Source organism: Embleya sp. NPDC059237 (assembly GCF_042754105.1).
In the GTDB taxonomy this organism is placed as follows: domain Bacteria; phylum Actinomycetota; class Actinomycetes; order Streptomycetales; family Streptomycetaceae; genus Embleya.
In genome coordinates, this window is the sequence record NZ_JBHZAE010000016.1 from 165,127 (window position 1) to 222,797 (window position 57,671).

General features: G+C 72.0%; 43 protein-coding genes and 2 pseudogenes (1 of these 45 running past the window's edge). 23 read left to right on the forward strand and 22 right to left on the reverse strand.

The features are described 5' to 3' along the window. Nucleotides 1-232: 232 nt before the first annotated feature. Together ACFXKZ_RS38315 and ACFXKZ_RS38320 are read left to right on the forward strand one after the other, a co-directional pair. Nucleotides 233-802, forward strand: a pseudogene (locus tag ACFXKZ_RS38315) (class I SAM-dependent methyltransferase); the annotation flags it as partial. A 566-nt stretch (nucleotides 803-1,368) separates the two neighbouring features. After that, nucleotides 1,369-1,701 (forward strand): Lsr2 family protein, encoded by a 333-nt coding sequence (locus ACFXKZ_RS38320; protein ID WP_380007840.1) that lies wholly within the window; start codon nucleotides 1,369-1,371, stop codon nucleotides 1,699-1,701. 502 nt (nucleotides 1,702-2,203) lie between these two features. On the opposite strand, the gene ACFXKZ_RS38325 is transcribed toward ACFXKZ_RS38320, so the two are convergent. Then, on the reverse strand, nucleotides 2,204-3,733 hold the full coding sequence (locus ACFXKZ_RS38325) for an FAD-binding oxidoreductase (RefSeq protein ID WP_380007843.1): 1,530 nt from the start codon (nucleotides 3,731-3,733) through the stop codon (nucleotides 2,204-2,206). A 137-nt stretch (nucleotides 3,734-3,870) separates the two neighbouring features. After that, entirely contained in the window at nucleotides 3,871-4,401 is a 531-nt protein-coding gene (locus tag ACFXKZ_RS38330) for a hypothetical protein (protein WP_380007846.1), read from the reverse strand. 399 nt (nucleotides 4,402-4,800) lie between these two features. On the opposite strand from ACFXKZ_RS38330, the gene ACFXKZ_RS38335 reads away from it, so the two are divergent. The 3 genes from ACFXKZ_RS38335 (at nucleotide 4,801) to ACFXKZ_RS38345 (ending at nucleotide 11,881) form a co-directional block, all read left to right on the forward strand. Then, nucleotides 4,801-5,382: a sigma-70 family RNA polymerase sigma factor gene (locus tag ACFXKZ_RS38335; protein WP_380007849.1), complete on the forward strand. Its 582-nt coding sequence runs from the start codon at nucleotides 4,801-4,803 to the stop codon at nucleotides 5,380-5,382. Nucleotides 5,383-5,473: 91 nt separating this feature from the next. Next, a complete protein-coding gene (locus ACFXKZ_RS38340; protein ID WP_380007852.1) occupies nucleotides 5,474-7,027 on the forward strand; it encodes a hypothetical protein in 1,554 nt (517 codons plus the stop codon). A 171-nt stretch (nucleotides 7,028-7,198) separates the two neighbouring features. After that, a complete protein-coding gene (locus ACFXKZ_RS38345; RefSeq protein WP_380007856.1) occupies nucleotides 7,199-11,881 on the forward strand; it encodes an FtsK/SpoIIIE domain-containing protein in 4,683 nt (1,560 codons plus the stop codon). A 105-nt stretch (nucleotides 11,882-11,986) separates the two neighbouring features. Here the strand turns inward: ACFXKZ_RS38345 and ACFXKZ_RS38350 are convergent, their stop codons facing one another. The 3 genes from ACFXKZ_RS38350 to ACFXKZ_RS38360 are packed head-to-tail and all read right to left on the reverse strand — an operon-like array spanning nucleotide 11,987 to nucleotide 13,763. Continuing rightward, entirely contained in the window at nucleotides 11,987-12,322 is a 336-nt protein-coding gene (locus tag ACFXKZ_RS38350) for a WXG100 family type VII secretion target (RefSeq protein WP_380007859.1), read from the reverse strand. Between the two features lie 50 nt (nucleotides 12,323-12,372). Beyond that, nucleotides 12,373-12,681, reverse strand: a complete 309-nt coding sequence (locus ACFXKZ_RS38355) for a hypothetical protein (RefSeq protein ID WP_078982172.1) — start codon at nucleotides 12,679-12,681, stop codon at nucleotides 12,373-12,375. Between the two features lie 59 nt (nucleotides 12,682-12,740). Next, nucleotides 12,741-13,763, reverse strand: coding sequence for a serine/arginine repetitive matrix protein 2 (locus tag ACFXKZ_RS38360; RefSeq protein ID WP_380007862.1), 1,023 nt, complete (start codon nucleotides 13,761-13,763; stop codon nucleotides 12,741-12,743). 188 nt (nucleotides 13,764-13,951) lie between these two features. On the opposite strand from ACFXKZ_RS38360, the gene ACFXKZ_RS38365 reads away from it, so the two are divergent. The 4 genes from ACFXKZ_RS38365 (at nucleotide 13,952) to ACFXKZ_RS38380 (ending at nucleotide 26,513) form a co-directional block, all read left to right on the forward strand. Further along, complete coding sequence (locus ACFXKZ_RS38365; protein WP_380007865.1) at nucleotides 13,952-22,249, forward strand: hypothetical protein; 8,298 nt, start codon at nucleotides 13,952-13,954, stop codon at nucleotides 22,247-22,249. After that, nucleotides 22,246-24,876 (forward strand): right-handed parallel beta-helix repeat-containing protein, encoded by a 2,631-nt coding sequence (locus ACFXKZ_RS38370; RefSeq protein ID WP_380007868.1) that lies wholly within the window; start codon nucleotides 22,246-22,248, stop codon nucleotides 24,874-24,876. The genes ACFXKZ_RS38365 and ACFXKZ_RS38370 overlap by 4 nt, the downstream gene beginning before the upstream one ends. A 75-nt stretch (nucleotides 24,877-24,951) precedes the next feature. Further along, on the forward strand, nucleotides 24,952-25,941 hold the full coding sequence (locus tag ACFXKZ_RS38375) for a ricin-type beta-trefoil lectin domain protein (RefSeq protein ID WP_380007870.1): 990 nt from the start codon (nucleotides 24,952-24,954) through the stop codon (nucleotides 25,939-25,941). 236 nt (nucleotides 25,942-26,177) lie between these two features. Continuing rightward, complete coding sequence (locus ACFXKZ_RS38380) at nucleotides 26,178-26,513, forward strand: alpha/beta-hydrolase N-terminal domain-containing protein (protein WP_380007873.1); 336 nt, start codon at nucleotides 26,178-26,180, stop codon at nucleotides 26,511-26,513. 76 nt (nucleotides 26,514-26,589) lie between these two features. Here the strand turns inward: ACFXKZ_RS38380 and ACFXKZ_RS38385 are convergent, their stop codons facing one another. From ACFXKZ_RS38385 to ACFXKZ_RS38405, 5 genes are all read right to left on the reverse strand, one after another. Continuing rightward, nucleotides 26,590-27,093, reverse strand: coding sequence for a nucleoside deaminase (locus tag ACFXKZ_RS38385; RefSeq protein WP_380007876.1), 504 nt, complete (start codon nucleotides 27,091-27,093; stop codon nucleotides 26,590-26,592). 82 nt (nucleotides 27,094-27,175) lie between these two features. After that, nucleotides 27,176-29,500: a xanthine dehydrogenase subunit D gene (gene pucD, locus ACFXKZ_RS38390; RefSeq protein WP_380007879.1), complete on the reverse strand. Its 2,325-nt coding sequence runs from the start codon at nucleotides 29,498-29,500 to the stop codon at nucleotides 27,176-27,178. 150 nt (nucleotides 29,501-29,650) lie between these two features. Continuing rightward, complete coding sequence (locus tag ACFXKZ_RS38395; protein ID WP_380007882.1) at nucleotides 29,651-30,511, reverse strand: DUF1206 domain-containing protein; 861 nt, start codon at nucleotides 30,509-30,511, stop codon at nucleotides 29,651-29,653. A gap of 107 nt (nucleotides 30,512-30,618) precedes the next feature. Then, the gene (locus ACFXKZ_RS38400; RefSeq protein ID WP_380008069.1) at nucleotides 30,619-31,563 is read right to left on the reverse strand and encodes an endonuclease/exonuclease/phosphatase family protein; all 945 of its coding nucleotides are present in this window, start codon (nucleotides 31,561-31,563) and stop codon (nucleotides 30,619-30,621) included. 181 nt (nucleotides 31,564-31,744) lie between these two features. Further along, nucleotides 31,745-32,746 (reverse strand): helix-turn-helix transcriptional regulator, encoded by a 1,002-nt coding sequence (locus tag ACFXKZ_RS38405; RefSeq protein ID WP_380007885.1) that lies wholly within the window; start codon nucleotides 32,744-32,746, stop codon nucleotides 31,745-31,747. Nucleotides 32,747-32,858: 112 nt separating this feature from the next. Here ACFXKZ_RS38405 and ACFXKZ_RS38410 point away from each other — a divergent pair, with 112 nt between their 5' ends. Both ACFXKZ_RS38410 and ACFXKZ_RS38415 read left to right on the forward strand, forming a co-directional pair. Beyond that, entirely contained in the window at nucleotides 32,859-33,257 is a 399-nt protein-coding gene (locus tag ACFXKZ_RS38410) for a VOC family protein (RefSeq protein ID WP_380007888.1), read from the forward strand. Nucleotides 33,258-33,362: 105 nt separating this feature from the next. Next, on the forward strand, nucleotides 33,363-34,445 hold the full coding sequence (locus ACFXKZ_RS38415; RefSeq protein WP_380007891.1) for a MerR family transcriptional regulator: 1,083 nt from the start codon (nucleotides 33,363-33,365) through the stop codon (nucleotides 34,443-34,445). Between the two features lie 28 nt (nucleotides 34,446-34,473). Here the strand turns inward: ACFXKZ_RS38415 and ACFXKZ_RS38420 are convergent, their stop codons facing one another. Next, nucleotides 34,474-34,890: a nuclear transport factor 2 family protein gene (locus tag ACFXKZ_RS38420; RefSeq protein WP_380007895.1), complete on the reverse strand. Its 417-nt coding sequence runs from the start codon at nucleotides 34,888-34,890 to the stop codon at nucleotides 34,474-34,476. A 285-nt stretch (nucleotides 34,891-35,175) separates the two neighbouring features. On the opposite strand from ACFXKZ_RS38420, the gene ACFXKZ_RS38425 reads away from it, so the two are divergent. Then, the gene (locus ACFXKZ_RS38425) at nucleotides 35,176-36,339 is read left to right on the forward strand and encodes a cytochrome P450 (protein ID WP_380007898.1); all 1,164 of its coding nucleotides are present in this window, start codon (nucleotides 35,176-35,178) and stop codon (nucleotides 36,337-36,339) included. Between the two features lie 219 nt (nucleotides 36,340-36,558). On the opposite strand, the gene ACFXKZ_RS38430 is transcribed toward ACFXKZ_RS38425, so the two are convergent. Next, nucleotides 36,559-37,299 carry an SDR family NAD(P)-dependent oxidoreductase gene (locus tag ACFXKZ_RS38430; protein WP_380007901.1) on the reverse strand — a complete coding sequence of 247 codons (741 nt, stop codon included), beginning with the start codon at nucleotides 37,297-37,299 and terminating at the stop codon, nucleotides 36,559-36,561. A gap of 100 nt (nucleotides 37,300-37,399) precedes the next feature. Between ACFXKZ_RS38430 and ACFXKZ_RS38435 the strand changes: the two genes are divergently transcribed. Next, entirely contained in the window at nucleotides 37,400-37,819 is a 420-nt protein-coding gene (locus ACFXKZ_RS38435; protein WP_380007903.1) for a MerR family transcriptional regulator, read from the forward strand. Nucleotides 37,820-37,839: 20 nt separating this feature from the next. On the opposite strand, the gene ACFXKZ_RS38440 is transcribed toward ACFXKZ_RS38435, so the two are convergent. Continuing rightward, nucleotides 37,840-38,661 carry an alpha/beta fold hydrolase gene (locus ACFXKZ_RS38440; protein ID WP_380007906.1) on the reverse strand — a complete coding sequence of 274 codons (822 nt, stop codon included), beginning with the start codon at nucleotides 38,659-38,661 and terminating at the stop codon, nucleotides 37,840-37,842. A gap of 246 nt (nucleotides 38,662-38,907) precedes the next feature. Between ACFXKZ_RS38440 and ACFXKZ_RS38445 the strand changes: the two genes are divergently transcribed. Continuing rightward, the gene (locus tag ACFXKZ_RS38445) at nucleotides 38,908-39,459 is read left to right on the forward strand and encodes a GNAT family N-acetyltransferase (RefSeq protein WP_380007909.1); all 552 of its coding nucleotides are present in this window, start codon (nucleotides 38,908-38,910) and stop codon (nucleotides 39,457-39,459) included. A 29-nt stretch (nucleotides 39,460-39,488) separates the two neighbouring features. Here the strand turns inward: ACFXKZ_RS38445 and ACFXKZ_RS38450 are convergent, their stop codons facing one another. Beyond that, entirely contained in the window at nucleotides 39,489-40,283 is a 795-nt protein-coding gene (locus ACFXKZ_RS38450; protein ID WP_380008072.1) for an oxidoreductase, read from the reverse strand. Between the two features lie 261 nt (nucleotides 40,284-40,544). On the opposite strand from ACFXKZ_RS38450, the gene ACFXKZ_RS38455 reads away from it, so the two are divergent. Continuing rightward, nucleotides 40,545-42,137 carry an amidase family protein gene (locus ACFXKZ_RS38455; RefSeq protein WP_380007912.1) on the forward strand — a complete coding sequence of 531 codons (1,593 nt, stop codon included), beginning with the start codon at nucleotides 40,545-40,547 and terminating at the stop codon, nucleotides 42,135-42,137. A gap of 306 nt (nucleotides 42,138-42,443) precedes the next feature. Continuing rightward, nucleotides 42,444-43,625, forward strand: a complete 1,182-nt coding sequence (locus ACFXKZ_RS38460; RefSeq protein ID WP_380007915.1) for a cytochrome P450 — start codon at nucleotides 42,444-42,446, stop codon at nucleotides 43,623-43,625. An 85-nt stretch (nucleotides 43,626-43,710) separates the two neighbouring features. On the opposite strand, the gene ACFXKZ_RS38465 is transcribed toward ACFXKZ_RS38460, so the two are convergent. Then, nucleotides 43,711-45,411: a DUF885 domain-containing protein gene (locus ACFXKZ_RS38465; RefSeq protein WP_380007918.1), complete on the reverse strand. Its 1,701-nt coding sequence runs from the start codon at nucleotides 45,409-45,411 to the stop codon at nucleotides 43,711-43,713. A gap of 94 nt (nucleotides 45,412-45,505) precedes the next feature. On the opposite strand from ACFXKZ_RS38465, the pseudogene ACFXKZ_RS38470 reads away from it, so the two are divergent. After that, nucleotides 45,506-46,069, forward strand: a pseudogene (locus ACFXKZ_RS38470) (Uma2 family endonuclease); the annotation flags it as partial. Nucleotides 46,070-46,484: 415 nt separating this feature from the next. Here ACFXKZ_RS38470 and ACFXKZ_RS38475 read toward each other — a convergent pair. Beyond that, entirely contained in the window at nucleotides 46,485-48,050 is a 1,566-nt protein-coding gene (locus ACFXKZ_RS38475) for an ABC transporter substrate-binding protein (protein WP_380007921.1), read from the reverse strand. Nucleotides 48,051-48,457: 407 nt separating this feature from the next. Between ACFXKZ_RS38475 and ACFXKZ_RS38480 the strand changes: the two genes are divergently transcribed. Then, the gene (locus ACFXKZ_RS38480; protein ID WP_380007924.1) at nucleotides 48,458-49,030 is read left to right on the forward strand and encodes a TetR/AcrR family transcriptional regulator; all 573 of its coding nucleotides are present in this window, start codon (nucleotides 48,458-48,460) and stop codon (nucleotides 49,028-49,030) included. Nucleotides 49,031-49,074: 44 nt separating this feature from the next. Further along, nucleotides 49,075-50,259 (forward strand): GDSL-type esterase/lipase family protein, encoded by a 1,185-nt coding sequence (locus ACFXKZ_RS38485; protein ID WP_380007927.1) that lies wholly within the window; start codon nucleotides 49,075-49,077, stop codon nucleotides 50,257-50,259. Nucleotides 50,260-50,270: 11 nt separating this feature from the next. Here the strand turns inward: ACFXKZ_RS38485 and ACFXKZ_RS38490 are convergent, their stop codons facing one another. Together ACFXKZ_RS38490 and ACFXKZ_RS38495 are read right to left on the reverse strand one after the other, a co-directional pair. Further along, entirely contained in the window at nucleotides 50,271-50,918 is a 648-nt protein-coding gene (locus ACFXKZ_RS38490; protein WP_380007929.1) for a TetR/AcrR family transcriptional regulator, read from the reverse strand. A 137-nt stretch (nucleotides 50,919-51,055) separates the two neighbouring features. Beyond that, a complete protein-coding gene (locus ACFXKZ_RS38495; RefSeq protein WP_380007932.1) occupies nucleotides 51,056-52,393 on the reverse strand; it encodes an aspartate aminotransferase family protein in 1,338 nt (445 codons plus the stop codon). A 175-nt stretch (nucleotides 52,394-52,568) separates the two neighbouring features. Between ACFXKZ_RS38495 and ACFXKZ_RS38500 the strand changes: the two genes are divergently transcribed. Together ACFXKZ_RS38500 and ACFXKZ_RS38505 are read left to right on the forward strand one after the other, a co-directional pair. Next, on the forward strand, nucleotides 52,569-53,024 hold the full coding sequence (locus tag ACFXKZ_RS38500; protein ID WP_380007935.1) for a MarR family winged helix-turn-helix transcriptional regulator: 456 nt from the start codon (nucleotides 52,569-52,571) through the stop codon (nucleotides 53,022-53,024). Nucleotides 53,025-53,088: 64 nt separating this feature from the next. Then, entirely contained in the window at nucleotides 53,089-53,646 is a 558-nt protein-coding gene (locus ACFXKZ_RS38505) for a permease-like cell division protein FtsX (RefSeq protein ID WP_380007938.1), read from the forward strand. Here the strand turns inward: ACFXKZ_RS38505 and ACFXKZ_RS38510 are convergent. Both ACFXKZ_RS38510 and ACFXKZ_RS38515 read right to left on the reverse strand, forming a co-directional pair. Next, on the reverse strand, nucleotides 53,616-53,912 hold the full coding sequence (locus tag ACFXKZ_RS38510) for a type II toxin-antitoxin system PemK/MazF family toxin (protein WP_380007942.1): 297 nt from the start codon (nucleotides 53,910-53,912) through the stop codon (nucleotides 53,616-53,618). The genes ACFXKZ_RS38505 and ACFXKZ_RS38510 overlap by 31 nt on opposite strands. Continuing rightward, a complete protein-coding gene (locus tag ACFXKZ_RS38515) occupies nucleotides 53,909-54,100 on the reverse strand; it encodes a toxin-antitoxin system HicB family antitoxin (RefSeq protein ID WP_380007945.1) in 192 nt (63 codons plus the stop codon). Before ACFXKZ_RS38515 ends, ACFXKZ_RS38510 begins: the two co-directional genes overlap by 4 nt. 202 nt (nucleotides 54,101-54,302) lie before the next feature. Between ACFXKZ_RS38515 and ACFXKZ_RS38520 the strand changes: the two genes are divergently transcribed. After that, the gene (locus tag ACFXKZ_RS38520; RefSeq protein ID WP_380007948.1) at nucleotides 54,303-54,776 is read left to right on the forward strand and encodes an SRPBCC family protein; all 474 of its coding nucleotides are present in this window, start codon (nucleotides 54,303-54,305) and stop codon (nucleotides 54,774-54,776) included. Nucleotides 54,777-54,851: 75 nt separating this feature from the next. Here the strand turns inward: ACFXKZ_RS38520 and ACFXKZ_RS38525 are convergent, their stop codons facing one another. Together ACFXKZ_RS38525 and ACFXKZ_RS38530 are read right to left on the reverse strand one after the other, a co-directional pair. Beyond that, a complete protein-coding gene (locus ACFXKZ_RS38525) occupies nucleotides 54,852-55,259 on the reverse strand; it encodes a hypothetical protein (RefSeq protein ID WP_380007951.1) in 408 nt (135 codons plus the stop codon). Between the two features lie 563 nt (nucleotides 55,260-55,822). Beyond that, entirely contained in the window at nucleotides 55,823-56,794 is a 972-nt protein-coding gene (locus ACFXKZ_RS38530) for a universal stress protein (RefSeq protein WP_380007953.1), read from the reverse strand. A 310-nt stretch (nucleotides 56,795-57,104) separates the two neighbouring features. Between ACFXKZ_RS38530 and ACFXKZ_RS38535 the strand changes: the two genes are divergently transcribed. Continuing rightward, on the forward strand, nucleotides 57,105-57,671 hold the 5' end (the start) of the coding sequence (locus ACFXKZ_RS38535) for a phosphoribosyltransferase family protein (RefSeq protein WP_380007956.1). 753 nt of this gene lie beyond the right edge of the window; 567 of the gene's 1,320 nt are visible here — the first part of the coding sequence; it begins with the start codon at nucleotides 57,105-57,107; the stop codon falls past the right edge of the window.

Genomic DNA, 57,671 nt, shown 5'->3' on the forward strand with positions numbered 1-57,671 from the left:
ATTTCACCGCCCCCCCCCCGGCCCCCCCACACCCCCCCGGGGGGGGGGCCCCCGCGCTCTTTTTACACCCCCGGCCCGCCCCCCCCCGGGGGGGGGGGGGGGGGGGGCCCAACGCCCCCCCCCCCCCGCCACCCGCTTGGTGCCTTGCGCGTAGGGCAACCCATCTCGGCATCACCTTGCGCATCCGGCAACCCATCGGGTCGGCGGCGCGCGATCCGCCTAGCGTGACGGCATGACCCACCCCGCACATCACGGCGCGCACATCACCCACAAGCACGAACACGCCGAGGCCGACCTCACGGAAACCCTGGACCTGGACGCGGAAGTCCTCGCCGAGCACATCGACGCCGTGACCGCGTCGCTGCCCCCGGGGACCGACCCCCGCCACATCGTGGACCTGGGCTGCGGAACCGGCGCCGGTACGCTCGCCCTGCTCCGGCGCTTCCCGAACTCCCGGGTGGCGGCCGTCGACTCCGCCCCCGCCCACCTGGATCGCCTGCGGGACAGGGCGGTCGCCGACGGCTTGGACGAGCGTCTGCGCATCGTGCGGGCCGACCTCGACACCCCGACCCTGCCCGACCTCGGCCGCCCGGAGCTGGTCTGGGCGTCCGCCTCGATGCACCACATGAGCGACCCGGACCGAACGCTGCGCCAAGTCCGCGAACTGCTGTCCCCGGGCGGCCTGTTCGTCATGATCGAACTGACCGCCTTCCCCCGCTTCCTCCCCCCTGCGGCCCCGGCGGACAGCCCCGGCCTCGAAGATCGCTGCCACGCCGCGATCGACGGGCAACACGCGGCGATGGCCTCCCACCGGGATGCGGACTGGGCCGGCAAACTCACCGCGGCCGGCTTCGCCATCGAATCCGAACGCACCCGAACGTTGCACGTCCCCGCCTCGCGGAACCCGGCGGTGTCCCGCTACGCCCACACCACGTTCACCGGCCTCCGCACCAGGATCGGCGGACTCCTGACCCCCGAGGACCGCACCGCCCTGGACCGCCTCCTCGACCCCGAGTCCCCGCAAAGCCTCGTCAACCGCGAGGACCTGGCGCTGCGAACCCGACGCACCACCTGGACCACCCGCGCCGGCTGACCCCGCGCCGGCGACCCCGATCCCTCGCCACCTCCGGAGCAATGGCAAAACTACCGACACCGGGACTTCGTCCCGACGACAATAGCGACGCGTGGAAATGCGACGCTTCTCTTCGATGCGCGATCGGGATAAAGATCGGATCGTATCCAAAGCCGTTTTTGCCGCCCGACAATTCCGAAGCGGACCGAATCACCTGATCTCCCGACTGCCGGGTAGGCGACGTGGACCCCCTTTCCGTTACGATCAGCCCGCTCCCAGGAAGGGGATTCTCACCAATGGCTCAGCGCGTAGTCACGCTCTACACGGATGACATCACCGGCAACGAGGGTGAAGACATCGCAACGCACACCTTCGGCTTGGACGGCGTCACCTACGAGATCGACCTCGGCCAGGACACCTACCAGCAACTGCTGGACGCCCTCGGCCCGTACTTCCACGCCGGCCGCAAGACCGGCACGTCGCGCCGCACCGCCGTCAAGGCCCACAAGACCGGCGACGGCCCGGACCCGGTGAAGGTCAGGGAGTGGGCCAAGGCCCAGGGCATCGAAATCAACGCCCGCGGCCGGGTACCGGGTGACATCGTGGCGAAGTACCAGGCGGCTCACTGACCCGAACGCGGGCACTGAGGCGCAGGGCAAGCCCGGTGCGGAGGCGCGCGGAGGCGCCGCGAAGCGTCCCGAGCCTCCGCACCTCGTCGGCCTCCGTCTCCGGGCGATCCGCGAGGGCGAGCGCCGCGGCATAGGGCCGTTCGCCCTCGTCGAGCCTCGCCGCCACGGCATCGAGCACGGCCCGAAGCACGACGCGATCCGCGCCGGGGTGCTCCGCCAACAGGCGTAGGAGCATGTTGTCGTTCCAGACGCCGTCACGGGCCGTGCTCAGTTGGCGCAGAACGGCGGACGGGGTGTGGGGGTTGGCGGCCAAAGCGTGCCACACGAAGGGGTAAGGGCGCCGCGCGAGGCGATGCAGGGCGGAACCGTCCTTCTCCGTACGGGCCGCTTCCGGGTAGTCGGCAGGCGTGGGCACGCGGATGGCCTCCCGAAATCGCCGAAGTCGCCATCCTGACACCGGATCCCGAGCCGCACCACCGAATACCGCGACGGTCGGCGAGGGTCAGGCGTTGGTGACGGATCGGGGGAAGGTGAAGACGCCTGTGGGGTCGTAGTGGTGGGCCACCGACTTCAGGCGTTGGAGGTTGCCGGCGTAGTAGGCGGTGCCCCAGTCGGGGAGGGTCGCGTCGATGTAGTTGACGTAGGCGCCCGTCGCGCCGAGTGCGGCCAGGCCGTCGCGGACCGCGTCGACCGCCTCGGTGGCCGCCGCCTGGCCGGCCGGCGTGGTGTTCGCGTAGATCTGGGCGGTGGCCAGGGCCTCGCGGTGCGGAAAGGCGGTCGCGTCGGGGGCGAGTTCGGCGACGGCGCCGCCCATCGAGTCCAGGAGCAGGTCCAGCCCGACGCGGCCGGCCATCAGGCCCACCACCGCTTGGCCGTCCAGCGCGGCGGTCAGTACGCGGGAGACGGCGACGAAGGCCTCGCGGGTCAGTCGTCCACCCTCGAACGTCGGGTGGCACTGGGCGATGGTGTCGGTCGAACAACCGGCCATGTACTTCATTGCGTCCAGGTAGTTCTTCGCCTGCACGCTGCGAGTGCCGGGCTGCGTTCCGACCGCGGCGATCAGCGTGTCCAGGAGCGGGTTCAGCGCGTCGGGCGTGCCGACGTAGCAGCCACCCACCCGACACGTCGGCGGTGTGCCGCCGGAGATCACGCAGTTCGACCACAGCTCCGGTCGCGCGTCCGCGATCCACCCCTGCCAGGCCCCGACCACCGAGGGCGTCGCGCCGGCCGGGAAACGCAGCGAGAACACGGTGAGCGGGGGCGCCGGCTCCGTACGGAACGTGAACCGCGTGACCACGCCGAAGTTGCCGCCGCCCCCACCCCGCAGCGCCCAGTACAGATCCGGCTCGGCGCACTCGGACACGGTGAGCACGCGCGAGTCGGCGGTGACCACCTCGGCCGCGACCAGCCGGTCGCAGGTGAGCCCGTACTTGCGGGTCAGCACCCCGATCCCACCGCCCAGGGTCAGCCCGCCGATCCCCACCGTCGGACACGAGCCGCCCGGCAGCAGTCGGCCCGCCTGCGCCAGTCCGGCATAGACCTCGATCAGCCGGGCGCCCGCGCCGACGTCCACCGTGCCGTCGTCGTGCACCTCGATTCGCGCCATCGGCCGCAGGTCCATCACCAGCCCGTCGTCGGGCACGCTGTACCCGAGGTAGCTGTGCCCCCCGCTGCGCGCGGCGATCGGCACGCCGTGGCCTCGGGCCGCGTCCAGGCAGCTCTGTACATCCGTCGCCGACGTGCAGCGGGCCACCGCCGCCGGCAACTGCCCGTCGTAGAGCTCGTTGAAGCCGAGCCGGGCCACGTCGTATCCCTGGTCCGCGGGCAGCAGCAACCGACCGTCAAGCCGCGCCTTCAACGCCGACCAGTCCGGCGGCCCGGCCGTCGGCACCCGCGTCCCGGCGTGCATCCGCGCCCGGGGCGCGGGGCGGCTCACGGCGCCCCGCACCGACCCGTCGGCCGTCGACCCCGTGAGCAACAACGCACCGCCGGCCCCCAAAGCGGTCAGGAACCCTCGTCGATCGATCGTCATATACCCACATCTCCCGGCGACCCGTGCGCACCGCGTGCCGGCGACGCATACTCTGAGTTATCGCAAGCTTTACCCACGAATCGGTCGAAGGCACGCCGGGCTGCGCCCATCGGCCGATACGACGGGTTCCACCCGGCTCAGTCCACCCCGCCGATCACGGCCCTGCCCTCGGCCGCGGCGGCGGCGAAGAACGGACCCAGGTCCTCCAGTTCGTGTTCCTCGCGCTCCTCGTCCCAGCGGGCCGCCCCGCCGTCGCGGGCCCAGCCTTCGGCGACCAGGCCCTCGGCCACCCGACGGACCTCGTCCGGGGCGAGGACGAAGGCGGGTCCGTAGCAGAACTCGTACTCCTCGACCTCGTCGCACTCGTGCCCGGTCGTCCTGGCCAACCAGGGAAAGGCCGTCTCCCAGTCGGCCGTGCCCTGCTCGGCCTGCGCCCGGCTCTCCGCGACCGCGGCCAACAGGCGGTAGTCGAACCTGTAGGAGTCCGCGCGCGGACGAAACTCGCCCGGGAGCACCGCCGCTTGCTCCGCATCGGGTCGGTCGCACGGGTCGATTCGTTCGGGTTCGTCGGCCGGGTCGAAGAAGAGCGTCTCGATCAGTTCGGGCCGCTCCGGTATCGCCGCCGGCACCGACGGTTCGACCTTCGCGAGCATCAACCACATGGACATGGGCTCTCGGCTTCCTATCCTCGTGCGCGGTCGGCCCGACGGCCGTCCGGTCCACGCGGGGAAGGTATCGGCGGCCACGGACACGTCACCCCTCCGCCCGGGTTTTTCGGATCGAGGGGATGCAACCCGCGAACGGCGGAGCGCGTGTGCGGAGGGAAACCTCGGTTCGGAGGTGTGGATGAACGCCGTTGTGTCGCGGTCGCCGGAGAGAGGGAGGGTTCCGGATGGCAGGACCCGAGATCGACGCTCGCCAACGGCCCTGCCCGGGGCCGTACTTGGATTTTCGGCGGCGGCCTGCGAATCCTCAAATTCAGCGCAGATCCAACAACCTTGTAACACGCCGTGGTTAGTGTTCGCGGTTCGAGCCGACACACATCCGGGAAGCGAGGGTCCGGGCCCGTGACGTCTTTTTGTACCCGAGGCCGTGACACCGGCGGCCAGGCCTGCTCGACACCCGACGGCGAGCCGGCGGACCTCACGGAACCCGCGGACCTGGCGGAACGCGTCTATCGGCAATACTCCACGCCGTTGTTGTCGTTCTGCCTCAAGCTCACCGGCGGAGACCGGCCGTGGGCCGAGGACGTGGTCCAGGAGACCATGTTGCGCGCATGGCGGCACGCGGGCACGATCGCCGACGACACCTCCAACCTGATGCCGTGGCTGGCGACGGTGGCGCGCCGAATCGTGATGGACGACCGCCGCGCGCGCCGTTCTCGGCCCCAGGAGTGCAGTCCGGAACCCCTGGAGTACGTTTTGGCGGACGACCAGTGGGAGCCCCTGCTCTGGAAGATGGCCGTCGCCGACGCACTGCCCTCGCTCACCGCCGCGCATCGCGAGATCATCGCCGAGACGGTGTTGAGCGATCGTGACCTCAAACAGGCCGCCGAACTGCTCGGCATTCCGGTCGGAACGGCGAAGTCCCGTACCTACTACGCGATCCGCGCCCTGCGCCAGGCCCTGGAGGAGCGCGGCGGCGGATGAGCACCCGAAATTCCATACAGTGTCGCGCGGACCACGCGGCAGCACGGTCGGGTGCTGTCGTGGATGCCCGATGTGGGGAGCTACCCGGCAGATGAGGAACACCGATCCGCTCGACTTCTTCGCGAACCACCGCGAAACGATCCTCCGTTGGGGCGGCATCTCCGCCGCCGCGCTCGTGGTCTTCCTGATCCTCCGGTTCTTCGCGATGCGAATGGGCGGATGGAAGGCGGCGGCGCGGCGATTGTGGCGGGAAATCGCGCTGACCGCCCATGCGTTCGGCGGCCCGGTGCGGGCCTGGCTGCGGTATCGGCGCTCGGTACGGGTGTTGGTGCGCGGCCTGGGTGCGGCGACGACCTGGCGGGACGCGGAACGTGCGCTGGTGGCCGCGAAGTTCGCCGCGGCGCCCGCGCAGCCGTATGCCGCCGTCGTCGGCGAGGACACGGTGACGGTGCTGTTCGCCGCCGCCAGGATGCCGTCGCCTCGCGGCGTTTGGCGGGCGGTAGCCGACGATCCGTGGGCCTGGACGGCCGTTCGGGCGGAGTTGCCGTCGGTCACGCCGGACGCGGAAGGGACCAGGCCGGTCGTCGTCGCCCTGGGCGAGCGGGACCGGGAGTGTGTGTTCGTCGACCTCGTGGTCGGTCCGGCGATGGTGTGTGTACAGGGCGATCCGCGTTCGGGGCCGGCCCTGTTCCAGGCGGTCGCGGCCCAATTGGACGCCAGGCTGCCGAGCGGTCAGGTCGTGGTCGCCGACGGGGTGCACCGCGACGTGGCCGGACAGCCGGTGCGGGAGGCGTACCGGACCGCTCGCGGCAGGCCGCCCCGGCTGGGGCTGCCCACGTTCCTGGTGACCCCGGAGCTGCCGGATCCGCCGCCGCCCGAGTTGACCGAACCACCCGGCGACGAGATCCCGTTGCGGCTGTTGCTCGGCGGGCCGGGACGGGGACACGTCCGGACGCTGCTCACCGATCGACACGGTCGGGTCGGTCTGCCCGGCACGCCGCTGGTGGTGGTGTGCCATGCCCTCGGCGCGGCGCTGGCCCGGGTACTGCCGACCATTCCTCCGGTGCTGCCGCCGGTACCCGCGCCGGTGGCCCGCTCCGGAGTGGACCAGGCCGCGTGGTTCGCCGAGGAGGAGGCCGGGGCCGAAACCCCCGCCGCCGAGCCGCGGGCGGCGGAGCCGGTGGCCATCAGGGAACCGGCCGAATCCGTGGCCGCGGCCGTCTCCGCACGATCCTCGACCGCCGAGCCGACCTCGGCCCGCCCCGCACCCGAATCGACCGCGACGGCCACATCCCGCACCCCGGCCGCAGGCACACCCACCGGCTCACCCGCCGTCTCGGCCCGCCGAGAGGCAACTCCCCGCCGGGAGCCCGCCGGCGCCCCCGGCCGACCCCCCATCACCGAACCGCCGACCGGCCGCGATCCCTCTCCGATCATCGAGCCCACCCACAGACCCGACCCATCTCCCCCGGCCGAACCGACCCACAGACCCGACCCATCTCCCCCGGCCGAACCCACCGACGGGCCCGACGCACGTCCCCCCGCCGAACCAACCCCCGACCAACCCCATCCGCCCACCGACGCCCCCACCGACCGAACCCCCGAGCCCGCCCCCGAGCCGTTCCCCCCCGGCTCCGGGGCCTGAGGGCCTGTCCCGCAAAACCTCGGCGAGGCCGCACCGCCCGGTACCGGACGGCGCGGCCCGATCCGCCGAGATCCGCCGCGCAGGCCCACCGCGGCCCCGCCTCGCCCCCGGACACCCCCGCCGGGGCGAGGCGGGGTCCGTACCCCCTCCCCCACCCCGCGAGAGAGTTGCATGCCCGTGAATCTCGCTCTCACCACCACCGATCCGCAGGGCCGGCGCTCCGATCACCTGCTGGACGTGCCCGATTCGGCGACCGTCGCCGACCTCGGGTCGGTGCTGGGCGCCGCCGATCTGTTCCTGGGTGATCGGCGGCTCAATCCCGACGCGCGCGTGGGCGCGAGCGGCATCCGCGCCGGCGCGGTGATCGGTCTGGGCGCTCCCGCGCCGACCGCGACCGCGACGCAGGCGTGGCGACCGCCCGGGTCCGATCCGGTCCTGGTCACCGTGCGGCATGTCTCGGGCCCCGGCGCGGGCCGGGTGTGGCGGCTCGGCCCCGGCCGGCACGAGGTCGGCACCGATCGGGCGTGCGCGTTGCGCCTGGACGGCGGCGGTGCCCCCACGCAGGGCACCTGGATCACGGTCGGCGCGGACGGCTCCGTCACCGTCGCCCTCCCGGACGACGCCGACGAGGCCGACTGCGGCCTGCGCAGCCTCACCCCGCCGCCGCCCGTCGATCCGATCACCGGCACGCCGCTCTCCACCGAGGAGCCCGCCGGCATGCAGGAGGGCGGGCCCGGCGGCCACTCGACCGCGCCCCCGCCCACGGGTCCGGACGGACAACCCGTACAGCCGCCGCTGCCGCCCGTCGGTCAACTGCCGGCACTCGACGACGGCTCGCTGCCCTGGCCGACCTACGCCGATCTGTCCCTCGGCGAGCACCTGCTGCGCCCGGGCCCGCCCGACGAACCCGAGGCCGCGGTACGCCCGGCCCCGGACGGCCTCGGCATCGAGTACAACCGGCCGCCGCGCATCGCGCCGCACCTGGACGCCGAGTCGATCCGGATGATGGGTCCGCCGACGGACAACAGCAAACGCCCGTTCCCCTTCCTGATGATGATCGCCCCGCTCCTGATGGGCCTGGCGATGATGTTCCTGTTCCGGAGCCTGTTCTTCGTCATCTTCGTGTTCTTCACGCCGCTGATGGCGGTCGGCAACTGGATCTCCGGCAAGCGCACGGGTCGCCGGGACTACCAGGAGGCGAAGCGGGTCTATCGCATCCGCCGCTCGGCCCTGGAAACCGAGATGCGCCGCGCGACCGTGGAGGAACGCGGGCTGCGCAACTCGACGTTCCCGGATCCGGCGGCGTTGTTGCTGACCGCGACCGGCCCGGGCCTGGCCCTGTGGCAGCGCCGGCGGCGCGACTCCGACCACCTGACCATCCGACTGGGCACACTCACCCGCGCGTCCCTCAAGAGCATCGACGACCAGGCGCGGGAGAACCACTACCGCAACGTCAACTGGCGGATCGCGGACGTGCCGTTCGGGGTCGAGATGACCGCCTTCGGGGTGGTCGGGATCGGTGCCTCCGGGGAGTTGCCGCGCCGGATCGCGAGTTGGGCGGTGATCCAGACCGCCGTCCTGCACAGCCCGCGCGACGTGCGCGTCGTCGTGCTGACCGAGGACGAACACGCCGACGCCTGGCAGTGGGTCCGGTGGTTGCCGCACCTGCGTCCCGGCCGACCCGGCGCCGCGGTGGTGGCCCTCGGCACCGACCCGGAGAGCACCGCACACCGGGTCAACGAGTTGATCGCCGACGTGCAGACCCGCTTGGACTCCTCGCAGTCGGCGCTCGGCCCCACCCTGCAGCGCGAACCCGACGTGCTGGTGATCCTGGACGGCGCCCGCCGCCTGCGCGATGTGCCGGGCATGATCGACGTGTTGACGAACGGCCCGGCCGTGCGCGTGTTCAGCCTGTGCCTGGAGGAACGCGAGCACCTGCTGCCGGAGGAGTGCACGGCGGTGGTGACCGCGAACGGCGGCCGACTCGACCTGAAGGCGTCACATGTGCCGGAGGTGAAGGGCATCCGGGCCGACCTGGTCGACCCCGCCTGGTGCGAGGAGGTGGCACGCGCCCTCGCGCCGGTGCTCGACGTCACGGTGGAGAGCGATTCCGGACTGCCGTCCGAGGTCGCGCTGTTGCCGCTGATCGGCCAGGAACCGCCGGACGCCGAGGTGCTGCTCCGGGCCTGGGCGCGCCGCCCGGCGTCCACCACGTTCGTCCTGGGCAGCGGGTACGAGGGCGTGTTGCGCCTGGACCTGGTCCGCGACGGCCCGCACGGCCTGATCGGCGGCACCACCGGCTCGGGCAAGTCGGAACTCCTCCAGACGATGATCGCGTCGTTGGCCGCGGTCAACCGGCCGGACGAGTTGACCTTCGTGCTGGTCGACTACAAGGGCGGCAGCGCGTTCCGCGAATGCGCCGAACTCCCCCACACCCTCGGCATGATCACCGACCTCGACGGTCATCTCGTCAAACGCGCGCTGGCCTCCCTCGACGCCGAACTCCGCCGCCGCGAGACGGTCCTGAACGAGGTCGAGGCCAAGGACCACACCGAGTACCGGATCAAGCGCGCGCGTGATCCGCGCCTGGCGCCGCTGCCCCGGCTGCTCCTGGTGATCGACGAGTTCGCCACCCTGGTCCGCGAACTGCCGGACTTCGTACCCGGTTTGATCAGCCTCGCCCAGCGTGGCCGCTCGCTGGGCCTGCATCTGCTGCTGGCCACCCAGCGGCCCGGCGGCTCGGTCAGCAACGAGATCAAGGCCAACACCAACCTGCGCATGGCGCTGCGGGTGACCGACCGCTCGGAGAGCCAGGACATCATCGACGGCATCGAGGCCGCCGGCATCTCGCCGAACAACCCGGGACGGGCCCTGGTCCGCCGCGGCGAGGGCCCGCCCACACCGTTCCAGACCGCGTTCGTCGGCGCGGAACGCCCCGGTACGCTGCCGAGTTCGGTCGCCAAGGCCGCCGCGTCCCGGCCGGTACGCGGCATCCGGCTCGGCTGGCAGCGCCTCGGCCGCCCGCTCGACTTCTCCGAAGCCGAAGTCGACGTCGAGAACGACATGGACACGGGACCCGAGTCGCACTTCGACCCGCACGAGGACCCGATGATCGGGCAGTCCGAGGAGTTGCCGACGGACCTGCGCGCCCTGGTGGACGCGCTGTGCGAAGCCGCGGACCGGCTGCCCGACTTCCGGCCGCAGCCCAGCCCCTGGCTGCCGCCGATGGACGACCGCATGCGGCTGGACGAGTTGCCCGCCATCCCGGAACCGGCGCCCGGCGCACTGCCGATGGTCCCCTACGCCCTGCTCGACATCCCGCAGTTGCAGGCCCGGCGGCTGGCCGCGATCGACTTCGCGTCCTTCGGCCACCTGTATGTCATCGGCGCACCGCGCTCCGGCCGTACCCAGGTGCTGCGCACCATCGCGGGCGCGGCGGCGCTCACCATCCCGTGCTCCGATCTGCACATCTACGCGATCGACGCGGCCGGCGGGGGCCTGAGCGTGCTGGAGGCACTGCCGCACTGCGGCGCGGTCGTCTCGCGCCACGACGCGGAACGCATGGAGCGGCTGATCAACCGGCTGACCGCCGAACTGACACTTCGGCAGCGGCTGATCGCCCGCCACGACTGCGCGGACGTCACCGAACTCCGGGGCAAGGTGGGCAAGGATCAACGGCCCGCGCACCTGGTGCTCATGGTGGACGGCTGGGACGCGCTGAGCACCATGCTCGACGACTACGACGGCGGCCGGTTGTACGCCGACGTCGTGCGGCTCCTGCGCGAGGGCCAGGGTGCCGGGATCCACGTGATCGCCACGTCGGAGCGGCTGTTGCTCGGCGGGCGCCTGGCCGCGCACAACGACCATCGGCTGCTGCTGCGCCAGACCGACCCGGGTGACTACACGCTCATCGGGATGCCCCGCAACAGCATCCCGGCGGCGGTGGCGCCGGGACGGGGTTGGCTCGCGCCGGGGGCGATCGAGGCGCAGATCGCGTTGTTGCCGTCGATCGCCGATGCGCCGGTCGCGGCGGCCGTCGACGGGGAGGACCCGTCGGCGAACGACCAGAGCGATCAGGCGGAGGCGATGCGGGAGTTGGGTCGGCGGGCGACCGTGCGCGACAGCAATGTGCCCGACGGGCGGCGTCCGTTCCGGGTCAACGAGATGCCGACGCTGATCGGTTTCCAGGAGGCGCACGACCGCATGCCGCAGTCGCTGCGCAGGCCGTTCCACGCGCTGTTGGGTGTGGGCGGCGACGCGGTCGCACCGCTGACCTACGACTTCGCGGACGGCGGCGGGTCGTTCATGGTCGCCGGGCCGCCGCGCAGCGGGCGCACCACGGCACTGGCCGCGATGTGTGTGTCGCTGCTGATGGGCGGCACCCGCCTGGTCGTTCTCACCCCGCGCGACTCGCAGTTGCGCAAGTTGTCCGCGCACGGCCTGGCGCAGGTGCTCACCGACCCCGATCCGGAGCCGGAGGTGCTGGTGGAGGCGTTGACCTCGGTGCGCGAGCATCCGGTGGTGGTCGTGGTGGACGACGCCGATCTGATGCTGGCCTGCGCCGCCGACACGGTGTTGCGCCGGATCGCGACGTCGGGCCGGGACCACGGTCAGGGGCTGTTGTTGGCCGGGTTGGCGGAGTCGATGAGTTCGCTGGGCTGGGTCGGCATGGCCCGACGCTCGCGGCGCGGCCTGCTGCTCGGGCCCAAGACGCTCGGCGAGGCGGACCTGATCGGGGCCCGGCTGTCGGCCGAGCAGGTGCGCACGCCGCTCGGCCCGGGCCGGGGCTGGACCGCGGGCGACTCGGGCGCGGCGATCGCGGTCCAGGTGCCGCTGACGGTCCTGGACGGCTGACCGGCGGCGCGGGGTCCGTCGGCACGTTCCCGTCCACTGCGGACTTCCGGGACGTGCCGACCGGCCCTGGCGCGGCACCCCACCCGAAGTGGGGCCGGCCGGCGCCTACTTGTGCGCCGCCGCTTCCGCCTTCATCTTGGCGATGGCGGCGTTGATGTCGCCCATCAGCTTGGTGTCGGAGCTGCCCAGCGAGTCGGCGATGTCGGTGAAGTTCTTGGCATACGCCGCGATGTTGCCCGCCGAGTTCTTCATCTGCGTGCTGAAGGTGTTGTAAGCCTCCTGCAGGGCGGGGCTGGCCTTCTCGAACACCAGGCCGTTTTGGAGCAGACTGGCGACCTGGGTCTCCAGGTCGCCGAGTTCTTTGGAGATGTCGGTCAGTTTGGTGCCCATCCGGGTGGCGGCGCCGCGGATCTCGTCGTAATCGACCTTGATGTCGGCCATCGGGTCCTCCGAGGGGTTCGGGTGTCGGGTGGGGACGTGCGGGCGGGCCGCTACTGGGAGGAGTTGACCTTGTCGGCGATGTCCTTGTCCATGTCCTGGACCGACTGCATGATCTGCCGGAACTGCTGCGCGTAACCCTTGATGCTTTCCGTCGCGGCCTGGAGCGCCGTGCTGAACTTCTCGTACTGCGCCTGGAGCGCGGGGCTGGCCTTGACGAGCACGAGGTTGGTGGTCAGCACGTTGTCGACCTCGGTCTTGGCCTCCTTCATCCGGGGCACGAGCGTGTGCTCGACGCTGTTGTCCAGGAGGTTGGACACCCGGGTGATCTCGGAGTAGGTGAGTTTGATGTTGGCGCCCATGGCGGGTCTCCTCGGGAACGAGTCGGGGTGGGTCGTCACGAACGACGGTGCGGCGAGGGTCAGTTGAGCTTGCCTCCGGGCGGCGGCTTCTGCACGCCCCCGCCCTTTTCGGTACCGTCCCGGCCGGCGTCTTCGTCGGCGTACTTGGGATCGCGCTTCCACTCGCTCTTGGGTCCGTCGCGAATGTAGTGCTCGGTCGTCTTCCCGGAGTGGCTGATCATGGTGCCACTGCCGTCCTTGTTGATGGTGAAGTCCGACGTACTGGTGGTGCCGTCGCTCAACGTGGTGGTGATCGAGTAGTCGCGGACGTCGATCCGGCCCGGCTTTCCGTCCTTGCCCGCGCCCGGTACGTCGTCGACCCATTCCGGGGGACCCTTGTACGTGGTGGTCGTCTCGTAGGTCTGTCCCTGCGGATTGGTGATCTTCGACGTCTCCTTGACGATGTTGTTGTCCTTGTCCAACTCGACGCTCACGTCGATCTTGCCGTGCTCGTCCTCGTAGTGGTGCGAAGTCGGCGGCTTGTCACTGGGCTTGGGGGGCTCGTCGCCGGGCTTGGGGGGTGCGCTGTCCTCACCCTTGGCGATCCAGGCGGCACACCACGCGGGCGCCTCCGGATCGTGGCATACGTGTCGGATGCTCTCGTTCGGGTGATCGCGGAAGTACTCGGTGGCACCGATGGAGGCCAGGTAGTCGTCCCATTTGGCCTTGTCCGCGAGCCACTTGTCGTGCGCGGCCTTGGTGTTGCGCCATTGGTCGATGCCCAGGCCGGTGGTGATCAGTCCGGCCGAGCCGGAGATCCTGGAGTCCTGGTCGAAGAAGAGGTCGGATACCGCCTTGAAGCTGTCGGCGAGCTTGTTCAGCCCCTCCTTGGCCTTGGCGGTACGGGACTTGGAGTGGTGGTAGAAGCTGTTGAACGAGGTCGAGAGGCCGGAGGTGCCCAGGGCGGCGCGGCGCTCGGCGGCGCCGGCCTCGCCCAGCTCGCGAAATGCCCCACCGGAGCCCGAATCGGCCTGCTTGGCGAGTTCCCTGAGCTTGGTATTGATCTCGTGCAGGTTGGTGTAGTCGATGGCGAAATCCGCCATTCGGACCTCCTGTTCCTTGCCCGACTCGCGTGGTGCGGGCCCGCGCCGCGAACCGCTCCCATTTCTGTACGCGCCGCAACCATCACGGGTTCAACCGAGATTGTCGCGAGGAAGAATGAACCCGGCGAACCAATGGCGCGTACAAAAGTGCGCCGTGGTTGCACGAATCGAGCGAGAGAGGCGCTTCGATGGCTCGTCCCGGGGACTGGAGTGCGCTCGGCCTCGACAACGATCCGACTCCCGGCGACGCCGACCGGATCGACCGCGTGATCGCCGCGGAACTGACGTTCGTCGAACTGGCCAAGACCATCGACAGCGGTCTGACCGAGGTCAAGAACACCTCCAGCGTGATCTTCGTCGGCAAGACCGCCGAGGCGCTGCGCGGTGTCATCGACGGGAACCTGCGCAACTACATCTCCACGTTCAAGAAGGCCCATGAGGACGTACGCGCCGCGCTGACCGCCTACGTCGGCGTGATGCGTCACGAGCAACACCGAGCGGACACCGCGTTGTCCGCCGCCGCCGCACTGTCGGAGGACGACAAGGAGGGGCGGGCCGCGCACAAGACCACGGCGGAGGACGCCAAGTCGATCCTGTCCACCGCGGCCGACACCGCCGCGCGCAAGATCATGGCCGCCGGCCAGTCCATCGCCTCCCCCGTGGACGAGTGCGAGGAGTTCTGGAAGGCGCTCGGCTGGATCGCGATGATCCTGGCCATTCCCGCGATCTTCATCGGCGGCCCGCTCGCGCTGCTCAGCATCGCCCTCAACGTCGCGCTCCTGATCAAGACCGCGATCGACTTCGCGCACGGCAAGGCGAGCGTCACCCAGCTCGTGTTGGGCATCCTGGGCATGATCGCGCCCACGACCAAGGGCCTGCACCTGGGTCAGCTGTGGAGCGGCATCAAGGGCATCGGCGGACGCGGGATCACCGGTACCAAGAACTTCTTCGGCGGCGGCGCCAACTCGTTCGGCCTGTTCGGCCGGGTCGGGTTGGGCATCGACGACGCGGTGGCCGCGGCGGGCGCGTGGATCAGGGGCGGCGCACAGGGACTGAAACTGGGGCCCCTCCTGACCATGGGGCCCGGTTTCGCGAAACTGGGCGGCGGCCTCAAGTTCTTCCCCCTCGCCGCCGAACTCACCGTGATCAACCTGGCCGGCGCCAAGACGTTCTTCGGACTGCGCGCGGTGGCGACCACGCTCAACACGTTCAAGAATCTGGGCACCTCCATCGCGCACGGCCTGAGCGGCTTCAAGGGGCTGCGGCTGTTCCTGCCGGTGGCGGCCGACGAGATGCCCAACGGCCTCGGGCTGGCCTTCCGGATCGGCTTCATCGACCGCGGCGTGTTCGGCATGTACCGCTACGGCGCCTTCCTCGACGGCAAGTTCATCGGCGCGGGTTCCAAGATCTCCGCCGGCGCCAATGCCGGGTTCAACGCGTTCGGGCACGGCGGCGATCTGATCAAGCTGCCCAACGTGCACTTGGGCTCGTTCGACTCGGTGCACTCGGGCCCGCTCGGCGGCGCGTTCGACATGCCGCCGCTGTCCACGAAGTTCACCAACGGCTTCGGTCACTTCGACGTGATCAACCTGCCGTCGCTGAACACGTTCGGCACCGGCTTCCACGCCGGCAACCTGCCCGGCCTGGGCACCTTCATCAACGACCTGGGCGGCCTGAACGCGCTTACCCACCTTCCCGGAGTCGGCGCCAGGATCGCCGACATCCCCTCCTTCTCGTTCACCGGGTTGGGCCTGACCCACCTCACCGGCAACTTCTCCGTCCCGCAGGGGATCACCGCCCTCGGCGCCACCGGCGTCCACGCGCTGCCGCCCGCGCTCGGACACATCAGCGTCCCCAACCTGGACACCGTCGGCGCCGGCGTGGCCGGCAAGATCCAACTCGGCCTGCCCGGATCGAGCGCGCTGGTGCACGACCTGCCCACGCCGGGTACGAACACGCACACCGGGCTCGACGGCCTCGGCACCGTCGCCCTCCCGCAACCGGGCCACGTCGCCATGCCGGACGTGACCACGCCGGCCCTGCCGAACGTCAACGTGTCCGGAGTCGGCGCCCTCCCGCTCACCTCGCACATCCAGACGCCGAACGTCGGCGCGATGGCGAACACCGGCCACGTCACGGTCCCCTCGGTGACCGGCGTCGGCGCCCTCGGACACGTCGCAACGCCCAACGTCGGCGGCCTGCCCGCGATCGCCCAGCCGGCGACCGCCCACACCGGCGCGCCGATCCACGTGGCCGACGTGAACACGCCCCACCTCGGCGGGCCGCGTACCGGCGCCGACGGCGAGACCTCACTGGTGGGGCCCGGCACGAGCGGGGTGGACGTCAAGGGTGTCCAGGGCCTGGGCGGCACCGGCACGCACATCGACCTCAACGGCAGCCGGGTGGTCCTCGGCGGCCCGGCGTCGGGCCCGGTGGTCCACACCACGCCGGGCGGCCTGCCGGGTGTGCCGACCGTGTCCGGCGGCCTCACCGGCGGCGCGCACTTCGTCCCGGCGAACGGGGCGACGCACAACCTCAACGTGTTCATGATGCAGGGCGCGAGCTACGACTTCGCGCACACGTTCCGCACCATCCCGGGCCTGAACGGCATCGAGGTACGGGTCCTGCCGAGCACGCAGGCCGGCCGCACCGTCGACATCCACATCGATCCCGGCGGTCGCACCGACATCTCGGCGAACCACATCACCGTCGGCGACCGGGAAGTGCTGCGGATCGAGCGCGACCTGGGGGACGGCGGCACCCAACGCTGGGACTACGAGCTGAGCGCGGCGAACAACCATCGCCTCCTCGACGACCAGATCATCGACACCCACGTCACCGGCCCCGTCCCCGGGCGGGCCGTCGAACTCACCACGCTGCCCACCCCGCAGCTCCCGCACGTCACCACCACCGGGTCGACCGTGCCGACCGTCGCCGGCCCCGGGCAGCGTGTCGTCGACATCCCCGGGCTGTCCGGCACGCGCCTGGAGTACCGCATCGGCGACGGCGGCGGCATCGAGGGCATCCGGATCACCGGCGGCGCAGACGCGGCGCACCTGAACCCCTCACGCGTGACCGGCCCGGCCGGGAACGACATCGTGCGGGTCGAGCGGCAGGTCGTGGCGAACGTCGAGGTGCGCCGCTGGGACTTCGACGTGTCGGGCGAGAGCGGACGGCTCGACCGCATCGAGCGGCGCATCACCCTCACCGGCGGCGAACACGACCACACCCTGGTCGCGATCCACGTCGACCCGGACAACCGCACCCTCGGGGTCGCCCACTTCGACAACGAAGGCAACATCCTGAACGCGGGCGGGCCGCCCGTACGGTTCAACGACGCGGGCATCGTCGTCCCCACACCCGGCGGCTTCCGCCTCTACGACCCGGCCGCCGGTACCCCGTCGGGCACCGGTCTGCACCTGATCGACTCCAACGGCCACCCGTTGGCGCTGCACGTGCTGACCCCGGACGGCGGCGGCGCCCGCGCCCTCGTCGGCGCGGACGCCGCCCGGACACTCGGCGCCGTCACCGTGCCGGAACACGTGGGCGGCATGCTCCACGTCGTCCCGACCGGCACCGGCCCGACCGTGCGCGTCTTCGGCACCGACGGCCGGTTCTCGCACAACTCGCTGCCGCTGACCGGCATCGACCGCCTGGGCCTGGCCGGCGGCCACATCCGCTCGCCGCACGTCGGTACACCGCAGATCGCCCACGCCGACGGCAGGCCGGTTCCCGACACGAGCGTCGTCCGTCAGATCGGCAATGAATTCCGGATCCAACACCCCGGGGGGCAGATCCACGTCGACGCCGGCGGCGCCCGCGCCCACGACGTGGTGACCCTCACCGCCCCCGGCGGCGCCGGGACCGGCCTGCACGTGTTCACCCCGGTCGGCGGCCCGGGCCGGCTGCCGCACCTGCGCGCGGATGACGGCACGCCGTCCACGACCGCGCACGTGGGCACCGTCGACCACACCTTCCACGTCACCGGCACGAGCGGACAGCCCCACGTGGTGCGGGTGTACACCCCGGGAGGGGCGTTCTCGCACGACGCACTGCCGCTGACCGGAGGCGGCGCGCCCGGCGGCTTCATCCGACTGCCCGACGCAGCCGGCGGAGCGCCGCATCTGGTGCACGGCGACGGCCGGATCGTGCCGGGCGCCACCGTGACGCCGCAACACGGCGGCGGATACCTGGTGGATCATCCCGGCGGCAAGATCGTCGTGAACGACGTCGGCGCGCACACCCACAACGCGCTCGAGCTGACGGGCGGTCCCGGGCCCGGGCGGTTCGTTCACACCCCGGTGGGCACCCCCGGCGTCCCCGTGCTGCACCCGAGCAACCAAGGCGGCGTACCCGACACGAACCTCACCGTCACCCGCGCCGGCGACGAGTGGCGCCTCACCGACCCCGACGGGTCGTTTACCGCGCACGGTCTCGACGGCGCGCACCGCTACGACGCGACCCGCCTGAGCGGCGGCGCGTTCGACGGCCGGTTCGTGCGCATCGAACGCGGCACCGACACGCTCGTCGACGAGCACCTCGCCGCCGTCCCCCACGCACACGTCGTACGGCAACCGGGGATCATCACCGAGGGGTTCCGGCGGGAGGGGGCGACGACGGACAGCGGATTCCGGATCGGCGACGGCACCGGCCATGTCGTCGTCGACATGCGCGGCGCACACCGCTACGACGTGGTCGCCCTGCGCGGGGCCGACGGCGCCGCGACGCACGAGTTCGTCTTCACCCCGGCCCCGGTCGCCGGGGCGGCGGCGCCCGACCCGCTGCACCTGCTCAAGGGCACCGATGGCCGCAACCTCGAATTCTCGGTGGTCGCGCGCCCCGACGGCACGCTCCGGGTCACCCACGGGGACACCGGCATGGTCCGGGGGTTCTCCGCCACCGGCGTGTTCGAGTTCGAGGTGTTGCGCCTGACCGGCGTGGACCGCGTCGACCTGTCGCAACTCGTCCGGGTGCACCCCGGCGGGGCACACACCCTGGTCGACGACACGCTCGCCGACATCGCGGACTCCACCGTGCACATCCGCCCCGGCGGCGGGTTCCGGGTCGGCGGCGCGGACGGCGAGTTCCGCCTGTTCGGCCCGACCGGCCGCCTCGACTTCCACGTGACCACGCGCCCGGTGACCGAGGAAGGCGGGATCACCGTGTTCCGGGTGGACGACGGCGCGGGGGTCCACCGGTTCGACATGATCGGGCTGTCCGACGCCCGCATCGGCGACCCCCTGCACACCCGGTTCCTCGGCATCACCCCGGGCGACCTGCGGGTCCTCAGCGGCCATCTCGACCACCTCCCGGGCCTGCACGCGACCCCGGAACCCGGCGGCGGATACCGGATCGGCGGCGTCGGCGCGCGCGCCGGCGAATTCCAGCGGTTCGACCCGGGCGGACGCCTGGAGTTCCAGCGCATGGACATCGTCGGCGCCCGGGGCGGCATCGACCCGAACCGGCACTTCGAGGTCACGTATCCGGCGGGCGGCGGCGAGGGCACATGGTCGCTGCTACGCACCGACGCCCACGGCATCCGTGTCCCCGTTCCGGGCCGACCGAAGTGGTTCGAGGGCGGCGTGGTCGACCCGAAGGGGGCGGACGCCGGCCACGTGCACCTGATCAGCCACCTCAAGGTCACCGTGTTCGAACGTCGCGTCCTGCCCCACGGCGGCGTCCTCGACGCCCACCACTCGTCCGCCTCGCTGGGCACGTTCAGTCTGGTCAACCAGCGGGGTCGGTGGGCCGAGTTCGACATCAACGGCAACCTCGTGCACGACGGCACCCGGCACTGGGGCGAGAGCACCCGCAGCTGGTTCGACGTCAAGAGCGTGTTCGGCTTCGACGTGCGGGTCCGGCACTTCCAGCTCAGCGCGGACGGCGGGCACGTACTGACGGACTTGCGCCACCTGCCGGCGACCCAGGGGTTCGCCGCCGACAGCAGGTGGGTGCGCTTCGACGCCGACTTCCGGGCGATCGCGTCCGGCACCCGGCACTGGGACACCGGGCTCAGCCGCGGCTGGACCGACACCATGCGCCACCCGATCACCAACGAGATCGTGCACGCCCAGAAGAAGTTCGGCCGCTTCCAATTCGGCCTGCACGACGTGCGCCGCTACCACCAGCTCGAACTGGGACCGGACGGTATCCCCAAGCGCGACTGGGTCTCCCGGCACGCCGACGGCAACATCAACGGGCTCGGCAAGACCCTGCACAACGGCGACTTCCTCAAGTTCGAACGTTTCGCCGAGCAGCGGCCCCCCGTGTTCTTCCGCAACATGTTCAGCGGCGAGTTCCGTGCCGCCGACCTCACCCGGCACCCGTGGCTGGCCCAGGACAACCGGCTGCGCGTGGGCACGTGGAAGCAGGAGCCGGCCGGCGGCGGTCCGGAAGGGCACGGCGTACAGTTCATCTCCAACAACAAGACGGTCATCGACGTCGCGCACACCGGCGACATCGTCCGCGAGGTGCGCCCCCTGCACAACGGCGACACCCTCACCGTCGGCGACGTGCGGCTGCCCGACGTCGCCGGAGCGCAGGTGGCCCACCGCCCCGGCTACCTGCCGTGGACCGAGGGCGCCGACGGTCTCCACGGCCACCGCACCTTCCACGAGGGCGACTTCGCGGTCACCCCGGGCACGGGTGATCGGCAGATCACCTGGCAGGACCGGATCACCGACGACGTGGAGGACGGCGACTGGTACTCCCCCGGCACCAAGGAGTGGCGGGTGGTGCGCACCGGCCTGTCCGACGGTACGTTCATCGACTACCGGCCCAGGCCCGCCGGCGGCGCCGGAGGCGCGGGAGCCAACACCCGCGGCCTGATCGACGCGCACGCCGGGAACTGGATCCGATACGACCACCACGGCATGGTCGTCGCCCGCATGGACGCCTTCCCCACGCCCGACGGGGTGGGACACGTCGACATCATCGGCACCATGGGACGCAACTCGCGCGAGTTCCGGTGGCACGACGCGCTCGATCCCACCATCGGCGGCAAGCGCGTCACCGCGTTCGAACGGCAGATCACGCCGTGGCACTTCGACCGCGAGTCGTTCCAGGACTTCGACGGGGCCGGCAACCTCATCCGCGAGCACCGACAACTCGGCGAGGGCCTGAGCGTCCAGGGTTGGCGCGGTGTCGACGCCGCGGGCAACACGGTGTGGCACTGGAACAAGCTGGACGCGAACAACAACGTGATGAACTTCGGCGACGGTGTCGGCGATCGTGTCCGGCACTGGTTCGACCGGAACGGCAACCCGCTCCCCGGCTGGGAGAAGGGCGCCCGGTGGTCCGACCGGATCACCAGCCTGGACCACCAGGTCGTCCAGGAGATCCCGGCGCGCAAATACACCAACGCCTTCCGGGACTTCTTCACCGACAGCCCATTCCGGGTCCGCGACTTCCGCCCCAACCCCGAAACACAGTTCAACCGGCACCTGTGGCAGGAGTCCGACCAGGGCATCATCGCGCAGGCGAAGATCAAACTCGCGGACGACACGTTCCTGGAGATCAACAACTTCAACAAGCACGCGCGGCGCTACGACATCGACGGCATCACCGTGATCAACGAGCGCACGATCCCCGGCTACATCCAGGAGTTCAACGCCGACGGCGCCGCCATCATCGGACGCGAGACCCACTTCACCGGCCTCGCCAACGAATACCGCGCCTTGAACCGCACCTACCGCGAACCCAACCGATGGGGCTACGGGCCGTCCAAGGACGGCGAGGTGGTGCCGGAGCCCTTCATGCTTCGGGCCATCCAATCCATCGGCATCGACATGACCCACGAGTTCCTGCTCGACTTCACCGTGAACCTCGTGGTGCTCTCCATGGTCCGGGTGCTCTCCGGCGGCGGGTTGAGCATGGTCGACGTCGGCCGCGCCGCGTTCGGCGCCGCGTTGAGCTCGATGACCAAGGGCACCGTCGCGGCCGCGCACCTGGCGGCCAACCGGGGCGGCTGGAAGGTGTACTGGTCGAACATCGACTATGGGATGCCGGGGAGTTGGCGGCCCAACGACGACAGTAACAACACCGAGTGGGGAGCGAACGAGCGCCCGGTGCGCTGGCGCGGCGGCACCTACGAGTTCACCCTGGGCCTGGGCACCGGATCGGTGGCCGGGTTCGTCAGCGGCGCGGCACAGTCCGCGATCTTCGGGGTCCGCGGCGCCGACGGCGCGATCATCAAACTCACCACCGGCGACGCCGCGTTGGCCGGTCTGGCCTCCGCGGTCGGCGGGGTCCTCGGCACCGTCTCGGTGGGCGCGCTGCGGGCCCTGGTCCAGCACTCGATGGGTAGCCGGTGGATCCACCGCCAGGGACCGATGGACATCTTCGTGATCGGCGGGCTGGGCAAGATGGTCGAGAAACTCTTCGGCCTGCTGGTGCTCAGCCCCGCGACCGTACGTTGGATCGGCCATGTACCGGACGGGACGTCGTCCGACAACCTCCTGCCGGGATCGGGGACGGGTAGCGGATGAGCACTACGGCAATCCACGTCGACCCGGGGGGCCGCCGAAGCCGGCGCACCATCGCCGCCGCGCTCGCCGGCGCGCCCGCCGGCGCCGAGATCGTGATCGCCCCCGGCGAGTATCCGGAGGCGCTGCGCCTGGAGCGGCGGGTGGTGCTGCGCGCCGAGCACGGGGCGGGCACGGTCGTGGTGCGCGCGCCCGGCGGCGTCGCGCTGACCGCGGCCGCGCCCGACTGCGTGGTCCGCGGCCTCGTGCTGCGCGGCGCCGACCCGGCGGAGCCGGTGGTGCGGGTGGAGGACGCGGCGGGCCTGACCCTGGAGGGATGCGAACTCGACCGGGGCCGGGTGGAGGTGGTCGGTTCGACGAGCACGGCCGGCGCCGCGCACAACGCCGCGCTCGGGTTCGCCGACACCCTGGAGGCCGACCTCGGCGATCCGACCGGCGGCGGCGTCCTGGTGATCCGTCGCGGCCGGCTGCGCGGGGCCCGGCACGGCGCGCTGGTCCTGGCGGGCGATGCCCGGGCCCGCGTCGAGGACACGCTCCTGGAGACCATCGACGGCATCGGCGTGGCACTGTCCGACCACGCGGTGCTGATCGCCGACCGGTTGCGGGTGCGCGATACCTCCGGCTCGGCGCTGCGGGTACGCGGCGACGCCCGGCTGCTCGCCCTGGACACCACGCTCGACCGCGCCGGACGCAACGGCGCCCTGGTCGAGGACCGCGGCGAACTGCGCCTGGTCGACTGCCGGATCCGCGCGGCGGGCCGCAGCGGCGTGCAGGCCGAACACGAGGCCCGCGTACACCTGAACGACTGCCGGATCACCGACGCCAAGGCCAGCGCTATCGCCACCGGCGGCGCGGCGCGCCTTGGCGCGGACGGCTGCCGGATCGAGGCCCCGGCCGGCAACGGCGTCGTCGCGCTCGGCGTCTCCGAGGTGACGATGACCGCGTCGCTGATCACCCGCTCCGGATTCACCGCGATCCATCTCGGTGAGAACTCCCGGGCCCGCATCGGCGGTTGCCGACTCGATCGCAGCGATGAACACGGCCTCGCGGTGGTCGCGGGCGCCGAGGCGCAGATCGCCGACCTCACCGTCACCGACGCCGGCATGTGCGGGGTGCATGTGGCCGACGCGGCCGGGTTGACCATGGTCGCCTCCCGGATCGAGGGCGGCGAGACGGGGGTTCGGCTGCGCTCGGCCACCGAATCCGAACTGCGCGAGTGTGTGGTGAGCCGATCCCGCCGCACCGGTGTCGAGATCGGCGCGGACGCGGTCGCCACGTTGTACGCCACCCGGATCGCCGAGAGCGGCAGCGCCGGGGTCAGCGTCGAATCCGGTGCCCGGATGCGTATGGACGGCGGCGGTATCTTCGCCGTCGCCGGCAGCGGTTTGGTGCTCGGGCGCGACGCGACACCGACCGTGCGCGGCATCCGGGTGGACGGGACCGGCAAGAACGGCATCCTGTTCGGGGACGGCGCGGGCGGCCTGATCGAACACAGCGACCTGTCGGCGTGCGCCTACCCCGCGCTGCACATCGGCCGCGACGCCGAGCCGAGGTTCGTCGGGTGTCGGATCTTCGACTGTGCGCGCGACATCGGCCACTCCGACGGCGCCCGCCCGGTGTTCCAGGACTGCGTGTCCGTCCGGGTCGAGACCTCGACCCTGCCCGACTCGTCGCCGGTCACCCCCGGCGCGCCGCCCCGGCCCACGAAACCGGCCCCGGTCGGCGGGGTCGCCCCGGTCGGCGCAAGCCCCGCCCCCGCCGCGCCGGCGGTGGTCGACCTGGCCGAACTCGGCGAGGCACCGCCACCGCCGGAGACCCTGGACGACCTGCTCGCCGAACTCGACGAACTCGTCGGCCTCGGCGGCGTCAAGCGCGACGTCGGCGGCATGGTCAAGCTGATGCAGACGGTCCGCATGCGCCAGGAGGCCGGACTGCCCGCGCCGCCGCTCAGCCGGCACCTGGTCTTCGCGGGCAACCCGGGCACCGGCAAGACCACCATCGCGCGCCTGTACGGCCGGCTGCTCAAGGCCCTCGGGCTGCTGGAGCGCGGCCACCTCGTCGAGGTCGACCGCAGCGCCCTGGTCGGCGAATACGTCGGGCACACCGGCCCCAAGACGACCGAGTCGTTCAATCGGGCCCGGGGCGGCGTGTTGTTCATCGACGAGGCGTACGCCCTCGTGCCCGCCGGCGTGGCGAACGACTTCGGCGGCGAGGCCGTCGCGACCCTCGTCAAGCTCATGGAGGACCACCGCGACGAGGTCGTGGTGATCGTCGCCGGATACCCGGACGAGATGGAGCGGTTCATCGCATCGAACCCGGGTCTGTCCTCCCGCTTCACCCGCAGCCTGCTGTTCGACGACTACTCGGCCGGCGACCTGGTGCGCATCGTCGAACACCACGCGGGCCGGCACCGCTACGAACTCAGCACCGCCGCGCGCAAAGCGCTCGGCGAACTGTTCACTGCGATGCCGCGCGGCGCGCAGTTCGGCAACGGCCGTACCGCGCGGCAGGTGTTCCAGCAGATGACGGAACGTCAGGCCATGCGGATGGCCGATCTCGACGCTCCGGACGCGCAGCAGTTGATGGTCCTGGACGACATGGATCTGCCGCGGTTGGTCGGCTCCGATTGACCGGGTTTCGCCGGCCGATCCCGGCGTCGACGCATGGCTTGTGGCCGATGGCCTTGGCTGATGGAGGAGTAGTTCGTGTCTGCACCCAATGAACCCAACACCTCGGCTCCGCCGGGTAGTTCGTCGGCTTCCCCGGCCGCCGGGGCCGCGCCGTCGTTCGCGCAGGCGTACGCCCGCCGGCCGCCCCGTCCCGCGCGCGGCCTCCTGCCCGGGCGGCGGGTATGGATCTCCCTCGCCTCCGCGGCCGGCATCGTCACCGTCAGCACGCTGGCGGTGACCCTGGCCCAGAGCAGCGCGAGCGGCGACACCGCGACGCACCACCGCACGGTCTCGGCAGCGGGCGCCAAGACCGGCGCGCCGGGCAAGGGCGGCGCATCCGGGGCGAACGGAGCCGACGGCCTGCCGGGGTCGCCCGGCGCGCCCGGGGCACCGGGAGCCCCCGGGGCGGACGGGCTGCCCGGCGCGAACGGCCTGCCCGGAGCCGACGGATCGCCGGGCGCCCCGGGCGCACCCGGCCAGGCCGGCGCCGCGGCGACGACGCCGCCCGCCGCCGATCCGCCGCCCACGACGCAGCGCCCCGCCGCACCGCCCGCGCCCAAGCAGACCCCGGTCAAGCAGGAACCGCGGAGCGAGGCGCCCAAGCCCATGGTCGGCGGCCCGGGGCCGGCGATGCCGCCGTCGAAGCCGGACGTCCCCGGCAGCCCGCTGCGCAACCCGGCCTCCGGGAAGTGCCTGAGCGGCTCGGCCGGTTCCGACGGCACGCCACTGATCCTGTGGTCGTGCAACGGCGACGTGAACCAGAAGTGGGACATCCGCCCCGACGGCACGATCCGCACCAAGGGCCTGTGCATGGACGCGGCCTGGGGCGGCACCGCGTCCGGCACCGTCGTACAACTCGCCTACTGCAGCGGCAATCCCGCCCAGCAGTTCGCGCTGCGCAACAACACCCTCTACACGAAGACCGCCAACATGTGCGCCGACATCTGGAACAACAACTCCGGCGACGGCGCGGCGATCCGCCTCTACGCCTGCCACGGCACCTGGAACCAGGCCTGGACGCGCTGACCCTCGCCCGGCCGGCCGACACCGCCCCACCGACCGCGGGTCACCCGATCACACCACCGCCGAACCGGTGACGTCCGCGCCGGCACCCATGTCGGAGCAGGGTGCCGGCGTACCCCCGGGGGACGCTGGTCGGATGATGGACACAGGGACCGGGCCGGACCCGGCCGACGAGCCGAGCCACGCCGGCGGCGGGCGGGCCGACCCCCGAACCGAGGCGTGCCCGGCCGCTGCCGGCGGTGATCGGCGGCCCGGCCGGGATCGCCGGATACACCCTCGGCGTGCTCGCGGCCACGGCGGTGCGCGCGGTCGTCGCCCGCCGCCCCGGCGCGCGGTTTCGGGCCGTCACCTGGTGGGTGTACTACATCGTGGCCGGCGTCGGCGCGGTGGTGGGCCTCGTGTGGTCGGCACGTGCCCAGCGCCGGCTGCGCTCGCTCCAGGGCCTGGATCCGTCCTCACCGTGGAACGGCCTGATGATCGTGGTGATCGCGCTGGGCACCGGGCTGCTCCTGCTCGTCCTCGCCCGGGGACTGCGGCCGGCGGCCCGCACGTTGATCCGGACACCGATCGGCTGACAACCTTCATGACGCGACACCCGGTTCGGCATTGACGGTTCGCCGACACGACGTGCTTCGGGGCGGCGGCGCCGGGTCAGTAGTCGACGCGGTCGGGTTTGGCCACCCATGCGTCGAACGGCGCGGTGCGGTTGGGCAGTTCCAACTGCTCGACCCGTGTAGGCCACATCGACCTCGGCTTCTTCTCGAACAGGTCGTAGAACTTGCGGTCGTCGAATCCGGCCACCGCGGCGTCGTGCCGGTCGGCGCAGTAGACGATCCGGTCGACGCGCGCCCACAGTGCGGAGGACAGGCACATCGGACACGGTTCGCACGAGGTGATCAGGACACAACCGTCGAGCGAGAAGGTGCGCAACTCCCGGCAGGCGGCCCGTATCGCGCTCACCTCGGCATGCGCGGTCGGGTCCAACGTCGCGGTGACCCGGTTGTGCCCGATCGCGATCACCTTGTCGGCCTTGGCGACGAGCGCGCCGAACGGACCGCCCCCGCCGCTCACGCTGGTGGTGGCGAGCCTGATCGCCTCGTCCATCCAGGCGCGTTCGCGCTGTCGAGCGGGCGTTTCCTGGGCATGCGCGGTCACGGTGACTCCATTCGTGGGTGTGAAAAATCGAGGTGCGCGGATGCGCCATGGGGTGCCTGGACGCGCCGACTCGGCGCGGTCGTCACGGCTCGATGCGGCAGATGTGCTCCGGGCCGACCGGGGTGTGCGTCAGGTTCAGCCCCGTCGCGTCGCGGATGGCGTTCACGATCGCCGGGGTGGCGGAAATGGTCGGCGGCTCACCGACACCGCGCACCCCGTACGGCGCGTTCGGGTCGGCCCGCTCGATCACGTCCACCGTCATCGGCGGCATGTCCACGATGGTCGGGATCAGGTAGTCGGTGAACGACGGGTTGCGCACCCGGCCGTCCCGCACCAGGATCTCCTCCATCACGGCGAGCCCGAGGCCCTGTGCGGAGCCGCCGTGGATCTGCCCGACGACGGCGTCCGGGTTGACCGCCCTGCCGACGTCCTGCGCGCAGTCCAGGCGCACGACCTTGACCAGCCCCAGCTCGGTGTCCACGTCCACCACCGCCCGGTGTGCGGAGAAGGCGTGTTGCACGTGCACCCGGGGGCTCTGCCCACTCACCGGGTCCATCGCCCAGGTCGGCCGGTGGTGGAACTCCCGGGTCTGCTCGATCGTGTCGTCGCCGAGCACGTCGGCGAGATCGGCGAGCACGCCGGTGGTCGCGGAGACGACCTTGCCGCCGCTCAACGACAGGTCGGCGGGGTCCTCGCCGAACCGCCGGGCGACACGCGCGAGGAGCACCTCGCGCACCGCCCGACACGCGTCACGGACCGCGCCGCCGGTGATGTAGGTCTGCCGGGACGCCGAACTCGACCCCGCGTCGCCGACGGCGGTGTCGTTGGGGTGGATGTTCACCCGCTCCACGCCGAGTTCGCTGCGCGCGATCTGCTGCTGCACGGTGACCAGGCCCTGGCCGACCTCGGCCGCCGCGGTGTGCACCATCGCGACCGGGGCGCCGCCGACGACCTCAAGGCGTACCCGCGCCGTGGAGTAGTCGTCGGCGCCCTCCGCATAGGAGATGTTCTTGATGATCACGCTGTAGCCGACGCCGCGCACGACACCCTCGCCGTGCGTGGTGTTGGATCCGCCGCCCGGCAACTCCCGTACGTCCACCGGATCGTCGCTGTGCTCCGGCGGCAGGGGCAGGCGTTCCAGGCGTTCCAACAACTCGGCGACCGGGGCCGGGTAGTCCAGTACCTGCCCGGTGGGCATGGTCGAGCCCTCGGCGATCGCGTTGATCCGGCGCAGCCGCGCCGGATCCATGCCCAACGCCTTCGCGAGCTTGTCCATCTGCGACTCGTAGGCGAAGGCGGGCTGTACCGCGCCCAGGCCGCGCATCGCGCCGCACGGGGGGTTGTTGGTGTACAGCCCCCACCCCTCGATCACGACGTTGGGCACCTCGTACGGCCCGACGCCGAGCGAGGTGGCGTTGCCGACCACGACCGGGGTCTTGGAGGCGTACGCGCCGCCGTCGAAGTACATCCGCGCCTTGACGTAGACGAGCCTGCCGTCCCTGGTCGCGCCGTGCTCGTAGTACATCTTCGCCGGGTGCCGGTGAACGTGGCCGAAGAAGGATTCCTCGCGGTTGTAGACCATCTTCACCGGGCGGCCGGTGCGCAGCGCCAGCATGCAGCAGTGGATCTGCATGGACAGGTCCTCGCGGCCCCCGAAGGCGCCGCCGACCCCGGACATGGTGAACCGCACCTTCTCCAACGGGAGTCCGAGCGCCCGCGCGGTCTGCCGCTGGTCCACGTGCAGCCACTGCGTGGCCAGGAACAGGTCGACGCCGCCGTCCCCGTCCGGGACGGCCAGGCCGGATTCGGGCCCGAGGAAGGCCTGGTCCTGCATGCCCACGGTGTACACGTCCGACACCACGACGTCGGCCCGGGCGTTCGGGTCGCCCCGGGTGATCGGCTGGTGGCGCACCACGTTGCCGCCGGGGTGCAGGCTGGGCAACGTGTCGTCGTGCGCGGCTCGTTCGGGGTCGGTGATCGGCTCGAACACCTCGTAGTCGACCACGATCTTCTCCAGCGCGCGCCGCGCCGTCTCCGGGTGGTCGGCCGCCACCAGCGCGAGCGGCTCGCCCTGGTAGCGCACGACGTCCTCGGCGAGCGCCGGCGTGTCGGCGACCTTGAGGCCGTAGACGTTCTCGCCGGGCACGTCCTCGTGGGTCAGCACCGCGTACACGCCCGGATGCGCGAGTGCCGGGCCGATGTCGATCGAGACGATCCGCGCATAGGGGTGCGGGCTGCGCAGCGTGGCGCCCCACAGCATGTCCTCCGCCCACAGATCGGAGGAGTAGGCGAACTCCCCGCGCACCTTGAGCGTGCCGTCCGGCCGCGGCGGGCTGTCGCCGATCCCGCCGGCGATCACGTCGTCGAGGTCCTGCGGGCTGCGCGCGGGTGAGGTCGGCACGACCATCGGGGAGCCTCCACTGTCCGGATACCTGTGTGAGGAGTACACAGCACCTCCGGCGGGCCCGGTCAGCGGTCGAAGACCCGAAATCGCCCGGGGGCCGGGACCGGCTCTCCGTAGACTCCTACAAGAGCGCGTCCATGTCGTCGCCGCATGTCACACCTTTCGCCACCGTGCCATGGCGAACGAGAACACCCCGAACAACATCAGCCCGACCGCGACCACCCCGAGCAGCGGCGGACCCGCCGCCGTGTCGGCGAAGGTGCGCAGCGTGTCGTCGAGGCCCTTGGCCTTGTCCGGGTCGTACTTGGCCGCCGCGACCAGGACGAACACCCCGGCCGCGGTGAACACGGCGCCGCGGCTGACCCCGCCGGCGACGCCGAGCGTGTCGACCACCCGCTCGGTGCGGGTCGACATGCGCCCGAGTTCGAGGTGGTCGCGATACTTGCGCAGCAGCGCCCGTACCGCGATCCAGACCCCGGCGACGACCACCACGAGCCCCGCCGCGGCCACCAGCCAGCGACCGGCGGGCAGATCCAGCGCCTCGGCGGTGGCGCCCTTGGACTGCTTGTCGGAGGCTCCCTCCTCGGAGCCGCCCGAGCCGCCGGAGCCGTCCTTGCGCCCGGCGGCCAACGCGATCACCGAAGCGGCGACGAACGCGTAGAACCCGAACCGGGCCAGCGACGCGAGCCGCTTGGAGGCATCACGCCCGCCGGGCCCCGCCGCGCCGAACACCGCCTCGGACAGCCGCCACAACGCCATGCAGGCCAGGCCGATCCCCAGTGCCCACACCAGGAAGCCGCCGAACGGCTGCCTGGCCAACTCCTTCACCGCACCGCCCCGATCGGCCTGCCGGCCGGAATCGCCGACGGCGATCCGCAGGGCCAGGATGCCGACCAGGAGGTACACCACGCCCCGCGCCACGAATCCCGCGCGCCCTGCGGCGGCCACCGCGGTACCGCCCGCCGCGGAACGTCCCACGGCGGTGTTTCGTAGTCCGGTCGTCGTTGTCCTCATCGCGAAGAGACCCTTCTGTGTCCGTCTCCTCGCGCCTGCCCCGAGGCCGGCTTTCGATGCCGCCCGGCCGGCGACGGGTCGATCGCGCGGCGCCGCGCCGCCGGGGTTCAGAAGGTCAGATGCGCGGCCACCGGGGCGTGATCGGAGCCGGCCGCGCCCTGGCGTTCGACGGGCTGCGCGTTGATCGACGGCAGCGGGCCGTCGGCGCCGGTGAACACCTCCTCGAGGCGTTGCAGCAGTTGGTGGCTGACCAGGAGGTGGTCGATCAGTTCGCCCTGGCCCTCGAAGACACGGGAGACCCGCTGTTCCACGGGGATCTTCAGGCCGAGGTTCCACAACCGCGCCGCGTCCCCCTTGTCCGGATGCTCGAATCCGCCGGTGCCGATCTGCGATCCGGGCGGGCCGTACATGATCTGCGTGGTCGCGGCGAGCGGGGTGTCGTTGAGGTCGCCCATCACGATCACGTCGCGGGTGCGACCGTCGCCGCCGAGCAGTTCGTCCGCCAGGGCACGCATCGTGGTCGCCTCGGCACCGCGCCGCCACAGCGCGTACGCGGCGTAGCGGGCACGTTCGCCCTCGTTCTTCGGGTTGTGCCGATTTCCCGGGTAGGTCAGCAGCTTCGACTTCAGGTGGCACACCGCCGCGTGCAGGGTCCGGCCGGGCACCGGTTCCAGGGTGACCGCGAGCCCGCCGCGACCCATCGCGTTCAGGGGCGCGCCGGTGTCCGCGGTCTGCAGCGGGGTGAACTGGCTGGGGAAGGCGGTGACATCGGCGGTCACCGTGAGCGGGTGGCGGCTGAGGAACCCCACCCGGATCCGCCGACCGTCCGGGTGCGCGGACAGCTCGGTGTGCCACGTCCCGTCCAGGCGGCCGACCAGGTCGTCGAGCGCGTCCGGGTTGCCGACCTCCTGCACCCCGAGCAGGTCCGGGTTCAGCCGATCGATCGTGGCCGCGAGCGCATCCAGCTTCGCGTCGAACTCGGCTTGTGTCTTCGGGCCGTCCTGTTCCCCCGGCAGGAACAGGTTCTCCAGGTTCCACGTCGCCAACGTCACCCGCATGGGGCACCTCCTGCTGTCCGGCATGCCGCGCGTACGCCCGGCCGCACCCAGTCTCCGCGCGATACGCCTCCGCGTCCCGTCGAATCCCCGGACACACCTCGCCGTTTCACCCGGACGCCACGGCCGACACCGCCCCGGGCGCGTCGGCCTCCCCGCCGCCCGGGAATCCGACCGACTACCCCGCCGGCGTGCCGCGCCGCGCCGAATCGCGCAGCCGCTCGGCGAACGCCAGTACCGAATCCCGGAGTTCGTCCGGTCGCTCGACGACGAACGGCCGGTCCAGGGACGCCAGCAGGGCCGGCACCCAGTCGAGTCGTTCCGCACGAAGCTCCACCCGGCACCAGGGGGCGGCGTCCGGATCGGCCCCGCCCGGAGGGGACGCCTCCGCGACGATCGCGAGCGCCGCGGGGAGCCGGGCCCGGATCCGCTCGGCCGTTTCCCGCACCAGCACGCTCACCTCGTGGCGGTAGGGGGCGCGGGCGAACCCGGTCAGCACACGCTGCGCCGGGTCGACGTCGGCGGGCGGCTCGAACGTGCCGGGCAGGGCCCGGGCGTCGGCGATGCGATCCAGGCGGAGGGTACGGTCCTCGCCGGCTCCGACGTCCAGGCCGGTCACGTACCACCGGCCCGAGTGGGCCACGAGCCCGTACGGGTGCAGCGTGCGCTCGCCGCGCCAGCCGTCGGCGGCGGTGTATCGGAGCGAGATCGGCCGGTGATGGCGCACCGCGTCGGCGATCGTGAGCAACACCGCCGTCTCCGGAGCGGTCGGCTCGCCCGGCTCGGCGGTGAAGGCGAGCGAGTCGAGCACGGCGTCGAGTCGCCCGGCGAGCGCTCGCGGCAACACGCGCCGGATCTTGGCCGCCGCCGTATCCCCCGCCGTCCCCGCCGCCGTGGTCAGGGCCGCCCGCCGACCCGCGATCAGGCCGAGCAGCACGGCCAGCGCCTCGTCATCGGTCAGCATCAGCGGGGGCATGCGGTAGCCCGCCGACAACCGGTAGCCGCCATAGCGCCCGCGCACCGACTCGACGGGGATGTCCAGGTCGACGAGATGTCGGACGTACCGCCGCACGGTGCGCTCGTCGACCTCCAGACGATCGGCGAGTTCGGCGACGGTACGGGTGCCGCCGGCCTGGAGCAGTTCGAGGAGGGCGAGCACGCGGGTGGTGGGTCGGGCCATGACGGTAAGTCTCTCGCGAATACCGGGCGGATTCCGTCCGGTATCACCTCTAGCGTGTCACCGAAGGCACCGACCGACACCCGGCGGCGCATCGACCTCTCAGGAGAAACCCGTGAACCTCGTCTCGATCCGCATCATCACCGACGACGTCGACCGCCTCGTCGACTTCTACGAGCGGGTCACCGGCGTGCCGGCCACCCGGTTCACCGAGGACTTCGCCGAACTCGCCATCGGCTCGACCACCCTCGCGATCGGCGGCACCCGCACCGTCCCCCTGTTCGCCCCCGGCTCCGCCCACGCGGGCGACAACCGCAGCGTCATCATCGAATTCCTCGTCGACGACGTGGACGCCGTCCACCGGAACCTGACCGGCGACGTGAGCGACTTCGTCAACGAGCCGACCACGATGCCGTGGGGCAACCGCGCGCTTTTGTTCCGCGACCCCGACGGCAACCTCGTCAACTTCTTCACCCCCGTAACCCCGGCCGCCATCGCGAAATTCGCCCGCTGACGTGGCACGTCGACGCTCGGCCGGCCCTGGTTGACCTTCCCCCTGGGGCAGGCCACACCATCGGTGGGGCCGGGCAACGGGCCCGGGACGAGGAGAAGAGCCGGTATGGAGTTGTGGACCATCGGCGCGTTCGCCAAGGCCTCCCGGCTGTCGCCCAAGGCGCTGCGCCTCTACGACGAACTCGGCCTGCTGACACCGGCGCGTGTCGACCCGGCCACGGGATACCGCCTGTATGCGCCGGAACAGTTGGACCGGGCCCGGCTGGTCGCCTGGCTGCGCCGGTTGGGCATGCCGCTGACCGGGATCCGGCACGTATGCGAACTGGAGGCCGGCCCCGCGGCCCGGGAGGTCCGGGCGTTCTGGGCCGGGGTCGAGGCCGACGTCGTGGCGCGCCGGGATCTGGCCGGCTTCCTCGTCGAGCACCTGTCCCGGAGGGATTCAGCCATGACCACACCCACCCGCCCCCTGGGCGTTCGTTACGCCGCCCTGTCCGACACCGGCCTGGTCCGCCCCACCAACCAGGACACCGCGTACGCGGGGCCCCACCTCCTGGCCGTGGCCGACGGCTACGGCACGGCGGGCGCCGAAGCCGGCGCGGCCGCCGTCGACGCCCTCAAGCACCTCGAAACCGCCGGCATCCCGGCGGACGGCCTGCTCAACGTGCTCGAGGACGCCGTCGAACAGGCGAAGCAGGCCGTACACGGCGTCACCGGCGCCGACTCCGCCGAAGCCGGCGGTACGACCCTGACCGCGATGCTCTGGACCGGCGCGCACCTGGCCCTGGTCCACATCGGCGACTCCCGCGCCTACCTCCGGCGCGACGGGGAGCTGTTCCAGGTCACGCAGGACCACACCATCGTGCAGTCGATGGTCGACGAGGGTCGCATCACCCCGGAGGAGGGCGCCTCCCACCCCCAGCGATCACTGCTGCTCAAGGCCCTGGGCCATGACACCGACGCCACCCCCGACCTGCGGTTGCGGGACGCCCGCCGGGGCGATCGATACCTGCTCTGCTCCGACGGCCTGTCGACGATCGTGCCGCCCGAACAGATCCACCGCGTGCTCGCCGAGACCCCCGACCCCGGCCGCGCCGTTCGCGAACTCGTCGCCCTCGCCGACGACTCCGGCAGTCCCGACAACGTCAGCTGCGTGGTCGCCGACATCGTCGAACCGTGCGAACAGACGTAGCCGGCGGCCACGATCGGGGCGGCGGGGCTCACTCGACCAGGGCCGGGGCGAAGTAGTCGCGCAGCCGGGCGATCCTGCCGTCCCGGACGCGGAAGATCTGGACGAGGCACACCGCCGTGTCCGCCTCGCCGTCCTCGCCGTCGAAGACCGAGTCGATCTCGGCGATGAAGACGTCGGGGTCGGAGGTGACGTGCAGGACGTAGCCGGATTTCTCGAAGTTGGGCGCAGGGCGGTCGGTCTTCGCCTGCTGCTCGTAGTGGGCCGCCATCGCGCTGCGGATCTGCGCCCGGCCCACCAGTCGCCGGGGGAAGGCGGCGTCGGCGGGGACGAGCGGGGCCTCGAAGACGCCATCCTCGGTGAAACACTCGGCGAGGGCGTCGGCGTTGCGGGTCACGGTTCCCGAGTGGATGTACCTACCGAAGATCTCCTGCGGCGTTGCGGACACCACAACCTCCTCGAACGTGGACGTGGACGTGGACGCGGACGGCGATGCGAACGCGGACGGGGATATCGACCACCTCATCACAACGCGGCCCGCCGAGACCCGATTTTGCCGATCGATCACCTCCGCGGCGCCGCTGTCGCGGGGGGCGATTCGGCTGGATTGCCGCCTTGTTCGGCGGCCGGGGGCGGCCGATACTGACGTGAGGTCGCCGGTCCTGTCGCGGGGCGGGCGGGCGTGTGCGTCCGCCGTGGCCGACAGCCGCCTGCCGGAGGGGGAGACCGCTCGATGGGTAGCGGAGATCTGCGTCGGTTCCACCGGGATCCGTTGGGATTTCTCGACGGCCTGTCCCGTGCTCGTGCCACGGATGTCTTCGCACTGCCCTGGGGCGGTTGGTGCGTGGGCGACTCGGACCTGGCCCTGGTGGTGCTGCGCGATCCGGAATTCAACGGAGGGCTGTCCACCTTCTATGGCGACCTGTTGCCCTCGCGATCGGCCCAGGTCGCGCTCGGTCACACGATACGCAACACCATCCGACCGCGATTACCCGAGTATCGCGCGAACTTGGCCGCGGCAGTGGCCGAACTCCCCACGGCCGCACGGTGGCCCGAAGCCGGCCCCGCGCTGGTGTATCGATGTCTGGCGGACCTGCTGCTGCATCCGACGTCGCCACCCGAACTGCGGCTCCTGCTGGCGCGATCCGTCGGCGCCGGTCTGCTGATCCGCTCACCCACGATCCGCGGCCGTATGCGCGCCGAGCTGCTGCGCCCCAGGCTGTTCGCGGCGCTGACCCGGGACATCGCGCAACGTCGGGCACGCGGCGTCGGTCCGGGCGAGCCGCGCGATCTGCTCGACGCCGTCATCGGCGGTTGTCCCGAGGAGACGCGGGACGCGGTCGTGGCCGAGCTGTACCTGCTGCTGTACCGGTCGATCGTGGGCAACGTCGGCTACGCCGTGGCCTGGAGCGTGCTGCTGGCCGGTCTGCACGGCGTGCCGGGTGAGCCGTGGCCGTGGCCCGCCGAGTGGATCGTGCGCGAGGCCGCGCGGCATCGTCCGTTCGTCTGGATGGTGGGCCGCCCGACGCCGCGTGCGGTCGAGTTCGGTGGTGTGGCGCTGCCGCTCGGCGCGATCCTGTCGGTCAGCCCCTACCTGCTGCATCACGACGAAATGCGCTGGAGTCGGCCCGATCTCTTCCGGCCCGAACGCTGGGCCCGACCGCAGGCGTGTGGCCCGTATCTGCCGTTCAGCACGGGCCCGTTCGTGTGCGGCGGCGCAGTCATCGCCCAGACCATGGCCACCGACGCGGTGGCGGCGCTGGCCGACGGTGCCCGCCTGAGCGTCGTCGGCGGTACGGCGCGGCCGGCCGTGACCAACGCCGCCGCGCCGCGCCCGTTCACCCTGAGCCGCACCACCAAGTCCTTGACCCGATTGCCCGCTTCGAAGAGGAGGTGACCACCATGATGGCCGTCATCCGGCGCATTCTCACCAACACGCCGCCGCTGATCTGGAACCCGAAGGACCCGTGGTGATCCACGCGCGACCCGAACGGCCCGCACGGCGGACGTACCCACGCCGTGCGGGCCGTTCATCCGGCCGGAGCCCGGTCGGGCCCCGGCCGGGCGACGTGTCCCCGTCCGCCCCCGTGATCTCGCGGACGGGAACGACGCAGCCTCAGGTGGTGTATCCGCCGTCCACCGCGAGGGCGGTGCCGGTGATGTACCGACCGCCCGGGCCCGCCAGATAGGCCACGGCGGCGGCAATGTCCTCGGCCTTGCCGTAGCTGCCGAGGGCGGTGAGGGATCGTTGGAAGTCGGCGCTGTCGCCGTCGGCCGGGTTCATGTCGGTGTCGATCGGGCCCGGGTCCACGAGCGTGGCCGTGATCCCGCGCGGACCCAACTCCCGGGCCAGGCCCTTGGTCAGCCCGATCAGCGCCGACTTCGCCGTCGCCTGGAGCACGAAGTTCGCCCCGGGGACGCGCCCGTTGAAGCACGACCCGATGCCGATGATCCGCCCGCCCTCGCCCATGTGCCGGGCCGCGGCCCGTGCCGCGGTGAACACGGACCGGATGTCCACCGCGAGCACCCGGTCCAGTTCCGTGTCGGAGACCTCGGTGAGCGGGCCGTAGGTGAGGAAGCCCGCGTTGTTCACCAGGATGTCGATGCGGCCCAGTTCCGCGACCGTGCGCTCGACTGCCTCGGCCGCGGCGTCGGGCTCGGTCAGGTCGGCCCGTACGGCCACGGCCCGCCCGCCGGCCGCCTCGATCTCCTCGACCACCGCGCGCGCCCGGTCGGCCGCCTCGACGTAGGTCACCGCGACCGCCGCCCCCTCGCCCGCCAACCGCTTCGCGATCGCCGCGCCGATGCCTCGGCTGCCGCCGGTCACCAGTGCCACCCTGCCGGTCAGGTCGCCCATCGTCGTCTCCTCCTGCGTGGACGCTGTGTTCGTCGTGCCGGCAGAGTAGGAGTTGACACCAGTGTCAGGTTCAAGCGGTCGTTCACGGCGAGGTGCGGACATGCGGATCGGCGAACTGGCCCGGCGCAGCGGGGTGAGCGAGCGCTCCCTGCGCTATTACGAGGCCCAGGGCCTGCTGCGCGCCGAACGCACCCCCGGCGGCCAACGCGACTACGGCGAGTGGGCGGTCGACCGGGTGATCCGCATCCAGACCCTGTACGCAGCCGGCCTGCACAGCAGGAAGATCGCCGAACTGCTGCCCTGCATCCGGGACACCGACGGTCGAGCGAACGAGAGCGCCACGCCGGTACTGCTGGTCAACCTCACCGCGGAGCGCGAGCGGATCGACACGATGATCACCGACCTGCTGCGCTCGCGCGACGTCCTCGACGAGGTGATCGACACGGCCTCGGAGGGCGTACCCGCCGATCCGGCCGGTCGCGATCTCGGCCTCGGCGCCGGGCTCGGCCGCCGGGGCTGACCCGGCCGGCGCCGTCCGGGTCACCCCGCCGTCGGGTCGGCCAGGAAACCGGTCACGGTGGCGGCGTACAGCTCCGGGTGGGTCGTGTGGGGGACGTGTCCGGCGCCCTCCAGTGGGCGGATCCGTGCGTGTGCGATCGTTTCGGCGAGGCCGCCGACGATCTTCGCGTACCACGGCGGGCTGGTCGTGCCGTAGCTCAGCAGCACGGGGACGGTGAGCGCGGACAGGCCGGTGACGTCGATCTCGTCCCAGTGCGGATCGTTCAGCTCGTCGAGGAACGTGCCCGCGTTGCCGACGAAGGTCTCGCGTACCCGGTCGGGCAGCCGCTGCCACATCCCCGGCCCGAGCGCGACCTCCTCGACGAACAGGTGCGCCCCGCCCCGGTCGTCGCCCGCGCTCAGCCGCTCGACCACCGCGTCGATCCGATCCTGGGCCACGCGCATCAGCGGCCGCAGTTGCGGGTCGTTCGCCACGGTCGCGAACAGCGGCGGCTCGTGCGCGACCAGGCTGCGGAACAACTCGGGTCGGCGCGCGCCCAGTCCGAGGGCCGTGGAGGCGCCGAAGGAGTTGCCGACGACGTGCGCCGGTCCCAGGTCGAGCCGTTCGAGCAGCGCCGCGAGGTCGTCCTCGTCCTGGGAGCGGCTGCCCGGTCCGGTCCCGCCGCTGCTGCGGCTGTGGCCCCGGCGGTCGTACACGAGCACACGGTGGGAGGCGGCGAGCGCCGGCAGGACCGGCCCCCAGCCGGTGTGGTCGGTCCAGGAGCCGTGGACCAGGACGAGCGGGTCGCCCTCGCCCGTGACCTCGTAGTACAGATCCGCGCCGTTCAACCGTACGTGTGGCATGCCGCCTTCTCCTTGCTCGGGCCATGGGGAGGATCCGCCGTTCGGCCTCTCGGCAAACCGCGAACGCGCATCCGGTCTTACCAGACGCCGGGCATCCCCCGCACGGAGCAACACTGTCATCGGCGCCGCCCCGGGGTGGGATTCGCGAATTGGGCGCAGCGGGTGAATTCCGCGCGGGACCCTTACGCCGTGCCCGGTCGGGGCGGCACAATCATGCGACTCGAGACGAGGGGGCGAATCCTGTCCGTGAGCGACGTTTTTCCCGAACGGGTCCTGCCCGCGGGCCCGATCACCCTGCGACCGTTCACCGCCGGCGATGTCGAGGACACCCGAATCGCCTGTGCGGACGAGGTGATCCAACGCTGGATACCGCTGCCGCGCCCGTACTCGCCGCAGGCGGCCGTCGACTGGTGTACGAAGACGGCGCACACCCGGCGCGAGTCGGGCGACGGCATCCACTTCGTCATCGCCGACCCGGCCGACGACCGACTGCTCGGCGCGATCGGGCTGCGCCGCACCGACTGGGACGACCGGGTCAGCGAGGTGCGCCATTGGGTCGCCCCGTGGGCTCGCGGACGCGGGATCGCCGCCCGGGCCACCCGCGCGCTCGGGCACTGGCTGCTGATCGAGCAGGGCTTCGAACGCCTCGAACTGCGGGCCGCCGTCGAGAACATCCCCGCACGCAAAGCGGCCGTCCGGGCGGGCCTGCACCGGGAGGGCATCCTGCGCAATGCCGGCCGCCTGCACGGCGGCCGGGTCGACGTCGTGCTGTACGCACTGACCCGCTCCGACCCGTAGGGCCGCGCCGTTCTCGACCCGGGGCCGGCTCAGCCCAGTTCGGCCAGGTCCTGTCCGGTCAGCCGCAGCGCGCCGGCGGCGATGTTCTCCTCCAGGTGGGCAAGCGAGCCGGTCCCGGGGATGAGCAGGATGTTGGGCGAACGGGCCAACAGCCAGGCGAGCGCCACCTGCGACACGCTCGCCCCGTGGCGCGTGGCCACCGCGTCCAGGCGGGCCGCCGCCAATGGTTGGAAGCCGCCGACGGGGAAGTACGGGACGTAGGCGATGCCGGCCGCCGCGCAGGCGTCGATCAGTGCGTCGTCCTCGCGCCGGGACAGGTTGTACAGGTTCTGGACGCACACGATCGGCGCGATCGTCCGGGCCTGGGCGAACTCGGCGGCGGTGACGTTGGAGACGCCCAGGTGCCGGATCAGGCCCTCCTCGCGCAGCGCGAGCAGGGTTTCCAGGGGCCCGGCCAGGGGGGTCAGGCTCCGGTCGAGGTCGCCCATCCGCAGGTTCACCACATCCAGGCGGTCCAGGCCGAGCGAGCGCAGGTTCGCCTCGACGCCGCGGCGCAGGTTGTCGGGCGTGAGTCCGGTCTTGTCCGCCGCCGGCCGGGCGACGTCCGCGCCTTCGACCAGTGCGCCCACCTTGGTCACGATCACCAGGTCGTCGGGGTAGGGGTGCAGCGCCTCCCGGATCAGCTCGTTGGCCGCGATCCCGTCGCGCGCGTAGTAGTTCGAGGTGTCGATGTGGTTCACGCCCAGCTCCACGGCCCGCCGCAAAATGGCCAACGCCGTGTCCCTGGCGGGTGGTTCGCCCTGCGGCCACCCGGTCAACCGCATCGCCCCGTAGCCGATCCTGGCGACGCTCGTATCGCCGCCCCATGTCCATCGCTCTGTGATCACGGGCGACACCCTAACGACCCCGAAACCACTTGCCGATGTTTGCCGCACGGCTCCCATCGGCCCCATTCCTCCCCCCGTCCCCGGAACCAATCCTCTCGAAGCATCACCAAATCCCCCCGACGACCTCGTCCCGGCGACACCGGCGGTGCTTGTGTCGGACATCGGCCGTGTAGTGCGATGGCTCCCATGGTCTTTCCCATGACGAAGAGACGAGTCACCCCACTGGTCACCGCCCTGGTCGCCGGCTGCCTGTTCGCCGGCGCGCCGGGTGCCCACGCGAACGCCGCCGCCGGCCCGGACGACACACCGCCGGCCGCGGGCGCGCCGCCGAGGTTGGGCGTGGATCTCGACACCGTGACCATCCCGGAATTACAAACCCGCATGGCGCGCGGATCGTTGACCTCGACCGCGCTCACCGGCGCCTACCTGTGGCGGATCAAGACCGTCGATCCCACGATCAAGGCGGTGTTGCGCACCGACCCGACCGCGCTGCGCCAGGCCGCCGCCAGTGACGCCCGGCATCGGCGCGGGCAGAGCCGGGGTCCGCTCGACGGTATCCCCGTCCTGCTCAAGGACAACGTGAACACCCGCGACCTGCCGACCACCGCCGGCTCGACGGCACTGGCCGGCAGTCCGCCCGACACCGACGCGGTACTGGTGAGCCGGCTGCGCGCGGCGGGGGCGGTGATCCTGGGCAAGACCAACCTGTCCGAATGGGCCAACTTCCGTGGCGCCAGGCCCACTTCGGGCTGGTCGGCGGTGGGCGGCCAGACCCGCAACCCGTTCGTCCTGGACCGCAACCCCTGCGGCTCGTCGGCCGGTTCCGGCGCCGCGCTCGCCGCGTCGTTGTCGCAGGTGGCGATCGGCACCGAGACCGACGGCTCGATCGTATGCCCCTCCGGGGCGAACGGCGTGGTCGGCGTCAAACCCAGCCTCGGCGTGGTCAGCCAGTCCGGCGTGGTACCGATCTCCGCCGAGCAGGACACCGCCGGACCCATGGCCCGCAACGTCACCGACGCCGCGCTGACCCTGGCGGTGCTCGCCGAGGGCCGGGCGCCGCACCCGGCCGACCCGCTCGACCTCGCCGCCGCCTCCACCCGCCCCGACGGGCTGCGCGGCAAGCGCATCGGGCTGTGGCGCCTGCCCACGCTCGGCCCGGACGTGGACGCCCTGATGACCCGCACCGCGGCGCGCCTGCGCGCAGCGGGCGCCGAGGTGGTCGAGGTGAAACTCCCCTACCAGGAGCGCATCGCCGAACTGGAATTCCCGGCCCTGCTCAGCGAGTTCCACCGCGACATCGACGCCTACCTGGCCACCCGCGAGGGCCCGCGCGACCTCGCCGAGCTGATCGAGTTCAACCGCACCCACCCGGCCGAGCAGACCTGCTTCGCCGGGCAGGAGCTGTTCGAACAGGCCCTGGTCGCGCCGCCCACCACCGACCCGCGATACCGCGCGATGCGCACCGAGTTGACGGACCTGGCCCGCCGCTCGATCGACGAGACGCTGGCCGCCGAACGGCTCGACGCCATCGCCTCACCGACCAACCCGCCCGCCTGGACCACCGATTGTGCGCGCGGCGACAACGACGTGATCCCGTCCTCGACTCCGGCTGCCGTATCCGGATATCCGTCGATGTCGGTACCGGCCGGCTCCGTCGGCGAACTCCCGATCGGCCTGCTCCTGATGACCGGCAACCTGCGCGACGGCGAACTCCTGTCCCTGGGCGCCTCGATCGAACACCACCTCCACGCCTGGCGCGCCCCGCGCTACCTGCCCACCATCGGCTCCTGACCCCGTCCGACGGGCCCACCCGAACCACCGTTGCCGGCCGGGCCCGTCGGCTCGCTCCACCCGAACTCCCGCCGCCGCAAGGCGGCGTCGCGCCGATCGGCGGCACCCGAGCAGTCGGGCGCCCCGCGGTCCCGGACACCCCCGGAGGGGCCGGGTCCGCATGGGGCGCCCGGCTGCGCCGTTCGTGCGCCCGTGCGCTCTTGACCGGGGTCCGGGCCGGGCCGATCATGGCCGCCCTGCTTCCGATCACCGTCGGCGGCGGTCGCACCGCATGCGGGCGCCGGCCTCGCGACGAAAGGGGCCATCGTGCACGTCTCCTCCGGGATCGATCTCTTCGACGACGCCGTCCTCGCCGACCCCTACCCGACCTACGCCCGGCTGCGCGAACTCGGCGCCGCCGTACGGCTCGACGCGCACGCCGTCTGGGCCCTGCCGCGCCACGCGGCCGTCGCCGACGCGCTGCGCGATCCGATCGGCTACTCCAGCGAACGGGCCCTGGCCCTGACCGAGCAGGTCAACGAACGCGTCCTGACCGACACGGTGGTGGGCACCGACGGCGCCGCCCACGCGCGCCTGCGCCGGGTCCTCTCGCGCCAACTCGCCCCCAGGGCGCTGAAATCCCTCACCGCCGGCCTGTACGCGCACGCCCGCGCGCTGGTCGACGCGCTCCCGCGCGGCGAGGTCTTCGACGGCGTGGCCGACCTGGCCGCGCCGTTCGTCTCCGGCACGGTCATGCGCCTGATGGGCTTACCCGACCGGGACCGCGCCCGGCTGCTCGACCTCGCCGACGCGACGTTCGACACCTTCGGCCCCGACACCGCGCGCACCCGGGCCGCGTTCCCGCGCGCAGAGGAGATGTTCACCTACCTCGACCGCTTCGCCGCACGGGGGCGGGTCGCGCCGGACAGTTGGCTCGGCGCGATCCATGCCGCGGCCGACCGGGGCGACATCGACGAATCCCAGGCCGTCCCGCTGATGCTCTCCTACACCGTCGCCGGCATGGACACCACCATCCACGCCGTCAGCACCGCCCTGCACCTGTTGGCCGAACACCCCGCGCAGTGGCGCCTGGTCCGCGAGCGCGCCGTCCCGGGCGACGCGGTCTTCGCCGAGGCACTGCGGATGCAGGCCCCGATCCAGTGGTTCGGCCGCCGCGCCACCCGCGACATCCGGATCGGCGACACCGTCGTCCCGGCCGGCGACCAACTCCTCCTGCTCTACGGCTCGGCGGGCCGCGACCGCGCCAAATGGGGCCCGAGCGCCGACACGTTCGACGTCACCCGCCCCGACAGCCGCGACCACCTCGCGCTGGGCCTCGGCGTGCACCAGTGCGCCGGCAACCACCTCGCCGTCCTCGAACTCGACGCCGTGCTCACCGCCCTGGGCCGCCGCTTCCACACCCTCGCCGGCGCGCCCGACCGGGCGCCCACACGGCGGGTCCACAACATCCTGCGCGGCCTGCACACCCTCCCGCTCGTCGCCGCGTAGCCCGTCCCACCGCACGGCCCGTCTCGCCCACCGCGGATCCCGACCGGTACAGCCGATCCGATCGGGATCCGCGGGCGGGTCCGGGCTACGGCGCGGAAATCGCGGAGAGTTCGTCGGTCAGGTCGTCGAGCCCGAGCGACCCCTGCGACAGCGCGCTCATGTGCCACGCCTTCAGGTCGAACGCCGCGCCCTGCGCCCGTCGGGCGTTCTCCCGGCCCAGCAACCACGCGCGTTCGCCGAGCTTGTAGCCGATCGCCTGGCCGGGCATGGTCAGGTAGCGGGTCAACTCGCTGTCCACGAAGGCGTCGGGGAGGCTGCTGTTCGCGCCGAAGAACTCCTGCGCCAGGTCCGGGGTCCAGCGCTCGCCGGGATGGAACGGCGCGTCGGCCGGGATCTCCAGTTCCAGGTGCATGCCGATGTCGACGATCACTCGCGCGGCGCGCATCATCTGCGCGTCGAGGTAGCCCAGGCGGCGCTCGGCGTCGGTGAGGAAGCCCAGTTCGTCCATGAGGCGTTCCGCGTACAGCGCCCAGCCCTCGGCGTTGGCGCTGACCACCCCGACGGTGGCCTGGTAGCGGGACAGGTCGCCGGCGATGTGCGCCCACTGGGCGAGCTGGAGGTGGTGGCCGGGGACACCCTCGTGGTACCAGGTCGACACGAGGTTGTAGACCGGGAACCGGTCGCGGCCCATCGTCGGCAGCCAGGTCCGGCCGGGGCGGCTGAAGTCCTCGGACGGCTGCGTGTAGTAAGGCGCGGCGGCGCTTCCCGGCGGTGCGATGCACGACTCGACGCGGCGCACCCGCTCGGCGAGGTCGAAGTGGGTGCCGTCGAGGTGCTCGATCGCCTCGTCCATCAGGGCCTGCAGCCAGGCCCGCACCTCGTCGACGCCCTCGATGTGCGTACCGTGCTCGTCCAGGTGCGCGAGCGCCACCCACGGCGTCGCGGCGCCGGGCAGGACCTTCTCCGCCTCGTGGCGCATCTCGCCCAGGAGGCGGTGGTACTCCGACCAGCCGTAGGCGTAGGCCTCGTCCAGGTCGAGGTCGGCGCCGTTGAAGTACCGCGACCACACGGCGTACCGCTCGCGCCCGACCACCTCGGGGGCGTCGGCGACGGCGGGGGCGTATACGTCGCGCATCCAATCACGCAGCTCCACCACGGCGGCGGTCGCCGCGCGTGCGGCCTCGTCGAGTTCGGCGCGCAGGGTCTGCGGGCCGGCGGCGGCGAAGTCCTCGAACCAGCCGCGCCCGTTGCCGTCGGTGTCGGCCCACTCGCCGAGCTGGGCGACACACGCCCCGGTCGGGCGGGGCGCCGCGTACAACTTGCGCTCCAGGCCCAGCTCCAGCGACTTGCGGTAGCCCGAAAGCGCGTGCGAGACCGCACGCAGCCGCTCGGCGATCGCGGCCCAGTCCGCGTCCGTCTCCGCGGGCGTGACGGTGAACACCTCACGCACGAAGTGCATCGGCGTGCCCATGTTCCCGACGGTCCGCAACCCCTCCCCGCTCTCGTGCACGGCCAACTCGGCCGTCAACCGCTCACGCAACAATCGGGCACACCGCCGCTCGACCGCGGCCTCCGCCCCATCCCGCTGCTCGGCCTCGGCGAGCGCGGCAAGCGTGCCCCGAGCCAACGCGGCCCGCGCCTCCTGCCCCTCGGGAGACAGATCGGGCAACCGCCCGGAACACTCCGCAACCCCGAGAAACGTCCCCATCACCGGATCGAGCACAACAAGTTCGTCGACATAGGAATCGGCAAGCTGACGCGGAAGCGGAACACTGTTGACTGACATGCCCCCATCCTCATACGCCGACAACCCCCACGTCACCCGGGTTCCCCCACCACCCACCCCAACCCCCACCCGAACCCCCCACGAAAGCCCGAACATGCGCCCCACCACCCACGACCCCGACTACGTCGCCATCGTCGCCCGCCGCATTCTCGACAACGTCCGAGAGACGCCCGAACTGGCCGCACTTGCCGCGCCGTTGAGGTTCGAGACCACACCGCGTGGCATCGTGATGCGGCCCCCTCCGGACGTGACGCACGGGGACATCCTGGACAACCTGCGCTCCTTCCTCGCCTCCCTGCCGCGCGACGGCGCCGCCGAGCGGGCGTTGCGGGAGAACACCTCGGTGGAGTTCGGCGCGTCCGAGCGCACCCCCGACCTGGTCGTATTCGACCCGTCCTGCCGCGTCCTGGTCCGAGCCGGCAAGGCCATGTCCCCCGCCGGGATCCTGGTGCTGGTGGAGGTGACATCGAATTCCACCCGACGCGAGGACCTCGACCGTGACGATCCGGCGGCCAAACCACGCCAGTACGCCGCGAGCGGCATCCCGCTGTATCTGGTCGTCGACCGCCGCAGGGCCGAGGTACTGCTCTTCCGCGACGCGATCCACGGCACCTACCCGGCCCCGACCGTCTTCCACGTCGGTGAACCCGTCTGGCTCCCCAAGCCCTTCTCCGCCGCCTGGCCCACCGAGTTCATGAAGGACCTCCTCCAACCCCGCCCGCCCGCGCCGCCCGCCAGGGGTGCTTCGGCGTTCGCTCGCGCGCAGGTGAACCACCGTGCCGCCTGGCACGGTTCGAGGAGGATGGGGCGCCGCCCGGATGCGGCGGCGCGTCGCGTGGTCGTGGGGGGGGGGGGGGGGGGGCCGGGGCCCCCCCCCCCCCCCCCCCCCCGGGGGGGGGGGCGGGGGGGGGGGGGGGGCGCCCCCCCCCCCCCGGGGCGCGGGGGGGGGGGCGGGGGGGCGGCGCCGGGGGGGGGGGGGGGGGGGGGGGGGGGGGGGGGGCGGGGGGGGGGGGGGGGGGGGGGGGGGGTGGGGGGGGGGGGGGGCGGGGGCGGGCCCCCCACCTCCGCCGGCCTCAGCGGTTCAGGCGCAGTGACATCGGGTCGATCCCGCCACCGTCGATGGCGAACGTGGTGCCGCGCGTGGCGAAGTACGGGGTCTGCATGTCCGCGAAGGTCATCACGTCGACCCGCTTGACCAACTCGGCCTCGGCCGCGGTCCATTCGTCGCAGCCCGCGATGTCCGGCTTGTTCATGGCCAGGCCCACCAGGCGCTGATACTCGGGGTTGTCCACGGCGCCGAAGTTGAGCCCGTCGGGCCCCTTGGGACCGCTGAAGAAGGGCACGAGCTGGTCGTGTTGGGTCAGCGTGATCGGTACCCAGGCGATGTCCCACTGCCCGGAGGCCAGCACCTCTCCCGTGGTCCCGGCCGTGAGCGGCCGGCGGCTGACCTTGACGCCGAACGAGCGCCACTGCTCGACCGCCAGCTCCACCGCGGACAACAGTTCCGAGCCGGCCGTCCCCGAGTAGGGCAGCACGATGGACAGTTGCCTGCCATCCTTGGTCCAGTGCCCGCCCGACTTGGTCCACCCGGCCCCACGCAGCGCGGCCGCCGCGCGCGCCGGGTCGTGCGGCGGGATGTTGGCGCTCACGGCGTCCGCCGGACAGGTCGGCAGCATGGTGACCGCGACCCGGTTCGGCGCCGAGCCCTTGCCGCCGGTGGCCACCGCCCCCAGCTGCTTGAGATCGAGCGCGGCGGTCAGCGCCCAGCGCACCGCGGGATCGGCGGTGACGTGATCGGGCGCCTCGTTGTACAGGAACATCCCGTAAGGGTTGCGCTCGACGCGGTACTTCAGCCCCGCCGCGGTCAGCCGGACCCGGTCGGCGCCGGTCACGGAGGCGATGTCGAGTTGTTTACCCAACAGCAGGTTGGCCCTGGTCGAGGGGTTGGTGACTACCTTGAACACCAGCCGCTCGGGCAGTTCGGTGGAGTTCGCGCCGCCCGGTCCCCAGACGTAGTCGGGGCGCTTGGTGTAGGTGAAGTGGTCACCCGTCGCGGCCTCGACGAGCCGGTAGGGCCCGGTGCCGTCGGTGGCGTGGTCGAGCGAGCCGGGCGCCGCGAGTGCCGAGGGGCACACCAGCGGCAGTTGGGAGGCGCCGCGCAGTAGGAACGGGGTGGGTTCGGGCGTGCGCAGGACGAGCGTGTTGGTGGCGTCGTCCGCGGTGGCGACCGTTCCCGGCGCCACGGCCAGGCCGTACAGCGGCGAGGTGTTCTTCGGGTCGGCGATGTAGTTGTACTGCGCCGCGACGGCGGACGCGGTCAACATCCGGCCGTCGCCGCACCGCACGTCGCGCCGCAGGGTGAACGTGGCCGACAGGGGATCGGACTCCCACTTCTCGGCGACGCCGGAGACGATCCGCCCGTCCACCGTGGTGTTGACCAGCGCGTCGTAGGAGAACCGCGTCATCAGCGAGGTGATCCTGGAAAGCGAGGTGAGCGGAGACAGGTTGGCGGGGTCCTCGGAGATACCGATCGTGATCGTGTCGCTCCCGCCCGCGCTCGACGCGCCGGTGCCGCCGCACCCGGTGGCGAGCATCCCCACGGCCACCGCACCGGCCGCCGCCCGCGCGACGCCTCTCATCGTGCACCACCGGCGAGAACGGCGGAGCGCGTACGCCCTTCGCCCCCCGATGCGGCGGCGATCGACGTACGAATGTTCGGACCCACCGTCCGAACACTGGACCCGACCGCATCGGATCGTCCCATGCTGGATACCTCCTCGGAGAACGGCGCGACTGCCGCAGTGGACGCTCAGGGTAGGCAGCCCCCGAACACCTCGAATCGTCGCCGCGGACGAAGAGCAATCACCGAATCCGTCCGAATCGCCAACCCCAGACGCCGCAACGCCGGGCAGTCTTCACGCCATCCGCCGCGCACCTCGGCACCGAGAGCCCACCCAGCCTAACAAGGCATCTCATTTGCCTATATGCATTAGGCATGCGCATAATCCATTCAGGTGAACCCGAGAGTGGATGAGGAGAGCCGGGCATGGCGCGCGTGGGGTTGACCACCGAAAACGTGGTGCGGGCCGGGGCCGAACTGGCCGATGAGGTCGGGTTCGCGCAGGCGACACCCGCGGAGTTGGCCCGACGCCTCGGCGTGCGGACCGCGAGCCTGTACTCGCATGTCGCCAACGCCCACGACCTCAAGACCCGCATCGCGCTGCTCGCGCTGGAGGAACTCGCCGACCGGGCCTCCGCCGCGATCGCCGGACGCGCGGGCAAGGACGCGCTGACCGCCTTCGCGAACGTCTACCGCGACTACGCCCTCGCCCACCCGGGCCGCTTCGCCGCCGCGCGATACCGGCTCGACCCGGAGACGGCCGCCGCCGGTGCCGGCGTCCGGCACGCGCGGATGATGCGCGCGCTGCTGCGCGGATACGACCTGGCCGAACCGCACCAAACGCACGCCGTCCGGCTGCTGGGCAGCGTCTTCGCCGGCTTCGTCGACCTGGAGTCCGCCGGCGGCTTCGAGCACAGCGCCCCCGACTCGGGACAGAGCTGGAGCGCGATCCTCGACGCCCTCGACGGTCTGCTGCGCACCTGGCCCACCACCTCCTGACCCCGCCATCTCCGCAGAGCGAAGAAAGCGAAGAGACCGAGCCCATGCACCCCCCGTACGCCCACACCACCACCCCCATCACCGCCGACCTGCTGCGCGGTGCCCTCGACCTGGAACACACCGAACGCGGCATCGTGCCCCACCGGTTGCCCGCGCACGCCCGCCGGCAGATCCCCGACGAGCAACTGGCCATGGCCGAGTCCCAACCCTCCGGCGTACGACTGGCGCTGCGCACCCGGGCCGCCGTCCTCGAACTGGACGTCGTGGCCACCAAGCGGGTCTACCCCGGTGCCCCGCCGCGCCCGGACGGTGTGTACGAACTCCTCGTCGACGGAAACCTCACCGTTCGGGCGAGCGTGCCCGACGGCGACACGCTCACCATCGACCTGGCCGGCGGGAGCGCACACACCCGCCCCGGCCCGGTGCGCACCCTGCGCTTCACCGACCTGCCCACCCACGACAAGCACGTCGAGATCTGGCTGCCGCACGACGAGAGCACACAGCTGGTCGCGCTGCGCGGCGACGCCCCCATCCACGCGGCACCGGCGCACGGGCGCAAGGTGTGGCTGCACCACGGCAGTTCGATCAGCCACGGCTCCAACGCGGCCACCCCGACCGGGACCTGGCCGGCCCTGGCCGCGGCCCGAGGCGGCGTGGAGCTGATCAACCTCGGTTTCGGCGGCGGCGCCCTGCTCGACCCGTTCACCGCCCGCGCCATGCGCGACACCCCCGCGGACCTGATCAGCCTCAAGATCGGCATCAACATCGTCAACGCGGACCTGATGCGGCTGCGGGCGTTCGGCCCGGCGGTGCACGGATTCCTCGACACCATCCGCGACGGACACCCCGACACCCCGCTGCTGGTGGTCTCGCCGATCCACTGCGCCATCCACGAGCACACCCCGGGGCCGTGCGCCGTGGACCCGGCCGCGTTCGGCGAGGGACGCCTGCGGTTCGTGGCCACGGGCGATCGTGCGCAGGTCGCCGCCGGGCGACTGACCCTGGCCGTGATCCGGGACGAGCTGGCCCGGATCGTCGCACGGCGCGCCGCCGACGACCCGAACCTGCACCACCTCGACGGCCTCGACCTGTACGGCGCGGCGGACCAGGCCGAACTCCCGCTGCCCGACGACCTGCACCCGGACCCGGCCGCCCACCGCCGCATCGGCGAACGTTTCGCCCGCCTCGCCTTCGGTCCCGCCGGCCCGCTGTCCGCCGGGGCCGGCTGACCCCGTCCCGGCTACGCCTGCAATGCGGCGATTTCCGCCTCGAACAGCAGCTCCGGGTCGAACTCCATGCCGACGAAGTGGCCGGCGAGTTCCAGGGACAGCACGCCGTGCAGCCGGGTCCAGAAGATCAGGGCCCGGTGCAGCACGCCCGGCGGCGCGGGATGCTCGCCCGCCCAGCGCCGGTGCCGCGCCAGGTGCGCCTCCAACGCGGTCGTGGCGTGCTCCGCCGGCGGTTGCGCGCTCCACATGTCGAGCAGGGTGGTCATGATCTCGGCGGAGATCGCGGTGATGTCGTCGGGGGCGTGGTAGCCGGGGACGGGCGTGCCGTAGATCAGCAGGTAGCGCTGCGGATCCGCCAGCGCCCACCGGCGCATGGCGCGCGCCGTCTCGGCCACGTCGGCACCACCCTCGAAGGCGGCCCGGACGGCCTCGGCCATGCTGCGGTACGCGTCCCGGATCAGCTCGGTGATCAGCTCGTCACGGCCGGCGAAGTAGCGGTAGAGCGCGGGACCGCTCATGCCCATCTGCTTGGCGATCGCGTTGAGCGAGAGCGCGGACGCACCCGCCGTGGCGATCTGCTCCCACGCGTGTTGCTTGATCTCCGTCCGCACCTGCGTCCGGTAGCGCTCACGCGGGGTGTTCGCCTCGGTTTCCGCCATGACCCGCCACCTTTTCGCACACGCAGCCACATCCCCGCATTTCGGTTAGAAGCTATCACAAACCTGAATGACATTCCGGAAGCCCCCGCGCAGGCCCACCCACCGCAGGCGCCCACCCGCCGCAAGCGCCCGTCCACCTACCGCACTCCCGCGCACGCGTCGCCGATCGCCTCGTCCAGGATGCCCAACCCGAGCGAGAGTTCGTCCTCGGTCGCGGTCAACGGCGGCGCGATCCGGAACACCCCTCCCATGCCCGGGAGTTGCACGATGTTCATGTGCAGCCCCAACTCCAGGCAGCGCCGGGTGACCCGCGCGCCCAGCTCGTCGGAGCCGTGCTTCGCGTCGTCCCGATCGACGACCAGTTCGAGGCCGGCGAGCAGCCCGCGACCGCGGATGTCGCCGACCACCGGGTGACGCCCGGCGAGTTCGACCAGCCCCCGACGCAGGAACGCGCCGAGCGAGCGGGCCCGTTCGTCGAGCCGATCCGCGATCAGCACGTCCAGCACGGTGTTGCCGACCGCCGCCGGCAGCGGATCGGCGACGTGCGTGGTGAAGAACAGGAACCCCCGCTCGTGCGCCCGCTGTTCGATCTCCGCGCTGGTGACCACCGCGGCCAGCGGCAGCCCCGCGCCGAGCGTCTTGGACAGCGTGAGGATGTCCGGCACGACGCCGTCGCGCTCGAACGCGTACCAGTCCCCGGTGCGACACAGGCCGGTCTGTGCCTCGTCGAGGATCAGCAACATCCCGCGCTCTCGGCACTTGTCGCGCAGCGCCGCCAGGTAGCCGACCGGCAACTCGATGATGCCACCCGAGCTGAGGATCGGCTCCACCAGACACGCGGCCAGACTGCCGGTCGACTGCGCGTCGATCAGGTCGAACGCGAAGTGCAGCTGCCGCCGCCAGTCGAGCGTCCCATCCGCCGCGACGAAGTCGGGCCGGTACACGTTCGGCACCGCAATGGCGAAGTTGCCGGGCGCGCCCGGCCCGTAGCCCTTGCGTCCCGCGCTGTAGGTCGCCGACGCGGCGGCCTGGGTCATGCCGTGCCAGGACCGCGCGAACGAGACGATCTCGTGCCGGCCGGTGACCAGCTTGGCCATCCGGATCGCCGCCTCGTTCGACTCGGCGCCGGTGGTCAGCAGCAGCACCTTCTCCAACGGATCCGGCAGCGTCGCGGCCAGCCGCCGGGCGAGGTCGACCACCGGACGGCTGAGCATGCCGCTGTACAGGTGGTCCAGGGTCGCCACCTGCCGCCGCACGGTGTCCACGATCGCCGGGTGCGCGTGACCCAGGATCGCGCTCATCTGCCCGGAGGTGAAGTCGAGGATGCGCCGGCCGTCGGCGGTGAACACGAAGCTCCCGGCGGCACGATCGATGATCTCGCGAGTGAACTCGCCTCCGTAGCGCACGAGATGCCGCTCGGCGTCGGTCCAGAACGGGTCGGCGGAGGGCGACGAGGAGGTGGTCGAATCAGCCATGTCCCGACGGTAGGTCGGGCCGGAAGCACACGTCCAGCGCACGATCGCGGCCTCGCTGTTCGGCTCTGCCCGGCCAAACCGGTGCGCCTGGGCGCGTTCCGAAGCGCCATCCACTCCATGGCGGTAATGTTATGCACGTAAGTAACCCGTCGGGGAGAGCCGAGAGAGAAGAGCCATGGACTTCGACCGGGCCGACGCCCTCAACCAGGCCATCCGCCTGCTGAGCCTGCGCCACCGGGCCAGGATCACCACCCTGCTCGCCCCCCTCGGCCTGCACCCCGGCCAGGAAGCACTGCTGCTCGAACTCGCCCGCAACGGCCCGATGATCCAGGGCCGACTCAGCGACGCACTCGGCTGCGAACCGCCCAGCGTCACCCTGATGACCCGCAAACTCGAAGCCGCCGGCCACATCCGCCGCACCCCGGCACCCACCGACAAACGTGCCTCCGTCGTCGAACTCACCGACAGCGGCAGGGACTTGGTCGAGCGGATCAAACAGGCATGGTGCACCCTGGCTGAGGAGACCGTGACCGGACTGCCCGAGCCGACCGTCGCCGAACTCCCCGACCTCCTCACCACACTGACCACCAACGTCGACACCAGACGCACCCGCCGACCCCACGACGGATGACCCGGCATCGCGCGATGAACCAACTACGCCGAGTACCCGGGATGTTCACCACTTGGGGACGAAGATGACCAAACACGTCACATCACGCACCGGCACCATCGCCGCGGGCTGCGCGGCCGCGCTGATTTCGCTCACGACCGTCGCCGGCTGCTCCGACGACGGCTACGGGGCCGGCACCCCGCAAACCCCCACCCCGGCCGGGGACAACCTGCCGCCGGGCGCCGATTACTGGGCCGGCAAGGCCGACCTCTCCGTATTCCTGTGTCACGTCGGCGACCCCCAGACGGGCGGCTGCGCCACCGGCCCCGTCACGACCGCCCAGCGCGCCGACATCTCCGCCGCGCTCGAAGCCATGCCGCAGGTTCAGCGGGTGTACTACGAGGATCACCAGGAGGCGTGGGAGCGGCTGCGCCTGCAATGGACGAACACCGCCCCGGCCCCGGCGATCGGCCCCGAACAACTGCCGGACTCGTTCCGCGTCGAGCTCCGCGACCCCGGCACCGCCCCGACCGTGATCTCCGCGATCACCACACACCCCGGCGTCGCGTCGACGACGCGTCACACCCGGCCCGCCCCGGCCGGAGGGCCCGGCTACAGGTCCAGCACCGCGCGCAGCGCCTGATCGACCCGCTCCATCACCTCGCGGGCCACGGTGCCGACAAGCTTCGCGTCGTCGAACCGGGCGGTACGCAACTGCTGGAGGTTGACCGCCACCGCGGTCGACGGCAGCGGCTGCTCGATCACCACGGACATCGCCGTGTCCGGGAAGCGGCCCGCCGGATGCAGCACGATCGCGAGCACCGCCGCATAGGCCTGTTCGAGACCGTCCAGCGAGACGACCAGGACATCGCGGCCGTCGCCCAACGTCCAGATCTCGCCACGCCTCACAGCGTGTCGCCCTCGCCGCACAACTCCTCGCCCAGACCCAGCGCGGCCAACTGCCGAGCGGCGTCCAGCACCGCCTGCCGGCGCGCGGCCCGCACGATATAGGCATTCAGGGACAACCCCGCCGCCGCCGCGCCCGCCCGGATCGAGGCGTCGAGGTCGTCGGGAATCCGCAACGTCATCACCGTCATGCCACCAACGTAGCAACCACACCCCGGTGGTGTCCCTCGGTGGCGGCGATTTCGCCCGACCGGACCTCGATCCTCCCCTCCCACCCCGCGCGCATCCCCCCACCCCACCCGCGCCCGTACCGCCGCAGCGACATCGTTTGGGCGCGCGACCCCAGGGCAGGCCGCAGACATATCGTTCGTCCCACCGTGGGAGGTGACCGCCATGACCGCCGCGACCGAGTCCGTCGACGTGGACGTCCCGCTGCATACGGCGTATCTCCAGTGGACCCGCTTCGAGGAGTACCCGCAGTTCATGGACGGGGTCGAGGAGGTGGTCCGGCTCGACGCACACCACCACTATTGGAGGACCTACACCGCGGGCGTGACCCGCGAATTCGGCACCGAGACCGAGGAACTCCCCGACGAACGTGTCTCCTGGTGCACCGTGTCGGACGAACCCCGCCACCACGCGCTCGTGACCTTCCGCGCGGTCGACGCCGACCACACCACCATCGACGTCGTCACCGAGGTCGAACCCGAGGGCCTCACCGACACCACCGAGACCACCCCGCCCTTCACCGCGACCCGGGTCCGGCCGGACCTGCTGCGCTTCAAGGAACTCGTCGAGACCAAGGCCCTCGGCGAGATGCGCGACACCCCGAGCCCCACCGGCCACAGCCGCATCCCGCCGGACTGACACCGCCCCGCCACACTACGAACAACGGGGCCGGCTCGGCGGATCCGCCGAGCCGGCCCGTCACGCGCGACCACCTCAAACATTGCCCTCCGGCGGCTCCGGCGGCCGTTGCGGCGCAGGCGCCGTCGGCTCCCCACGCGCATCCGCACGCTCGGTGCGAGCCGGATCCGCCCGCCACTCGTGCGCGGCCCGGTAGCGAGCCGCCCGGCCATCCCGGTCGTAATCCCCAACGCGGGCCGCGGAGTTGCGCCGCCGCGCCCGCATCCGCATCCCCGTCGCCACCATCGCCAGCGCCGCGCAGAACAACAGCGCCAGCGCCAGCCCGGCCAGGAACGCCGCCAGCGTATCGAGGGTGACCATGTCCGTGTCGAACATGCTCACCGTGTACTCGGGACCCCCGGAGGTGTTGTACGCGACGAGCAGGGCCGCGAACGCGACGCTCGCCGCCGCAATGAAGAGTCCGATGATGATCACGACGCTCACATCCGTTCCGCTCGGGATTGCGTGCGACACCCCCACCCATCAACGCTACGCCCGGCTTCGGGCCGGCCCAACCCGTACCGAACCCGCTCGCACCGCGTCCCCCACCGGGCACACGCCGACACGATCGCCGAGGTCACACGGGTTGCGGCTCGGGCTCCGGGCCCGGCTCCGGTTCGGGCGTGGGCCCCGGTCGCGGCGGCTCCGGCTCCGGCACGGGCCCCGGCCCCGGTCCCGGCCAAGGCGTCGGTTGCGGCGGGCGAGTATCCGGGTCCACCGGCATGGGAATGGTCATCGCTCTGTCTCCCTCGCATCGCTCCCCGGGTTCGCCCCGGGATCCTTCGGCGTCGTCTGTCCCCGCGACCTCCCGTCCGTCTCCCGCTCGGATCACTCCCCGACGCGTCCACGACGGCTCTCGCACTCCGAGCACTCCTTCGCCCGCCTACCCGGATCCCGCACCGCGACGCGTCCACGACCCGCCCGTGATCCACCCGCGCCACGCCGCCGGACGCCCCGCACCGGCCCCGGCGCCGGTTCCCGGACCCGTACCCGAGCCCGCCACGCGCTCACCCGACGTCGCCGCCCTGCGGAACGATCACCAGCGGCCCGGGAGCGTGGTGGATCAGCCCGTTGGTGACCGACCCCAAGAGCATGCCGCGGAAACCGCCCATTCCCCGACTGCCCACCACCAGACACATCGCGTCCGCCGCCGCATCCGCCAACGCGCGCACCCGATGGCCCAGAATCGTCACCCGCTCCACCGACACGTCCGGATACTTCTCGCTCCATCCCGCCAGCGTCTCGCCCAGCCGGACCAGCGCCTCCTCCACCTCGGCCTCGCTGCCGAACGCGGCCACCATGCTCGCCGTCGGCGGCCGCACGTGCACCGCCCGCAGGCCCGCGCCGCGCAACGAGGCGGTCTCGAAGGCGTACCCGACGGCCCGCTCGCACCCGGCAGACCCGTCGACACCCACCACCACCACCGGCGGCTCCCCGGTGATCGGCTCGGGCCCACGCACGACCGCCACCGGACACGGCGCGTGCGCACTCACCGGAACCGCGATGCTGCCCGTCGTCAACAACTCGGTGAACGCGGACAACCGGCGCGACCCGAGCACCAGCACACTCGCCTCACGCGCCTCCACCCGCAACACGTCCACCGGCCGCCCGTCCACCGCCGCCGTGGTCACCGCCACATCCGGTCTGCGCTTGGCCGCCACCACCCGCGCCTTGTCCAACAGCGCCTCGTCGGCCGCGCGCCGACGTTCGGCCCAACTGCGGCGCACCACGGGGACCTCGGCCTCGGGATACGTCTCGACCGACCAGTCGAAGACGTGCGCCCGATGCAGCCGGCCGTCGTGCCGGCTCGACTCCGCCGCGGTCTCCGCGCCCGCCGGATCGGCCGGCCACTCCGACGCGTGGACCAGGTGCAGCGGCAGCGCGTGTCGGGCGGCCTCGTCGGCGGCCCAGGAGACGGCGAGCATGCCCGCCGCCGAGTTCTCGACTCCGACCACCACGGGTCGACGTCCGGTTGTCATGACAGCTCCCGGTAACCCTGGGAACCCCCCTCGATGGCGATGCTGTCCCCTTCCACTGTCTCTCGTCCGTCCGCTGTCTGTCTCGCGTGTGCGTCCCGTCGTCGCGACGACGGGCACTCGGTGCGCCGGGGTCGCAGAATCGAAGGAGCGGGACGAGCCGAGATCGGCGACCGCGATCACCCACCGCGCCCGCGCCGGAACCACCCGCGTCGGACCCAACCGGCGCCGATCGCCCGGGCCGCCTCCCCAGGAACCGTCCCCCGCGGCCCGAGCCCCGGCCTCTTCCCCGCGTTCGCACGGAGGAGGAACCATGCTCTTCACCGATCGAGTCGACGCGGGTCGACAACTCGCCGCCGGACTGACCCACCTCGCCGGCGAGGAGGTGATCGTCCTGGGCCTGCCCCGAGGCGGGGTACCGGTCGCGGCGCAGGTGGCCGAGGCCCTGCACGCACCCCTGGACGTATGCCTGGTGCGCAAACTCGGCGTGCCGTCCCACCCCGAACTGGGCATGGGCGCCATCGCCGAGGACGGGACCCGCGTGCTCAACGACCGCGTCGTGCGCAGCTCGCGCGTCTCCACGACCACGTTGCGGGACATCGAGGAGCGCGAGCGGGCCCTGCTGACCGAGCGCGCGCACCGCTATCGGGGCCGCCGGCCGCCCCCCGAACTCGCCGACCGCACCGTCCTGATCGTCGACGACGGCATCGCCACCGGATCCACCGCGCTCGCCGCCTGCCGCACCGTCCGGGCCCGCGGCGCCGCCCGCGTGGTCCTCGCCGTGCCCGTCGCGCCGTCCGGCTGGTCGGCGGGAGCGGACGCCGACGAGCTGGTCTGCCTGCACAACCCCCTCGGCTTCATGGCGGTCGGACAGTTCTAC

Coding starts and splice junctions, on each gene's coding strand:
- ACFXKZ_RS38520 (WP_380007948.1), top strand. CDS start 54,303: ATGACCGCCGCGACCGAGTCCGTCGACGTGGACGTCCCGCTGCATACG.
- ACFXKZ_RS38440 (WP_380007906.1), bottom strand. CDS start 38,661: ATGCCACACGTACGGTTGAACGGCGCGGATCTGTACTACGAGGTCACG.
- ACFXKZ_RS38505 (WP_380007938.1), top strand. CDS start 53,089: ATGACCAAACACGTCACATCACGCACCGGCACCATCGCCGCGGGCTGC.
- ACFXKZ_RS38355 (WP_078982172.1), bottom strand. CDS start 12,681: ATGGGCGCCAACATCAAACTCACCTACTCCGAGATCACCCGGGTGTCC.
- ACFXKZ_RS38480 (WP_380007924.1), top strand. CDS start 48,458: ATGGCGCGCGTGGGGTTGACCACCGAAAACGTGGTGCGGGCCGGGGCC.
- ACFXKZ_RS38515 (WP_380007945.1), bottom strand. CDS start 54,100: ATGACGGTGATGACGTTGCGGATTCCCGACGACCTCGACGCCTCGATC.
- ACFXKZ_RS38465 (WP_380007918.1), bottom strand. CDS start 45,411: ATGTCAGTCAACAGTGTTCCGCTTCCGCGTCAGCTTGCCGATTCCTAT.
- ACFXKZ_RS38425 (WP_380007898.1), top strand. CDS start 35,176: ATGGGTAGCGGAGATCTGCGTCGGTTCCACCGGGATCCGTTGGGATTT.
- ACFXKZ_RS38345 (WP_380007856.1), top strand. CDS start 7,199: ATGCCCGTGAATCTCGCTCTCACCACCACCGATCCGCAGGGCCGGCGC.
- ACFXKZ_RS38430 (WP_380007901.1), bottom strand. CDS start 37,299: ATGGGCGACCTGACCGGCAGGGTGGCACTGGTGACCGGCGGCAGCCGA.
- ACFXKZ_RS38365 (WP_380007865.1), top strand. CDS start 13,952: ATGGCTCGTCCCGGGGACTGGAGTGCGCTCGGCCTCGACAACGATCCG.
- ACFXKZ_RS38320 (WP_380007840.1), top strand. CDS start 1,369: ATGGCTCAGCGCGTAGTCACGCTCTACACGGATGACATCACCGGCAAC.
- pucD (WP_380007879.1), bottom strand. CDS start 29,500: ATGGTCGTGCCGACCTCACCCGCGCGCAGCCCGCAGGACCTCGACGAC.
- ACFXKZ_RS38500 (WP_380007935.1), top strand. CDS start 52,569: ATGGACTTCGACCGGGCCGACGCCCTCAACCAGGCCATCCGCCTGCTG.
- ACFXKZ_RS38350 (WP_380007859.1), bottom strand. CDS start 12,322: ATGGCCGACATCAAGGTCGATTACGACGAGATCCGCGGCGCCGCCACC.
- ACFXKZ_RS38405 (WP_380007885.1), bottom strand. CDS start 32,746: ATGGCCCGACCCACCACCCGCGTGCTCGCCCTCCTCGAACTGCTCCAG.
- ACFXKZ_RS38415 (WP_380007891.1), top strand. CDS start 33,363: ATGGAGTTGTGGACCATCGGCGCGTTCGCCAAGGCCTCCCGGCTGTCG.
- ACFXKZ_RS38475 (WP_380007921.1), bottom strand. CDS start 48,050: ATGAGAGGCGTCGCGCGGGCGGCGGCCGGTGCGGTGGCCGTGGGGATG.
- ACFXKZ_RS38360 (WP_380007862.1), bottom strand. CDS start 13,763: ATGGCGGATTTCGCCATCGACTACACCAACCTGCACGAGATCAATACC.
- ACFXKZ_RS38485 (WP_380007927.1), top strand. CDS start 49,075: ATGCACCCCCCGTACGCCCACACCACCACCCCCATCACCGCCGACCTG.
- ACFXKZ_RS38325 (WP_380007843.1), bottom strand. CDS start 3,733: ATGACGATCGATCGACGAGGGTTCCTGACCGCTTTGGGGGCCGGCGGT.
- ACFXKZ_RS38370 (WP_380007868.1), top strand. CDS start 22,246: ATGAGCACTACGGCAATCCACGTCGACCCGGGGGGCCGCCGAAGCCGG.
- ACFXKZ_RS38340 (WP_380007852.1), top strand. CDS start 5,474: ATGAGGAACACCGATCCGCTCGACTTCTTCGCGAACCACCGCGAAACG.
- ACFXKZ_RS38330 (WP_380007846.1), bottom strand. CDS start 4,401: ATGTCCATGTGGTTGATGCTCGCGAAGGTCGAACCGTCGGTGCCGGCG.
- ACFXKZ_RS38455 (WP_380007912.1), top strand. CDS start 40,545: ATGACGAAGAGACGAGTCACCCCACTGGTCACCGCCCTGGTCGCCGGC.
- ACFXKZ_RS38495 (WP_380007932.1), bottom strand. CDS start 52,393: ATGGCTGATTCGACCACCTCCTCGTCGCCCTCCGCCGACCCGTTCTGG.
- ACFXKZ_RS38450 (WP_380008072.1), bottom strand. CDS start 40,283: ATGCGGTTGACCGGGTGGCCGCAGGGCGAACCACCCGCCAGGGACACG.
- ACFXKZ_RS38490 (WP_380007929.1), bottom strand. CDS start 50,918: ATGGCGGAAACCGAGGCGAACACCCCGCGTGAGCGCTACCGGACGCAG.
- ACFXKZ_RS38435 (WP_380007903.1), top strand. CDS start 37,400: ATGCGGATCGGCGAACTGGCCCGGCGCAGCGGGGTGAGCGAGCGCTCC.
- ACFXKZ_RS38530 (WP_380007953.1), bottom strand. CDS start 56,794: ATGACAACCGGACGTCGACCCGTGGTGGTCGGAGTCGAGAACTCGGCG.
- ACFXKZ_RS38395 (WP_380007882.1), bottom strand. CDS start 30,511: ATGAGGACAACGACGACCGGACTACGAAACACCGCCGTGGGACGTTCC.